Source organism: Sporosarcina koreensis (genome assembly GCF_042655825.1).
In the GTDB taxonomy this organism is placed as follows: Bacteria; Bacillota; Bacilli; order Bacillales_A; family Planococcaceae; genus Sporosarcina; species Sporosarcina koreensis.
This window is the reverse complement of record NZ_JBHSNP010000025.1, coordinates 1-57,671: the sequence shown is the minus strand read 5'-3', so window position 1 is coordinate 57,671 and position 57,671 is coordinate 1. Positions and strand designations below refer to the sequence as shown.

The 57,671-nt window shown below is 45.5% G+C and carries 58 protein-coding genes and 1 riboswitch (1 of these 59 running past the window's edge); of the genes, 32 read left to right on the top strand and 26 right to left on the bottom strand.

What is annotated here, in order from left to right:
• From ACFPTP_RS11190 to ACFPTP_RS11180, 3 genes are all read right to left on the bottom strand, one after another.
• A protein-coding gene (locus ACFPTP_RS11190) for a S8 family serine peptidase (protein WP_381444833.1) crosses the window boundary here: on the bottom strand, positions 1-3,662 show its 5' portion. 733 nt of this gene lie to the left of the window's left edge; only the first 3,662 of its 4,395 coding nucleotides appear in the window; its start codon is at positions 3,660-3,662; its stop codon lies beyond the left edge, outside the window.
• 551 nt (positions 3,663-4,213) lie between these two features.
• Complete coding sequence (locus tag ACFPTP_RS11185) at positions 4,214-4,420, bottom strand: hypothetical protein (protein ID WP_381444831.1); 207 nt, start codon at positions 4,418-4,420, stop codon at positions 4,214-4,216.
• Positions 4,421-4,512: 92 nt separating this feature from the next.
• Positions 4,513-4,629 (bottom strand): hypothetical protein, encoded by a 117-nt coding sequence (locus ACFPTP_RS11180; RefSeq protein ID WP_381444829.1) that lies wholly within the window; start codon positions 4,627-4,629, stop codon positions 4,513-4,515.
• Positions 4,630-4,842: 213 nt separating this feature from the next.
• On the opposite strand from ACFPTP_RS11180, the gene ACFPTP_RS11175 reads away from it, so the two are divergent.
• Both ACFPTP_RS11175 and ACFPTP_RS11170 read left to right on the top strand, forming a co-directional pair.
• Positions 4,843-5,613, top strand: coding sequence for a 3D domain-containing protein (locus ACFPTP_RS11175; RefSeq protein WP_381445032.1), 771 nt, complete (start codon positions 4,843-4,845; stop codon positions 5,611-5,613).
• Between the two features lie 97 nt (positions 5,614-5,710).
• Positions 5,711-6,553, top strand: coding sequence for an STAS domain-containing protein (locus ACFPTP_RS11170; protein ID WP_381444827.1), 843 nt, complete (start codon positions 5,711-5,713; stop codon positions 6,551-6,553).
• Between the two features lie 56 nt (positions 6,554-6,609).
• Here the strand turns inward: ACFPTP_RS11170 and ACFPTP_RS11165 are convergent, their stop codons facing one another.
• The 3 genes from ACFPTP_RS11165 to ACFPTP_RS11155 all read right to left on the bottom strand — a co-directional run bounded on the left by ACFPTP_RS11165 (position 6,610) and on the right by ACFPTP_RS11155 (position 9,887).
• Positions 6,610-7,353, bottom strand: coding sequence for an arylamine N-acetyltransferase family protein (locus ACFPTP_RS11165; protein WP_381444824.1), 744 nt, complete (start codon positions 7,351-7,353; stop codon positions 6,610-6,612).
• Positions 7,354-7,456: 103 nt separating this feature from the next.
• The gene (locus ACFPTP_RS11160; protein ID WP_381444821.1) at positions 7,457-8,701 is read right to left on the bottom strand and encodes a metal-dependent hydrolase family protein; all 1,245 of its coding nucleotides are present in this window, start codon (positions 8,699-8,701) and stop codon (positions 7,457-7,459) included.
• Positions 8,702-8,717: 16 nt separating this feature from the next.
• Entirely contained in the window at positions 8,718-9,887 is a 1,170-nt protein-coding gene (locus ACFPTP_RS11155) for a hypothetical protein (protein ID WP_381444819.1), read from the bottom strand.
• 304 nt (positions 9,888-10,191) lie between these two features.
• On the opposite strand from ACFPTP_RS11155, the gene ACFPTP_RS11150 reads away from it, so the two are divergent.
• From ACFPTP_RS11150 to ACFPTP_RS11125, 6 genes are all read left to right on the top strand, one after another.
• On the top strand, positions 10,192-11,025 hold the full coding sequence (locus ACFPTP_RS11150) for a glycerophosphodiester phosphodiesterase (RefSeq protein WP_381444816.1): 834 nt from the start codon (positions 10,192-10,194) through the stop codon (positions 11,023-11,025).
• A 232-nt stretch (positions 11,026-11,257) separates the two neighbouring features.
• On the top strand, positions 11,258-11,953 hold the full coding sequence (locus ACFPTP_RS11145) for an RluA family pseudouridine synthase (protein WP_381444812.1): 696 nt from the start codon (positions 11,258-11,260) through the stop codon (positions 11,951-11,953).
• An 88-nt stretch (positions 11,954-12,041) separates the two neighbouring features.
• A complete protein-coding gene (locus ACFPTP_RS11140; protein WP_381444810.1) occupies positions 12,042-13,259 on the top strand; it encodes a carboxylate--amine ligase in 1,218 nt (405 codons plus the stop codon).
• A 112-nt stretch (positions 13,260-13,371) separates the two neighbouring features.
• Positions 13,372-13,524 carry a Fur-regulated basic protein FbpA gene (locus tag ACFPTP_RS11135; protein ID WP_381444807.1) on the top strand — a complete coding sequence of 51 codons (153 nt, stop codon included), beginning with the start codon at positions 13,372-13,374 and terminating at the stop codon, positions 13,522-13,524.
• A gap of 19 nt (positions 13,525-13,543) precedes the next feature.
• Entirely contained in the window at positions 13,544-14,992 is a 1,449-nt protein-coding gene (locus ACFPTP_RS11130; RefSeq protein WP_381444805.1) for an amidase family protein, read from the top strand.
• 61 nt (positions 14,993-15,053) lie between these two features.
• On the top strand, positions 15,054-16,214 hold the full coding sequence (locus ACFPTP_RS11125; protein WP_381444802.1) for a DEAD/DEAH box helicase: 1,161 nt from the start codon (positions 15,054-15,056) through the stop codon (positions 16,212-16,214).
• A 168-nt stretch (positions 16,215-16,382) separates the two neighbouring features.
• On the opposite strand, the gene map is transcribed toward ACFPTP_RS11125, so the two are convergent.
• Both map and ACFPTP_RS11115 read right to left on the bottom strand, forming a co-directional pair.
• Positions 16,383-17,129, bottom strand: coding sequence for a type I methionyl aminopeptidase (map, locus tag ACFPTP_RS11120; protein ID WP_381444800.1), 747 nt, complete (start codon positions 17,127-17,129; stop codon positions 16,383-16,385).
• Between the two features lie 90 nt (positions 17,130-17,219).
• The gene (locus ACFPTP_RS11115) at positions 17,220-17,561 is read right to left on the bottom strand and encodes a magnetosome magnetite crystal formation protein family (protein ID WP_381444798.1); all 342 of its coding nucleotides are present in this window, start codon (positions 17,559-17,561) and stop codon (positions 17,220-17,222) included.
• A 92-nt stretch (positions 17,562-17,653) separates the two neighbouring features.
• Positions 17,654-17,755, top strand: a riboswitch (TPP riboswitch).
• Positions 17,756-17,940: 185 nt separating this feature from the next.
• On the opposite strand from ACFPTP_RS11115, the gene thiT reads away from it, so the two are divergent.
• Positions 17,941-18,501, top strand: coding sequence for an energy-coupled thiamine transporter ThiT (gene thiT, locus ACFPTP_RS11110; protein WP_381444796.1), 561 nt, complete (start codon positions 17,941-17,943; stop codon positions 18,499-18,501).
• A 25-nt stretch (positions 18,502-18,526) separates the two neighbouring features.
• On the opposite strand, the gene ACFPTP_RS11105 is transcribed toward thiT, so the two are convergent.
• Positions 18,527-19,276: a tryptophan-rich sensory protein gene (locus ACFPTP_RS11105; RefSeq protein ID WP_381444793.1), complete on the bottom strand. Its 750-nt coding sequence runs from the start codon at positions 19,274-19,276 to the stop codon at positions 18,527-18,529.
• A 160-nt stretch (positions 19,277-19,436) separates the two neighbouring features.
• Between ACFPTP_RS11105 and ACFPTP_RS11100 the strand changes: the two genes are divergently transcribed.
• Positions 19,437-21,242, top strand: coding sequence for a M3 family oligoendopeptidase (locus ACFPTP_RS11100; RefSeq protein ID WP_381444791.1), 1,806 nt, complete (start codon positions 19,437-19,439; stop codon positions 21,240-21,242).
• Between the two features lie 7 nt (positions 21,243-21,249).
• Positions 21,250-21,795: a GNAT family N-acetyltransferase gene (locus ACFPTP_RS11095; RefSeq protein WP_381444789.1), complete on the top strand. Its 546-nt coding sequence runs from the start codon at positions 21,250-21,252 to the stop codon at positions 21,793-21,795.
• Positions 21,796-21,972: 177 nt separating this feature from the next.
• Here the strand turns inward: ACFPTP_RS11095 and ACFPTP_RS11090 are convergent, their stop codons facing one another.
• The 3 genes from ACFPTP_RS11090 to ACFPTP_RS11080 all read right to left on the bottom strand — a co-directional run bounded on the left by ACFPTP_RS11090 (position 21,973) and on the right by ACFPTP_RS11080 (position 24,146).
• Entirely contained in the window at positions 21,973-22,548 is a 576-nt protein-coding gene (locus ACFPTP_RS11090) for a beta-class carbonic anhydrase (protein ID WP_381444786.1), read from the bottom strand.
• 123 nt (positions 22,549-22,671) lie between these two features.
• Positions 22,672-22,809: a hypothetical protein gene (locus ACFPTP_RS11085; protein WP_381444783.1), complete on the bottom strand. Its 138-nt coding sequence runs from the start codon at positions 22,807-22,809 to the stop codon at positions 22,672-22,674.
• A gap of 104 nt (positions 22,810-22,913) precedes the next feature.
• Positions 22,914-24,146: an aminopeptidase gene (locus tag ACFPTP_RS11080; protein ID WP_381444780.1), complete on the bottom strand. Its 1,233-nt coding sequence runs from the start codon at positions 24,144-24,146 to the stop codon at positions 22,914-22,916.
• Positions 24,147-24,366: 220 nt separating this feature from the next.
• On the opposite strand from ACFPTP_RS11080, the gene motA reads away from it, so the two are divergent.
• On the top strand, positions 24,367-25,182 hold the full coding sequence (gene motA, locus ACFPTP_RS11075) for a flagellar motor stator protein MotA (protein ID WP_381444777.1): 816 nt from the start codon (positions 24,367-24,369) through the stop codon (positions 25,180-25,182).
• Entirely contained in the window at positions 25,166-25,927 is a 762-nt protein-coding gene (gene motB / locus ACFPTP_RS11070; protein ID WP_381444775.1) for a flagellar motor protein MotB, read from the top strand. Before motA ends, motB begins: the two co-directional genes overlap by 17 nt.
• A gap of 65 nt (positions 25,928-25,992) precedes the next feature.
• On the opposite strand, the gene ACFPTP_RS11065 is transcribed toward motB, so the two are convergent.
• Both ACFPTP_RS11065 and ACFPTP_RS11060 read right to left on the bottom strand, forming a co-directional pair.
• Complete coding sequence (locus tag ACFPTP_RS11065; protein ID WP_381444772.1) at positions 25,993-26,214, bottom strand: DUF1128 domain-containing protein; 222 nt, start codon at positions 26,212-26,214, stop codon at positions 25,993-25,995.
• Between the two features lie 42 nt (positions 26,215-26,256).
• Positions 26,257-27,645 (bottom strand): alanine/glycine:cation symporter family protein, encoded by a 1,389-nt coding sequence (locus ACFPTP_RS11060; protein ID WP_381444770.1) that lies wholly within the window; start codon positions 27,643-27,645, stop codon positions 26,257-26,259.
• A gap of 259 nt (positions 27,646-27,904) precedes the next feature.
• Between ACFPTP_RS11060 and ACFPTP_RS11055 the strand changes: the two genes are divergently transcribed.
• Both ACFPTP_RS11055 and ACFPTP_RS11050 read left to right on the top strand, forming a co-directional pair.
• Positions 27,905-28,282: a YtxH domain-containing protein gene (locus ACFPTP_RS11055; protein ID WP_381444768.1), complete on the top strand. Its 378-nt coding sequence runs from the start codon at positions 27,905-27,907 to the stop codon at positions 28,280-28,282.
• An 89-nt stretch (positions 28,283-28,371) separates the two neighbouring features.
• On the top strand, positions 28,372-29,289 hold the full coding sequence (locus tag ACFPTP_RS11050; RefSeq protein WP_381445030.1) for a YihY/virulence factor BrkB family protein: 918 nt from the start codon (positions 28,372-28,374) through the stop codon (positions 29,287-29,289).
• Between the two features lie 19 nt (positions 29,290-29,308).
• Here the strand turns inward: ACFPTP_RS11050 and ACFPTP_RS11045 are convergent, their stop codons facing one another.
• The 4 genes from ACFPTP_RS11045 to ACFPTP_RS11030 all read right to left on the bottom strand — a co-directional run bounded on the left by ACFPTP_RS11045 (position 29,309) and on the right by ACFPTP_RS11030 (position 33,843).
• On the bottom strand, positions 29,309-31,210 hold the full coding sequence (locus ACFPTP_RS11045) for a heavy metal translocating P-type ATPase (protein ID WP_381444765.1): 1,902 nt from the start codon (positions 31,208-31,210) through the stop codon (positions 29,309-29,311).
• A 179-nt stretch (positions 31,211-31,389) separates the two neighbouring features.
• Complete coding sequence (locus ACFPTP_RS11040) at positions 31,390-32,928, bottom strand: fumarate hydratase (RefSeq protein WP_381444763.1); 1,539 nt, start codon at positions 32,926-32,928, stop codon at positions 31,390-31,392.
• A gap of 20 nt (positions 32,929-32,948) precedes the next feature.
• On the bottom strand, positions 32,949-33,125 hold the full coding sequence (locus tag ACFPTP_RS11035; protein WP_381444760.1) for an SE1561 family protein: 177 nt from the start codon (positions 33,123-33,125) through the stop codon (positions 32,949-32,951).
• Between the two features lie 331 nt (positions 33,126-33,456).
• On the bottom strand, positions 33,457-33,843 hold the full coding sequence (locus ACFPTP_RS11030; RefSeq protein ID WP_381444758.1) for an OsmC family protein: 387 nt from the start codon (positions 33,841-33,843) through the stop codon (positions 33,457-33,459).
• A 74-nt stretch (positions 33,844-33,917) separates the two neighbouring features.
• Between ACFPTP_RS11030 and ACFPTP_RS11025 the strand changes: the two genes are divergently transcribed.
• Positions 33,918-35,093, top strand: coding sequence for an MFS transporter (locus ACFPTP_RS11025; RefSeq protein WP_381444754.1), 1,176 nt, complete (start codon positions 33,918-33,920; stop codon positions 35,091-35,093).
• Between the two features lie 330 nt (positions 35,094-35,423).
• Here the strand turns inward: ACFPTP_RS11025 and ACFPTP_RS11020 are convergent, their stop codons facing one another.
• From ACFPTP_RS11020 to ACFPTP_RS11010, 3 genes are all read right to left on the bottom strand, one after another.
• Positions 35,424-35,855, bottom strand: a complete 432-nt coding sequence (locus ACFPTP_RS11020; protein ID WP_381444751.1) for a WapI family immunity protein — start codon at positions 35,853-35,855, stop codon at positions 35,424-35,426.
• A gap of 152 nt (positions 35,856-36,007) precedes the next feature.
• Positions 36,008-36,292 carry a hypothetical protein gene (locus tag ACFPTP_RS11015; protein ID WP_381444749.1) on the bottom strand — a complete coding sequence of 95 codons (285 nt, stop codon included), beginning with the start codon at positions 36,290-36,292 and terminating at the stop codon, positions 36,008-36,010.
• 397 nt (positions 36,293-36,689) lie between these two features.
• On the bottom strand, positions 36,690-36,980 hold the full coding sequence (locus ACFPTP_RS11010) for a TIGR04104 family putative zinc finger protein (protein ID WP_381444747.1): 291 nt from the start codon (positions 36,978-36,980) through the stop codon (positions 36,690-36,692).
• Positions 36,981-37,230: 250 nt separating this feature from the next.
• Here ACFPTP_RS11010 and ACFPTP_RS11005 point away from each other — a divergent pair, with 250 nt between their 5' ends.
• Complete coding sequence (locus ACFPTP_RS11005; protein WP_381444745.1) at positions 37,231-38,205, top strand: M23 family metallopeptidase; 975 nt, start codon at positions 37,231-37,233, stop codon at positions 38,203-38,205.
• A 77-nt stretch (positions 38,206-38,282) separates the two neighbouring features.
• Here the strand turns inward: ACFPTP_RS11005 and ACFPTP_RS11000 are convergent, their stop codons facing one another.
• Complete coding sequence (locus ACFPTP_RS11000) at positions 38,283-39,086, bottom strand: polysaccharide deacetylase family protein (protein WP_381444742.1); 804 nt, start codon at positions 39,084-39,086, stop codon at positions 38,283-38,285.
• A 161-nt stretch (positions 39,087-39,247) separates the two neighbouring features.
• Here ACFPTP_RS11000 and recX point away from each other — a divergent pair, with 161 nt between their 5' ends.
• Both recX and ACFPTP_RS10990 read left to right on the top strand, forming a co-directional pair.
• On the top strand, positions 39,248-40,060 hold the full coding sequence (gene recX / locus ACFPTP_RS10995; protein WP_381444739.1) for a recombination regulator RecX: 813 nt from the start codon (positions 39,248-39,250) through the stop codon (positions 40,058-40,060).
• A complete protein-coding gene (locus tag ACFPTP_RS10990) occupies positions 40,050-40,379 on the top strand; it encodes a YfhH family protein (protein WP_381444737.1) in 330 nt (109 codons plus the stop codon). Before recX ends, ACFPTP_RS10990 begins: the two co-directional genes overlap by 11 nt.
• 46 nt (positions 40,380-40,425) lie before the next feature.
• Here the strand turns inward: ACFPTP_RS10990 and ACFPTP_RS10985 are convergent, their stop codons facing one another.
• Entirely contained in the window at positions 40,426-41,409 is a 984-nt protein-coding gene (locus ACFPTP_RS10985) for a metal-dependent hydrolase (RefSeq protein WP_381444734.1), read from the bottom strand.
• A gap of 123 nt (positions 41,410-41,532) precedes the next feature.
• Here ACFPTP_RS10985 and mutY point away from each other — a divergent pair, with 123 nt between their 5' ends.
• The 9 genes from mutY (at position 41,533) to nikC (ending at position 51,107) form a co-directional block, all read left to right on the top strand.
• The gene (gene mutY, locus ACFPTP_RS10980) at positions 41,533-42,603 is read left to right on the top strand and encodes an A/G-specific adenine glycosylase (RefSeq protein WP_381444732.1); all 1,071 of its coding nucleotides are present in this window, start codon (positions 41,533-41,535) and stop codon (positions 42,601-42,603) included.
• A gap of 50 nt (positions 42,604-42,653) precedes the next feature.
• Complete coding sequence (locus ACFPTP_RS10975) at positions 42,654-42,854, top strand: gamma-type small acid-soluble spore protein (RefSeq protein WP_381444729.1); 201 nt, start codon at positions 42,654-42,656, stop codon at positions 42,852-42,854.
• A gap of 138 nt (positions 42,855-42,992) precedes the next feature.
• Complete coding sequence (ntdP, locus tag ACFPTP_RS10970; RefSeq protein ID WP_381444727.1) at positions 42,993-43,541, top strand: nucleoside tri-diphosphate phosphatase; 549 nt, start codon at positions 42,993-42,995, stop codon at positions 43,539-43,541.
• 54 nt (positions 43,542-43,595) lie between these two features.
• Entirely contained in the window at positions 43,596-45,341 is a 1,746-nt protein-coding gene (locus ACFPTP_RS10965; RefSeq protein ID WP_381444725.1) for an ABC transporter ATP-binding protein, read from the top strand.
• 148 nt (positions 45,342-45,489) lie between these two features.
• The gene (locus tag ACFPTP_RS10960; RefSeq protein ID WP_381444722.1) at positions 45,490-46,512 is read left to right on the top strand and encodes an ABC transporter ATP-binding protein; all 1,023 of its coding nucleotides are present in this window, start codon (positions 45,490-45,492) and stop codon (positions 46,510-46,512) included.
• A complete protein-coding gene (locus tag ACFPTP_RS10955) occupies positions 46,484-47,497 on the top strand; it encodes an ABC transporter ATP-binding protein (RefSeq protein WP_381444718.1) in 1,014 nt (337 codons plus the stop codon). Before ACFPTP_RS10960 ends, ACFPTP_RS10955 begins: the two co-directional genes overlap by 29 nt.
• A complete protein-coding gene (locus ACFPTP_RS10950) occupies positions 47,494-49,080 on the top strand; it encodes an ABC transporter substrate-binding protein (RefSeq protein WP_381444715.1) in 1,587 nt (528 codons plus the stop codon). Before ACFPTP_RS10955 ends, ACFPTP_RS10950 begins: the two co-directional genes overlap by 4 nt.
• A 108-nt stretch (positions 49,081-49,188) precedes the next feature.
• The gene (locus ACFPTP_RS10945; RefSeq protein WP_381444713.1) at positions 49,189-50,193 is read left to right on the top strand and encodes an ABC transporter permease; all 1,005 of its coding nucleotides are present in this window, start codon (positions 49,189-49,191) and stop codon (positions 50,191-50,193) included.
• 17 nt (positions 50,194-50,210) lie between these two features.
• On the top strand, positions 50,211-51,107 hold the full coding sequence (nikC, locus tag ACFPTP_RS10940) for a nickel transporter permease (protein WP_381444711.1): 897 nt from the start codon (positions 50,211-50,213) through the stop codon (positions 51,105-51,107).
• A gap of 41 nt (positions 51,108-51,148) precedes the next feature.
• Here nikC and ACFPTP_RS10935 read toward each other — a convergent pair whose 3' ends face one another.
• Entirely contained in the window at positions 51,149-52,231 is a 1,083-nt protein-coding gene (locus ACFPTP_RS10935) for an FUSC family protein (protein ID WP_381444708.1), read from the bottom strand.
• A gap of 100 nt (positions 52,232-52,331) precedes the next feature.
• Positions 52,332-53,624, bottom strand: coding sequence for a glutamate-1-semialdehyde 2,1-aminomutase (locus tag ACFPTP_RS10930; protein ID WP_381444705.1), 1,293 nt, complete (start codon positions 53,622-53,624; stop codon positions 52,332-52,334).
• Between the two features lie 127 nt (positions 53,625-53,751).
• Between ACFPTP_RS10930 and bcp the strand changes: the two genes are divergently transcribed.
• The 3 genes from bcp to perR all read left to right on the top strand — a co-directional run bounded on the left by bcp (position 53,752) and on the right by perR (position 55,747).
• Entirely contained in the window at positions 53,752-54,231 is a 480-nt protein-coding gene (bcp, locus tag ACFPTP_RS10925) for a thioredoxin-dependent thiol peroxidase (protein WP_381444703.1), read from the top strand.
• Positions 54,232-54,243: 12 nt separating this feature from the next.
• Complete coding sequence (locus ACFPTP_RS10920) at positions 54,244-55,188, top strand: D-2-hydroxyacid dehydrogenase (protein WP_381444700.1); 945 nt, start codon at positions 54,244-54,246, stop codon at positions 55,186-55,188.
• A 115-nt stretch (positions 55,189-55,303) separates the two neighbouring features.
• Positions 55,304-55,747, top strand: coding sequence for a peroxide-responsive transcriptional repressor PerR (gene perR, locus ACFPTP_RS10915; RefSeq protein ID WP_251629479.1), 444 nt, complete (start codon positions 55,304-55,306; stop codon positions 55,745-55,747).
• 39 nt (positions 55,748-55,786) lie between these two features.
• On the opposite strand, the gene ACFPTP_RS10910 is transcribed toward perR, so the two are convergent.
• Positions 55,787-56,158, bottom strand: coding sequence for a YgzB family protein (locus ACFPTP_RS10910; RefSeq protein WP_381444696.1), 372 nt, complete (start codon positions 56,156-56,158; stop codon positions 55,787-55,789).
• Positions 56,159-56,317: 159 nt separating this feature from the next.
• Between ACFPTP_RS10910 and ACFPTP_RS10905 the strand changes: the two genes are divergently transcribed.
• Positions 56,318-57,190: a nucleotidyltransferase-like protein gene (locus ACFPTP_RS10905; protein ID WP_381444691.1), complete on the top strand. Its 873-nt coding sequence runs from the start codon at positions 56,318-56,320 to the stop codon at positions 57,188-57,190.
• Positions 57,191-57,671: the final 481 nt, after the last annotated feature.

The window sequence follows — 57,671 nt, the reverse complement described above, 5'->3', positions numbered from 1 at the left end:
TCGCCATTATTATGAAGGGCGATTGTGGTTGTCGGTGTAGCAGTACCTTCGATTACGACGTTTTCAACATTAGTAACAGATCCGGATTTAGGGGAAGTGATCACCGGTTCGAACACTTCAAAGCTGACACGTGCCCGAATCATATAGTTCCCTTCAGCGACAGGAGCCTTTGTCCAAGCTCCGCTGACGAACTGATAACTTCTTTCGGCGTTCGGTCCGTTTTCATCCGTAGCAAGACCCGGCGCATAAGGATTCGGATCCTTCTGGATATACACCATATAGAAGTCGCCGTTCACGACGATATTATGCTCCGTCAAATCAACGACTGTCCAGTCTCCATTCCGTTTCGCCTGGGCATCGATCGGTCCCGCGAGCTTTTTCCCAGGGGCTCCGTCAGCACCAGTTGCATCCCAAACTTCAACTGCAATCGCAGTTCCGCCTGGTACTGGCCATTCAGTATCCCAGAAACGGAATACCCCTCCAGTGACGATGCCTGTCTCATTGCCTTCCGGAAGAGACATTTTTACGCCCCAACCATTTCCTGCATCGTAGAACACCCGTGCATTTTCAGGAGTTCCGTCATCATATCCGATTTCGCCGCCTGGATACGTGAAGAACGGCTCAAGTGCGAAATCATGGGAAGTTTGGCCGCCGATGCTGATGCTGGCCTCTTGACCGTGATAGCCGCGGGCGACCACTTTCAGCGTGTAATTGCCTTCATATGCGGTGATTGCGAAATGTCCGGCAGCGTCCGTCTGGACAGGGGAGATGTTCGCATCTTCCACGAGAAGCAATGTTGCGCCTGCAATCGGTTCACCAGTGGATTGGTCCGTCACAGTCCCGCTAATTGTTGCCTGAGGCATTTCTTCCAATGTGAAATTGGCAGTTGTCGTTTCGTCCGCATTGATTGTCACGGATTGCGCTTTCGACTGGTATCCATAAGCTTCTGCTTTCGCAGTGAACGTTCCGGCACCGTGTGTCATCGTATACGATCCGTCTGCAGGACTTGTATAGACGGAACGATCTGTCTCAAGAATATTCACTTGCGCACCGAGTGGCAGAAGGACAGGGGCTGCTTTGCCTTCTTCAACAGGAGGCGCCGGCTCTTCTTTCGGCATGACTGGCTTGATCGTTTTAGGATCAATCGGTGTTTCAAGGGCGTCTTTCCCTTTTTCAATAATAAGATCTGGATTTTGGCCTTTACCAGGTTTTAAGGCATTAGGAGCATTCTGCTCACTCTTTTCAAATAAGCTATTTCTTGGCGTCAGTGAAATTGTTCCGGCTTGGGATTGCCCGCTCAACGCAACATCGTCAATATACCAGCCTTCTCTCACAACGCTTCCATCGGAGTAAGCGTTGAAACCGATATAGACCCGTTGACCGCTATATGCGGATAAATCCACTTCCGCGTCGATCCAACCATTTGAAGCGCCTTGGATCTTGCGCAGTTGCGTCCAATTCTCCATATCCGTGGAAATGAACACATGTCCATAATCCCAAGCCGTTCCTAAAGTGGACTGCTCGAAATTATGCCATTGCTTGAACTGGAGGTACGAAGCGCCTTCCGGTAGATCGACCGGAGGCATGACGAGCGTTGCATTCATGTTGTTTTCATACATTCCGGATAGATTCGTGGCGTATACTTTTTCGCCAGAAGCTGCATTGCCAGGACCGGATGTCGGTTTGCCCCATTCCCAGCTGTTTTTATTTCCGAATGAATGCCAACCTACTGGCATCTGTTCGAAATCCTCGAAATAGCCGACTGTGATTCCAGGCTTGACAAGCACCGTATACTCTTCACTCGATACTTCATTGTTACCGAAATCATTGATTACCCATTTGTACTTGAATTCGTTTCCAGTGATGACATCGCCAGGAATCTTCACCCCGTATTCACCAGCCAGATAGTCGCCCGATTTCCGATCAGCTTTCATTGAAACCCATTGGCCGTCCGCGTTTTTATACTGGAGCGTCACAGAGGAAACGCTAATATTATCCGTCACATGGATACGTAAATCCAAATCCATGCCTTCGTAAGTTTCCGAAGGAGCCGAATGTTCGAATGAAGGCGGTTCGCTATCGTCGCCTTGCTTCGTCACTTGACCTTCAAGCTTTCCAAGGCCGCTCGCGATGGAAGAGACAGCGGCATATGCATCGACTAATCCATGCCCATACCCATGGTTAGGAGCAGTAGGGTACACGCTGTCGGTCAACGGCGTCGCCGTATTCAACAGAATCTGTTCCATTTCCTCAACTGTAATCCTGGCATTCACTTGCCGAAGCAAGGCAGCCACTCCGGAAACAGCAGGACCCGCCATGGAAGTTCCATTCCAACCGCCTTCATAGCCGCTTCCCGGAACGGAAGAACGGATGTTGACGCCGGGCGCTGAAATATCCGGTTTTGTCAGACCATATGGTGATGGCCCGCGCAGTGAAAAACTTGCGACTTTGTTATTGATATCTGTAGCGCCTGTTGCAAACGATTCCGGATAGTTCGCAGGTGCAGCGACAGATCCAGGTCCGCCAGGATTCGAAAGTGTCGTGTTGCCCGCAGAGAATTCAGGGAAGATTTCCGCGGCCCGCCAGTTTCGTACGACATCCCGATACCATTCGTCAAGTCCAGCACCACCGCCCCAAGAGTTATTGACGACATCCGGTGCCAAATCAACACGTGCATTTCCATTTGCATCTGTCGGAGCGAGAATCCATTGGGCTGCTGCCAATAAATCACGATCCGATCCGCCGGCTGGAGTGAATGCTTTCACTGAAATCCACTTCGCTCCCGGTGCGACACCGATCTTGTTATTTCCATTCGGTTCACTGCCGACCATCGTGCCTGTCACATGCGTACCGTGGCCGATATCATCATAGGGGACTGACCTGCCGACAGTTGCATCGAACCAGCTGTAGTCATGGTTCACTTCACCTGTAACAGCGTTGTATCCCCGGTATTTTTGTTTCAATGCAGGATGATCCCATTGCGCACCTGTATCGATGCTTGCAACGACTGTACCCGAACCATCGATCCCCATGTCCCAAACTTGCGGGGCATTGACCCGCTCGATGTTCCATTCGATATTCGCCGGTTGCGATTTCGGGGCAGCCGTGTTTTCGACTACTGTCGTTTGCAATTGGCGTGTTTCATTCGGCAGAACCTTTTCGACTTCCGCGAATGTCCCGATTGCCTCAGCTACTTCCTTCGTTGCCGTTACGGCCATGCCGTTGACGATATAGTAGGAAGTGATATCCTTTGCATTGCCCGCTTTCACTTGTTGTTCGAGATATTGCTTGACGTTTTGCTGCGATTCAAGGGAAGTCAATCGTAATTCGGAGACAACAGCAGATCTTGTCATCATGATCGATTGCTTTCCGGAAAGGTTCGCTTGGCTAGCCTGCTGTTTTGCAGCAGCTGCCACTTGTTCCGTATCCGCCTGTTCCTTGAACTTGATTAGAAAGGTGACCATGCTTTCATCTTTGAAGCTATCGAGCAATCGATGGCTGACTTTCTCTTTTGCAATCTCGTTCGAGTCCCGCAATGAGTGATGCAGTTTCTTATTCATGCCTGTGCTTGCAGCCATCGCAGGTGTAATCAATGAAAATACCATTAGGATTGTTGCCGCGATGCTGAATAATCTCATCCGCTTACGTTTCCTCAATTCCATTCCTCCTTTTTGGTTTCAACTGATCCCTTGTGAATAGCCAACAAAAAAACACCCTTTGCCCCCTTCCTATCTAAGGTTCTCAATGGTGTCGGAATCTCCGTATCTGGCTGTCTACCAATTATTATACATTTATAAAATAAAAATAAAATACCGAATGCTCTGACTAGGTAAAAAATAATGATAAGTAACTAACTGGAATGAATTGGAACTAGGAGTTTCCTCTTGGTTCATTATGAATTGTGAAAAGTCAAGGAATCAGCATAAATCCTTTAGATAATGGGTTTTCAGGTTCTGCAAGAGAGTGGCGCAGTGGATTAAGAAATGAAGCTTCGAAGTAAATGAGGTTGAAGACCTATATTTGGAAGATGTAGGTAATTAATTTATTTATAAAACATAAAATTATAGGTATAAATGGATATTGAAATTGGCCTCCCAAATTAGGGAAAATGTTCCGGAGAATTTTCCCAAATTGCACACCATAAAAAAGAAGCCGGCAAATTTCCGGCTTCTTTCAATTATTACATCTAGACTCCTGGCGCCCTTCGCTTTTGTTAGGGTCGAGGATTCTTATGGATTCTTTCTTTTCTCAGATCCTCTTTCAGATCGTCCAGGTTGATCGTGTCGACGGTCTGCATATCCTCGTGCATATCGAATAAGCTAACGCGATCCGAACTAGGAATCCCTTCAGGATGTTCCAAATGACGAAAGCGGATCGTTTCCCGTTCTACATCCGGCGTAGGCCGATTCTTATCTGCCATTGCTGTTGCCTCCCCACATCAGTTTCCATATAGGATTGGCAAAACCAGTGGATGTATGCGTCCAGTCAACCGCAGCAGGCAACCGTGTCCGTTCAGCGTCTCCGTAATGGGGCGGTCGTCTTTTCTTTATTGGCGATAATTTTGCGCACAATCGGATATACGACCGGCGCCCATTTAATAGCGGTCCTGATCACTCTTCCTAATCTCATGTCATTCGCCCCTTTCTAACTGTTTACTTTAATTTTCCCCCATAGCCAATAAAGTAAACAAAATCCGCTTTATCTATGACAGTCTCACTATGTCAATCAATTTCGTGATTGTCATATTCAAAAACTTTTGAAAAAAGAATGTTTGTTTTTTGAAGTTTTTGGATAGAACTGGGGAAATTGTTTTGAAGAGAGGAGCAATATTACTTGATTAAGATGAAAATGATTGTATTGACCGCAATCCTAACATTCTCGTTCGCTGTTGTGACTCAAGCGGCAACATTGAGCTTGACAGAACAAAGTGTAGGGACCGTGGATAGTCCAGAAGAAGTGAGTTCGAATCTTAATGATATTCCCTTTTTCGAAGTTTGGGAAAATACATTTCCGTTGTTTTATCCGCCACTGGATCTATTGAAGAAAGAACCTGTTACGTACATGGTTGAAGAAGGCGATAATCTCTATCGGATCGCCTTGAATCACGGCATGACCTTACAAGAATTGAAGCTCTTGAATAATCTGGTGAATGACATCATCCATCCTGGTGATGTGCTGACGATTAGCGGGGAAGACCCCGGCAGCAAAGTCGTCATGGCAAAGACAGTAAAAGTCGCTTCGCTCACCAAAGAGGACATCCCTGAAAGCGTACCGAAAGAGCCGGCATTCAACTTATCTGTTTCCAGTCCACCATCGAGTACCGGTAGCGAAATGACTGTGACAGCAACTGCATATACAGCCTATTGCACGGGTTGTTCAGGGACGACAGCATATGGCATTGATCTGCGCGCCAATCCCGATCAGAAAGTGATAGCAGTCGATCCATCCATTATTCCCCTTGGCACGAAAGTGTGGGTGGAAGGATATGGGGAAGCGATTGCCGGAGATGTCGGCAGCGCAATCAAAGGACATAAAATCGATGTCTTCATCCCTACCTATGCGGGTGCGATGGAGTGGGGCGTAAAAAAAGTGAAAATCAAAATCATGAATTAACTAGATACGTATTGGGAACCGTGCACTATTTTTTCCCAATACGTATCTTTGTTTATGTTACAATAGGAATAATGGATTGTCGGTTGGAGGAATGAGAATGAGAAATATGAATCGTGAGCTCTATGATTTTTTGATCGAGCATGTGGATGCCATCACGGAGGATTGGCTTTCAGAACGGGAAGCAAAGGATGGTTCCATCTATTCGAAGGACGCTGGTGAGTGGTCGGAGCAGATGCTGCGGGAGCAAAATAGGCTGACCAACTTGACGATTGCGAGCAGTCTCTTGGAAGACAAAGAGGCTTTTGAAAATAATAAGAGAGAATGGGCAAAGCTTGTCGCTGAAAGTCGGGTGAGCAGCAGGACGCCTATCTATGAAGTGCTCGATGCGCTAAGCAAGGTAAGACATGCTTTTTGGCGGTTCATTGAAAAATTTGTCGACCGGGAAGGGGATCGGGTCCTCCGTTCCGACATTATGAATTGGGGTATTGCCGTACATATGGCGTTCGATGAATTGTTAGTGGAGTTTACAAGGAAGTATGACGAGTTGATGAACTCGCGGCTATTCGCACAACAAAGCCTTATCGAAGAGTTGAATGCGCCGATCATCAAACTTAATTCAACGATCGGGGTATTGCCGCTTGTCGGAGATATCGATACGACCCGGGTCCAATCGATTATGGATTTCGTACCGAACCGATGTGTCGAGCTTGACGTCAGTCACCTTTATATCGATTTATCCGGTGTTTCATTGATTGATACGATGGTGGCAAACCATATTTATCAGTTGATGCAGGTGCTTGACCTGCTTGGAATCGAGTCTACATTAACCGGAATCCGTCCGGAAATCGCTCAAACTTCGGTCCAATTAGGGTTGGATTTTTCACAGATCCAAACGTTTGGTTCACTTCAGTTGGCGCTTAAAAAGACTTTAAGGAAATAGCCATAAAATGAATTAAAAAACCGGTGTAGGGGTGCATTCCCAGCCGGTTTTTTCTGTTATATGTTGATTCCGAATGAATCTGAGAGAAGCGCTTCTTTTTCGTGAGCTGTAAGTGAAGTGGAGTTCATGACCCCGTTTTCGGAAATGGACAGCTCCAGGTCTTTTAACGTCAATCTGCCTGTAGGTGTCGCTTTTGTGACGATGTCGACATGCGTGAACGTCGATTCGGGGGAGACTTGATTGAATACGCAGCCTTCATGGAAGTTCTCAAGCTGCTTTGCCGAAGTGGAAAACCGGTACAAGGGCCTTGATTCCCCATTCCGCGTTCTGATCAAATCGAAAACTTCCTTGCCGGATTGCTGAATTAAATACGTGCCGCTGACGTCCGTTTGCGGACTTCCGTTCAGAGGAATCGGTAGAATTGTGGAATCACCGAATCCGACATCGACAAGATAGGGTTCATCTAATTGGACGATGATGGCAGCATGCGTTTCGGGCTTTGCCCATTGTCCATTCGGCCGGAATACAGTGGCAGCAATAAGGGAAGCGTCATATCCAAGCTCCTTCAACAGCCAATGGAAAAGGCCATTCAATTCATAGCAATAGCCGCCGCGATTCCGAAGGACGATTTTTTTGTAAATGGTGTTCAAATTTAAATAGATCGGAACCCGGCGGATGACATCAAGGTTTTCAAATGGAACTTCAGTCATATGTAGACGCTGCAGTTCCGTCAACTGATGAAGGGAAGGTTTATTTTCCTTTGAAGCGTGAATGCGTTTGAGGTATTTTTCAATATCCATTCTATCTGCCTCCTAACGATTAACAACAGTATACCATTGATAGAACATATGTTAATTGAAAAAATGGCCACTGCTGACAATTGTCTACGCAGTGGCCATTTCATTATGCAGTTAGATCTTTCTCCACTTTTCCGCCTTTGATGACGACTTGGATCGTGTCATTATTCGCAAGGGAATGGATATCTTCGAGTGGATTGCTTTCAACGATAATGACATCCGCAAGCTTTCCAGCTTCAAGCGTTCCAACCTGATCTTCCCAGCCTAAACATTCAGCCGCCGTTTTAGTTGACGCGACGATCGCATCCATCGGACTCATGCCGGCATCCGCCATCAATCCCAATTCGCGTAGATTCGTACCGTGCTTCATGACTCCGGCATCTGTTCCCATCGCGATTTTGACTCCGGCCTTATAGGCTTTCTGGAAGCTTTCAATATGATGCTGGATGACTTCCTTCGATTTCTGGACGGCCGTTTCGGGCATGCCCGTTTCCGCCGCGGTTTCCAAAACAGCTACCGGAGCAAGAAGCGTCGGTACAAGATACGTTCCGTTTTCGAGCATCAGATCGATTGCTTCGTCGTCAATGAAAATGCCGTGTTCGATGGAATGGACGCCTGCTCGGACAGCGTTTTTGATTCCTTCCGCCCCTTGTGCATGGGCCATGACCTTGACGCCTTTACGGAACCTACCTTCCTCGACGATGACTTTCAGTTCTTCCAACGAGAATTGAGTGAATTCCGGATGGTCGGTTGCGCTCAATACACCGCCGGTCGCATGCACTTTAATGACCTCAGCGCCCGCACGAAGCATTTCACGCGTCTTTTTGCGCACCTCTTCCACGCCATCGCAAACCCCGTTCGGCATGCCTGGGTATGGAGAAGGCAACAGATCAAGCACATTGCCCGAAACCGTATACCCGTCTCCATGTCCGCCGGTAATTGTCAATGCATTGATGCTTAGCTGCAAGCGAGGTCCTGGAATGAGGCCTTCATCGACTGCTTTTTTCACGCCGAAATCAGTGCCGAGCGCATCACGCACGGAAGTGACACCCGCATCCAATGTAGCTTTCAAGTATTGAGCCGCCCGATAATACATGAATGAAAAAGGAGTGGCCAATCGCTCTTGGATCGGCGAGAATTCCAGCATCATATGGACGTGCGTATCGATGAAGCCGGGAAGGATCGATCCGCCTGCAGCATCGATGACTTGTTCATCGCCAGTCGCTGCAAACCCGCTTTCGTCACCGACATATTCGATACGCTCCCCGTCAATGACAACAATCTGGCCATGTTTCGGTTCTCCGCCGTTTCCATCAATAAGTGATCCGTTTTTAATAATTGTTTTTGTCATCGTAAATCCCCCCGAATCATAATGTCTGAACTAAAATGCCTGCGATAATGACCGAAGCCACTGTGACAGTCGTAAATCCGCCAATCAGCATCGGCGCTAATAATTCATCGAAAATCGCTTTCGCTTCCTTCTCGTTTCTCGCGACACTCCGGCTCACTTCTTCGCAAAGGATATAATCGCCCGGAAAGCCGAACAATGCGGTCAATGCGACTGGCATACCTTTATAGGGATGCCATTTCACAATCTTCGACATGAGGAATCCGCCTAATGCAATTCCGAAAGTACCAATGACGAGGATAAGGAGAATGCTTGGCAAGTTACTTAACACTTGTGAGGGTGTGACACCGGCCATGGATCCGATAACGACAAAGATGATGCCGATCATCGTAATCGTGAATGAGTTTGCTTTTTCAAGCGTTTTCGGTTCGAAGACTCCGATTTTCAGACCGATGACGCCGATTGCGAGAGACCAAAGGGTATAGTGGATCGGCGTGACCGTGCCAAGTGCGACCCCAACGGATGCACCGACAAAAATATAGAACAATTTCAACGTCGTGCTCGATCTGAAAGGGCCTTGTTTTTTGCTTTTTTCTTCTTCCTTCAAAGTATCCGCTTCGGACACCATCGGGACAAAGGTTCCGTTATCGATATCTGCCTGTATTTTTGCTGCGTACCTTCTCATGAAATTCATCGCGAGCGGCATGCCCATCAGCCCTTGGAAAGCAACAATCAGGGCAGGGATAATCACAAGGCTTGTAAGTCCGATTTCTTTCAATTTTTCCGATGTAATGATAAGAGCGATGATGCCTCCGCTGATCGGACCTACCCCCGCAACAGCAGTCGGGTAATCAAAAATCAAAGGGATGATCGTCAATATGAGAATCCCGGAAACGATTATGCCTCCGAGAGCGATAAGGACAGCCTTGAATTGGCTTTTCAGCAATGAAAAAGGAATCATCGTTCCCATATGCAAAATTGCCGGGCCGATCAAGATGGCTCCGAGAGCAGGAAATTGGGATTTCTCCAAAATATCTTTCGGGAAGATGCCTGTCCAAATAAGGATAAGGAATCCTACCATCGCGGTGAGAAGCATCGGGACTCTGGCTCTTGATACTATGGACAGCCATTCGCCCAATGCAATTAGAGAGAAAATCAAAGTTGTAGCGATTACAGGATTACTTAACATGATGGCTCCTCCTAGATGTAAAAAGTTATTCTTCCAACTATGAAGTGAATTCCTAGTTTTAAGTGATATCCAATATATCAATGGAAAAATAATTTGTAAACAGTATTTTGACGATTACTACTATTGTTTCAATTTGAAAGCGCATACAATATTGAAACGTCAATTTGCGAAAAAAATGTAATACTTTTAGCTTATTATGAATATAAGGGTATTCAAGACTAATAATTTATGATATTATAATTGAAAGATAATTCGGATATTGGTAAATTTTACTGAATTCGATGAGAGAATGCGGGGAATTCATATGAGAAAACATAATGTGATTTGCATGGCGATCATTGGAGCGTGCCTATTCCTCCTTGTCGGGTTCAATGACCAGACGAAAAAGGTACACAATCCCAATTTGCTTAGTATCGCCCATAGGGGTGCTTCCGGTCTTGCACCGGAAAATACTCGAGCCGCATTTCAAAAAGCAGTGGAGCTCCGTGCTGATTATCTTGAATTTGATGTCCATCTTTCAAAAGACGGTGAACTTATCATCATGCATGACGATAAAATCGATCGCACGACAAATGGCAGCGGTTACATCAAGGATATGACATTGGAAGAATTGAAGACATTGGATGCAGGAGGCGCTTTCGGCGAAGAATTCCTAGGTGAGCCAATTATGACTCTCAACGAATTACTGGAAGAGTTTTATAGTCAGATCGGATTGTTGATTGAACTGAAAAACCCAAAGTCCTATCCAGGAATGGAAGAAAAGGTCGTTTCGCTGCTCATGGGTTATGACGACCTTAGCTCAATCATCATCCAGTCATTTGATGTCGATTCCATGAGGAAAATACATACAATATTGCCGGAGATTGAAGTGGCGATCCTCGTCCATCCTTCTGAATCGCTTTTATCGGCAAAAAAATTGGATGAACTGACATCATTCGCATCGTATATCAACTTCAATGTTTCTTTTTTAAGCAAGAAGATGGTGGACAATATCCACGAACGTGATAGCAAGGTTCTTGTATGGTCGAAGAAAGACAAGAGGATGGTTTCGAAAGCGCAGAAAGTTGGCGTCGATGGCATCATATCGGATTTTTCAATATGGCCGACGGAAGAACCGATCTACTTGGTACAGGAATAGATCTAGTGTAAAAAGCCGAAGAGCGCTCTTCGGCTTTTTTGTATGCTCATCTTTTGCGCAGGGTCCATTCTTTCGCCGCAAGGGTCCATTCACTTCCACCCATCCAACATTTTTAGCAGAAATGCTGGTAAATATATAGTATGATAGACGGAATGGAGGCGAGTCGGAATGAAAAGTAAATCGTTCTATACGGAAATTTGTCCATCTATATTATTGAAGGGAACTGTGAAAGTTGATCATACGCATTTTATATGAAGATAATCATTTGCTCGTCGTCGAGAAGCCTGTCAATTTACCGGTGCAGGCAGATGACAGTGGCGATGAGGATTTATTGACATTGTTGAAGGCAGATTTGAAGGAGCGGCACCAGAAGCCGGGGAATGTCTATTTGGGCCTTGTGCATCGGCTGGACCGTCCGGTAGGCGGCGTCCTTGTATTCGCAAAAACGTCCAAGGCGGCATCCCGACTTTCAGACGTGCTTCGAAAAAGGGAAATGGAACGGACATACTTGGCTGTCGTCCGTGGCAGCTTAGGAGATGGCGGTCTTTTGGAGCACCATCTGTGGAAGGACACGAAGAAAAACAAGGTCCATGCTGTGAAGCCATCACACCCAGAAGGAAAGAAAGCCATCCTTCATTATGAAACAATCGAAAGGAAAGACGGAATGAGCTTACTCGCAATCCGGCTTCATACTGGCAGATCGCATCAAATCCGCGTGCAGATGGCTGCGTCCGGCGCACCGCTCTACGGGGATCAGAAGTACGGCCAACATGTGAACCGGCCGGGACAGCAAATTGCGTTATGGGCACATACCCTTTCCTTCCCGCACCCGACGACGAAGGAAATCCTCAAATTCGAATCGACACCGCCATTTGAGCATCCTTGGAGTATTTGGAAACAGGTAGGCGCCGAAGCTTTGACAATGTGAATTAATTCAATGATAGGCGCTCGGGTCGATTGACATCGAAATTCATGAACCCTACACTAAGATAGAGAAAAGCATGTTGGAGGAAACTATGACAAACCACCCGTTTATCCCGATCATTGTAGGGACTGATATTAATGCATACAATATGGCAATTTCATTTCACGAGGCTTACGGAATCCATCCGATCCTCGTAGGGAAAGAGCCGTTATCGTTTACGAGCTTAAGTACAATTCCCGGCGCAATCGAGCTGAATCCGAAATTAGGGGAGAAGGACGAGTTCGTTCGCTTCCTGAAACAAGTTGCAAAAAAATATAAGACGCAAGGGAAAAAGATGCTTCTGATCGGAACGAATGATTTATATGTCCGCATGATCATTGAAAGCCGTCAAGCGCTCAAGCACGATTTCGTTTTCAACTATATCGATGAAGAGTTGATGAATAACCTGCTCGTGAAGAAGAATTTCTACCGGCTTTGCGAAGAGCACGGCATTGATACACCCGCGACGTATTTCCATTCATGTGAGTCGGACGAACGTTTCACTGAGGAAGTCATGTTCCCGGTCATCATCAAGCCAAGCAACGGCGTACAATATTACAAGCATCCGTTTGAAGGGATGCAAAAAGTGTATAAAGTCGACTCGTATGAAGAAATTCAGAAAGTCATCGACACGATCAAGAAAAGCGGTTATCGCGACGACTTGATCATCCAAGATTTCATTCCAGGCGATGATACATATATGTGGGATTCCGTCTTCTACATTAACAGCAAAGGCAAATCCGAACTGATTACATTCGGACAAGTCGTTTTGCAAGAGCATACGCTGACGGCGATCGGCAATTATACAGCGGTCATCACCCGATATAATGAAGAGATGATGATGAAGCTGAAAGGGTTCTTAGAGGCGCTCAACTATGTCGGCTATGCGAACTTCGATTTGAAATACGATCACCGTGACAAGAAGTTCAAAGTGTTCGAAGTGAATATCCGACAAGGACGTTCAAGTTATTACATTACATCTTGCGGACATAATTTGGCGAAGAATTTTGTCGATGACCTCATTTACGGCGTCGAAAAGCCGTTGACATTATTAGACGAAAAGTTCCTTTTCACAGTCGTTCCGAAAATCGTCTTAAGGGAATTTGTCGACAATGCGAAAGTTCGTAAAGAAATAGACCAGCTGTTAAGGGCAGGCAAATATGCAAATCCGCTCTTCTATAAAAGGGATAAAAGCTTCAAGCGAAAACTGTATTTATTCATGAGGCAAATCAATTACTACCGTAAATATAAAAATAACAGATGGTCTTAAATTCTCCCCGTTGCGATGTGCGCAGCGGGGTTTTTTGGTTAATTCTTCATAGTTTACGGCTTTCATGGAAGTGGAATAGATGATAGCTATCAATTTAGGAGGAATTAACACCATGAAAAAGCAGGAAAATCCCGTGCTCGAAAATAAAAGGGATAAAATAATCGAAAACCTTGTGAATGAAGGCGTCTTTAAAATAAACGGAAAACAATTATATGAACTATCTTTATATGAGTTGATGAAACAGTATACAATGAGGATAGAGTGATGATAATGGGGGGATCCATTTGAACAGGAAATTGGGTGAAGTGCAACAGGTATGGCTGGAGGAGGCGACCATCCGGCAAATGCAGGAAAGAATGTCTTCCGATGATCTTACGTCAGAAGAACTGACGGTCATGTATATGAAGATGATTTCTGAGAAAAACCGGAATATCAACGCTGTGCTGGAGCTGAATCCGCAAGCTCTCCAAATCGCCAGGTCACTTGACGCAGAACGTCGAAGCGGCATTGTCAGGTCGTTATTGCATGGCATCCCGGTACTGTTGAAAGACAATATGGATACGGGAGACGGCATGCATACAAGCTGCGGCTCATTGGCGATGAAGAACTACTATGCGGAAGAAGACGCTTTTTTAGTGAAAAAGCTAAGGGAAGCGGGCGCAGTCATTTTAGGCAAAACGAATATGACCGAATGGGCGAATTTCATGTCGGACCGCATGCGGAATGGGTGGAGTTCGCGGGGCGGACAAGTGAATAATCCATACGGTCTTTTTGATGTGGGAGGATCGAGCTCGGGCGCCGCGGCTGCTATTGCGGCCAATATGGCGGCAGTCTCCATTGGGACGGAGACGAGCGGTTCCATCATTAATCCCTCAGCCCAAAACTCTCTCGTCGGCATTAAACCGACCGTCGGAGCGATAAGCAGAAGCGGCATCATACCCCTTTCATTCACCCAAGATACACCGGGGCCGATCGCGCGGACAGTGGAAGACTCGGCCATCACATTCGGATTGATGGTCGGCCATGATGAAAACGATCCCGTGACGAAGGGAGCCGGAAGATTCGATGGAATCGATTGGCTGTCCATGCTCGACACCTCTTCGTTGGAAGGCAAAAGAATCGGCATCGCACGATCGATTTTTGCTCGGGAAATTTCTACGGAGAGAAAAGAGAAGTTCGAAGAAGCACTTCATCGCCTGAAATCTCTAGGTGCAGAACTTGTCGACGATATTGATTTAGGGACAATGGAAGACGATCTAGGTTATGATGTCCTTCTGTATGAATTCAAAGCGGCATTGAATGAATATCTCGGCCAGACGCCGATGACAAACCCGATCCGTACATTATCAGATATCATTGAATTTAATAAGGAGCATGCGGAGGAAACACTTGCCTTCGGTCAAGTGATGTTGGAAAAAGTGGATCGGACGAGCGGAACATTGACCGAGCCGGAATATATCGAAGCATTATTGAGAAACCGTCATTTGGCGGGGGAATTGGCTCTCGACCGGGCTTTTGACGAGCACAAGATTGACGTGCTTGTATTCCCGCAGGACCACGGATGCAGTTTTAGCGCGGCGGCAGGGTACCCGGCAATAACGGTTCCATCGTCTTTCACGAATGAGGGCGAGCCTTTTTGCATCACCCTATGCGGCAAGGCGTTTTCCGAACCTGAACTGGTCGGCTATGCCTATGCATTCGAACAATCTGCAAAGGCAAGAAGAAAGCCTTGACTTGAAAGATAAACGATTCCGGTCCATTATAAGATAAGGAACAGTGAAAGCGGGGATGAGAATGTCCTTCTTGGAAAAAATGGACGATAACATTAAGAATAAGTGGAAGTTTGAAAGGGAAACACCGATCCAATCTCAAATGATCCCGGAATTACTGAATGGCCGGGATGTTGTGGCGGAATCACCAACCGGTACAGGAAAGACGCTCGCCTACGTCTTGCCGATCCTTCAACAAGTGGACGGCAAAAAGATGCAGACGCAAGCATTGATCATGGCTCCTTCCCAGGAGTTGGCGATGCAGATTGTCAACGTCATCCGTGAATGGGTGGAAGGAACCGATATAACGGTGACTCAATTGATCGGCGGCGCGAACATGCAACGCCAGATTGAACGATTGAAAAAGAAGCCGACCATTGTCGTCGGAACACCTGGGCGTCTCGTTGAACTTGTGAAAGCGAAGCGTTTAAAAATGCATGATATCCGCTATATCGTATTGGATGAAGGCGATCAGCTGCTATCACGGGATTATCGTGTCATTGTGAAAGATTTGATTGAAGCGGCAAATCCGGAACGTCAAGTCGCCGTTGTTTCTGCCACGATTACGGATGAAATTGAACTTGTCGCGAAAAATCTGATGAATGACCCGATCCGTCTGCATGTCTCTGTCGAGGATATGCCGTTGTCGGGCAAAGTGGTCCATTCGTTTGTGAAGACGGATGCGCGGGATAAAACAGACCTGCTTCGTGGGCTGTCCCATCTGCCATCGATCCGGGCACTCGCCTTTATGAATAATGTCGATCAGCTTCGGATGAAGGATATGAAGCTGCAATATAATGAGGCACCCGTTGCGGTCCTATACTCTTCCATGTCGAAATTCGAAAGGCAAGAGACGTTGGAAAACTTCCGGAAAGGTGAAATCCGGATTTTGATAGCGACGGACTTGGCGGCAAGAGGATTGGACATACAAGGGCTGACCCATGTCATCCATGTCGATGTCCCCCATACGATCGAGCAATATTTGCATCGTTCGGGACGGACAGGACGTGCAGGGGAAGATGGGGAAGTGCTCACATTGCTCTCGTATCCTGAAGAGCGCACGTACAGGAAGCTGTCGAAAGGATTCAAGCCCGTCCAAAAAGTGTGGTATAAAGGAAAGTTGATGGAAGGGAATTCGAAGACGGTCGGCGGTCAAAAAGATGTGAAGAAAACGAAGAAGAAATGATGAAAAGCGGAGAGTGGCAATAGCCGACTCTCCGCTTTTGTTCTTTTTTAATCCAGCTCCGAGCGCTAGGAGCTCGGGGTCATAAGTCGAAAACTGCTCTGTGGCAAAGAACGCCACTCCGCATTTTCGCCTTATGCCTGTCGCTCCTAATCAAGCGCTCCCCGCTTTTTATAGTTGAGTCAATATGATCGGTTCGTCTTTTGTCACGATGATCGTATGTTCAATTTGGGCGACGAGGGATTTATCCGGTGTGATAAATGTCCATCCGTCCCCAAGCTCGATAATATGCTCGGCTTTTTCAGAGATGAACGGCTCTACCGCCAACACCATCCCTTCTTTCATCAATGTTTGATCCCAAGCATCATAATAATTTAGAATATGCTGCGGCTCTTCGTGCAAAGATGTTCCGATGCCGTGCCCAGTCAAGTTCTTGATGACTTTCAAGCCGTTATCCTTCGCTTCCCGCTCGACTACTTTCCCAATTTGGCTTAACTTTGAGCCTGCTTTCACTTTTGTCATCGCACGGTCAAATGCGCTTTTCGCCACGTCGCAAAGCAGTTGTTTCTTCTCATCCGCTGTGCCGACGACGAATGAAATGCCGGTATCTGCAAAGTACCCGCCGAATGATGCAGAGACATCGATATTGACAAGGTCGCCGTCCTGGATGACGCGCGATCCCGGAATGCCGTGGGCAACTTCATGATTGACACTGATGCATGTATAGCCCGGGAACTCATATTGGTCAATCGGTGCTGACACAGCTCCGCGCTCGGCAAGAAGGCGCCCTCCGAGTTCATCAATCTCTTTTGTCGTAATGCCCGGAACAGTCGCCGCCTTCATAGCTTCCCGCACTTCTGCGACGATGCGACCGATCTTTTTCAACGCTTCGATCTCTTCGTTGTTCTTCACAATCATGATTTACAGGTCCCTTCTTTGAAACGTAATTTTCCATCTGATTATAACATAGTTATTCAATCGTAAAGAAACGTATGCCTGTCCTGTCTATCATTTCAACACTTTCACGCCTTGGTAGACGTTCCAGATGACGACGAATAAAAATAGCAGTCCATAGATGATCATGAATAGAAATGGCGCCAGTCCCCAAAAGTCGAATCGCCCTGTCATCATGGTGTGCATCCTCGACTCATAGGAGATCATCGAAAACGAAAACAGGATGAATCCCGCAATGAGGAGTACGACCGGGACAAGATGCGAGATGAGTGAACGCTTCGCATGGCCTTTCACTTCATGGTCATCCGTGACAAAATAGACGATTGCAGGCAGCAGCAGAGGCGAAAAGAATATGCTGAAATAACAGAGGGCGGATAATAGTTTATTATTGGTCATGGGCTTACCTCCCGTAATTCTAATAAGTAGTTTACAATATCATCTTGCTTATAAGTACTTTAACATATACAATGGAGACGACAATTGAATTACATGACCACAAGGGGGGCCTTCAACGGCTGAGATTGGACATTTGTCCTGACCCTTCGAACCTGTAAGTTCATGCTTGCGTAGGGATGTGGATGGAAACTGACAACGATCGATGTCTCGGTTCTATCCGGGATGTCGTTTTTTGTTGCAAAAGAGTTTTGAAGCTGTTTACTAACCGTAGCCATGATCGGCGTCATTCAAACATGCCGATTATCTGTGATGCCCGGTCGAGGCAAACAAACCGCTTTTTCATTCCGTATCCCTCCGACAAAAAAAGGGGGAGTTAGAATTGGATCGTAAACGTCTGCAGTTTTTATTAGAGGTTGCTATTTTTGGAGCTTTATCATTTGTCTTGGATATGCTTGTCTTGTTCAAGATGCCCCAAGGGGGATCCGTCACATTGTCCATGTTGCCAATCATCGTTATTGCATTCAGATGGGGAATACTTGGCGGAATGTTAACAGGGTTTATTACCGGACTATTACAGGTAATTAGTGGGGCATATGTGTTGAATATCTACCAGGCGGCGCTCGATTATTTTGTGGCTTATTCGCTGGTAGGGATTGCGGCAGTTACATTGGGCTGGTTGATTAGTAGTAGAAAAGCGGGGAATAAACGATCGATGGTTTCAGCAATTGTTATAGGTACTGTCATTGGAGGAGTATTACGATTCCTTGCCCATTATATCGGTGGGATTATTTTCTTCGCCGAATTCGCAGGAGATCAGCCGGTATGGTTGTATTCACTTGTGTATAATGCATCGTATATGATTCCATCAATCATACTTTGTGCAATTGTAGTAGTACCTTTATTCACAACCGCTCCACGACTGATTCAAAGGGCGGCATAAAAAAAGGAGTAGGCGTATGATGAACTCATATGCCTACTCTATTTTTGTTGTCAATGCGTCTGCCTGAAAACAGGAAGATGCACGTGATGATGACGGCAGATAAGAAGATGGCCGCTGCAGAGATGAATAGCTCTTCCGTCCCGTTTCTGACAGCAATGCCGATAAATGCCCAAACAAACACAAGATTCATCACATAATCCTTGTGGTGGTACATAAAATGTAAAGCGAACGCAGTTGAAACCGTTAAGAAGATGACTGTCCATAATGGATCGCTTAACCCGAATCCTGTCCAACCATGGATCATCAGCAAATAACTGACATTCGAGATGGTTGTGATGAAAATCCATCCTGTGAGCAAACTGAATGGCGCTCTGCCAAACATTCGGTTATCTTGTTTCGGAAAGATAAAGTAGAAAGTAAGCAAAACAAAAAGAAGCGCGAGTTTCGCTATGACGGTAATCGTGAACAATTCGAAGTGCCAAAGGAAAATCCATGCAATATGCAGAAGGCAACTTACTACGAAAAGGAAAGTGACGCGGTCTCGATGTGCGGAGCTCATCTCGTGGCGAGTCTTGTTAAAATTGAGAATCCAGAAAAAGATCATGATATAGAGCAACCAACAGATGATCAATACATAGTTCGCCGGTATGAAAAGCAATGGCAGCCGGCTTGTAATTTCGCCTGTTGTGTTTCCGTTCAGTGAGTAGAAGCTTGCGATAATATTTAATAATATGACTGTACATAGTGACAGGGTCATCAGAAGTATTCTTGACATAGTACATCCTCCCTTTGAACAGTATACATAGGAAAAGGGAACTGTGCGAAAGAAAGTATGAAGTTTCCGTCACAAATCCATTATTTCGAATACCGAAGATTCGTGGTATAATAAAAACATGCTTTTATTATAATTTTCTAAATGATTAGGGGGATCATCATTGACTACGACAAAGACGTATTCACAAGTATGGGATTTAGATGTGTTTTTTAAAGGTGGAAGCGATTCAGAAGAGCTCCGTTCACATCTTGACGCCGTAAAAGAGCAGATCGGTGCATTGGAAAACCTTGCAGCGGCCACGCAAACGCCTACATCCATGGAAGAGGCGGATCAAGTCCTTCATGTTATCGATGAAATCAAAAACACGGCGAAAAATTTACGCGAAGCGGGCGCAGTCATCGGCTGTTTCATCGCTGCCAATACGAAAGATAAAAAAGCGCTTCTTCTCCAAGGAGAAGTGGGATCGTTAGGAGCCAGATTCCAGACAGCCATGTTGAAAATCAAACAGGTTGTCGCAAAAACGGAAGAATCGGTGTGGAAGGGACTGCTTGCAACTAAGCAACTATCCGAATTCGACTTTGTTCTGCAAGAATGGCGTGAAGAAGTTCAATTGAAATTATCCGAGGAAGAAGAAAGTCTGATTACAGCGTTAAGTGTCGATGGCTACCAAGCGTGGGGACAACTTTACGACCAGCTTGTGGGAGACATTACAATTGAAATGAACGTTGACGGGGAAAAGAAAAAACTATCCGTCGGCCAGGCGAATAACCTAAGTTCCCATGCAGACGTCAAAGTGCGTAAAGAGGCATTTGAAAAACTTGAAGAGGCTTGGGAATCAAAAGAGGATTTCTTTGCATCCGCATTGAACCATCTGGCGGGCTTCCGTTTGGCTGTCTATGAGAAGCGCGGCTGGGATTCCGTTTTGAAGGAGCCTCTCATGCGAAATTGGATGAGCCAGGAAACGCTTGATGCAATGTGGGGGGCAATCAGTGCCAACAAAGCACCTTTCGCAGAATACTTGAAACGGAAAGCCGAACTATTAGGAAATGAAAATATGAATTGGTATGATTTAGATGCACCGGTCACTTCATCAACGAAGGAAATGCCATTCCAGGAAGGTGCAGAGTTCATTTTAGAACACTTCGGAAAGTTCGGTCCTGAACTGGAGGCATTTTCAAGGAAGGCATTTGAGGATAGCTGGATTGAAGCGGAAGACCGCGCAGATAAGCGTCCAGGCGGCTTCTGTACAGGCATGCCGGTTTCAGAGCAGTCCCGTATTTTCATGACGTATAGCGGCTCCATGTCCAATGTTGCGACATTGGCACATGAACTTGGCCACGCGTTCCATTCATATGCATTGCGTCCAGTGCATTATATGAACCGCCAATACGCTATGGGCGTCGCGGAAACGGCATCCACTTTCGCGGAGATGATCGTAGCGGACGCTTCCGTCAAATCTGCGGAAACGGAAGAGGAGAAACTGGCACTGCTGGAGGATAAAATCCAGCGCAGCGTGGCATTCTTCATGAATATACATGCAAGATTCCTTTTCGAAACACGCTTTTATGAGGAAAGGAAAAATGGAATTGTACCAGCTGCAAGATTGAATGAATTGATGGCTGAAGCGCAAAAAGAAGCGTATGCAGGAGCTCTTGATACGGTTCATCCGCATTTCTGGGCTTCGAAGCTGCATTTCTATATTACGGGAGTTCCATTCTATAACTTCCCGTATACGTTCGGATACTTGTTCTCCTTGAGCATTTATGCAAAAGCCCTTACGGAAGGAGATTCGTTCGAACAGAAATATATGGCCCTGCTGCGCGATACAGCCGTCATGTCCGTCGAAGATCTAGCAATGAAGCATCTAGGGGAAGACATTACGAAAGAAGAATTCTGGGCAAAAGGTGTGGCGTTATGTGTGAAAGATGTAGAAGAGTTTTTGAAAATAGCTTCCGAAGAAAGGTGAAGAAGCATTGATTCTGCTTGAAGGGCGAACTTGTTATTTGCGTATATTGACAGAAGACGACGCCGCGATTTTCACCGAGCTGCTCAAAGCGAACCGGGATTATTGGACGGTCTTTGAGCCTCGTCATGAATCGGCCTATTATACAGTTTCTGTCCAACGGGATAAGATAAGGGAATCCATTTATCAAATGAGAGATCGGCGCGAATACAATTTTGGGATTTTTGACGCCGAAACAAGCAGGTTGATCGGTCATATATCGTTATACAGCATAAAAAGGCTTCCGTTCTCAAGCGGCTTTGTCGGTTATTCGATCGACGAACGGGAAACGGGCAGAGGTCTCGCCACGGAAGCGGTGAAGATCGTTACAAAGTTCGCATTCGAAACCGTTTCATTGCATCGGGTGGAGGCGTTTGTTTCTCCGCGCAATGCCGGTTCAGTGAAAGTGTTGGAAAACGCGGGGTTTGTCCGCGAAGGGTTGCTGAGGAAGCTGTTGTACATTAACGGTTTTTGGGAAGATCATTATATGTATGCCAGCTTGGCGGATGATTATTGAAAGGGTAAGGCCGCCTGGCGGAAACTGATAGCTAAAATAAAAAGTCGATTCTTCTAAGGAAGAATCGACTTTTTATTTTTGCGAGTAAAAGCGTAGCGTTACGAGCAAATGGCGTGCCAATTCTTCACTTGAAGAATCGGTTTTTGTCATAATATCTATTTCCCGGGAAATCCGGTGTCAGTTTTCGTCGATTGCTTCGTAGCCGTCGACGATGATGTCCAAAAGACCAGTGTCAGGATGGGCGACGAGGCCGTGTACAGGTACTTTACGATCCATAAGTGGATGATTCCGCACTTGGTTCACACTTCTTTTTACGCTTTCCGTAACATCACTGAAGCCGTGCAACCAATCCTTCATATCGATGCCGGAGTATTGTAAGGTTTTGAACAGATTTCTGTCGACTCCCCGGTCGACCATCTTACCGATGATCTGTTCCGTGTCGATGGAGCTCATTCCGCAGTCGTGATGGCCGATGATATAGACTTCATCCGCCTTCAATTCGTAGAGGGAGATTAAAATGCTCCGCATAACGCTTCCAAAAGGATGCGTGACGATGGCACCGGCGCTTTTGATGATCTTCGCATCGCCATTCCGTAAGTTCATCGCTTTTGGCAGTAGTTCAGTAAGCCTTGTATCCATGCAAGTCACAATGACGATTTTCTTATCGGGGAATTTTGTAGTGGCATATTCTTCATATTTCTTCTCGTTCACAAATTCTTTATTATACGCAATGATTTCAGACAAAATTGTCATGATGGGGCCCCTCCATTTAATTGGGATTTCATGAGCTGAAAATATCTCTTTTCAGACTACATTCAAACTATACTAAATAGTGTACAGAAAAAGAAAAGAGTTGCCAAGTGGCAACTCTTTGTTTTATTTTACTTCAGGCTTTGGATCGATTCTTTCCGCATCGGAAGAATCAAGAGCCTTCCCGAGAAAATGCATTGTAAATAACGCAGCAATACCAAGGACAATCGAGTAACCGATAACTGTAGTAAACATCAAGCCCATGATGAGACCCCTCTCTACAATGAATGTTATTATACATTCATTATACTATAATCCTGGAATAATTAAAGAGCAGATTGAAATCTTTTAATGAATTGTGTCTAAAATCAAAAGGCCCAATTCCCGTTACGGAATACGGGTTCGACAGTTCCATCCTCCAACACCCCGTCAATATCCATTTCGGCAGAGCCGATCATGAAGTCGACATGTGTGATACTTTGGTTCAGACCATGCTTTTCCAACTCTTCTGTAGACATCGTCTTACCGCCTTCGAGACAGAAGGAATATGCGCTGCCGATTGCAAGGTGATTCGATGCATTTTCATCGAATAGCGTATTGTAGAATAGAAGTCCGGACTCGGAAATTGGTGAAGCGTGAGGTACGAGCGCAACTTCACCAAGATACTTTGCCCCATCATCCGTATCGATCAGATGTTGAAGCACTTCTTCGCCTTGGCCGGCTTTCACCTCGGTAATCCTTCCGTCTTTGAAAGTGATTGTGAAATCATCAATGATGTTTCCGCCGTAGCTGAGCGGCTTCGTATTTTTGACGTAGCCGTTTACGCCTGTCTTATGCGGGACCGTGAATACTTCCTCAGTCGGCATATTTGCCATGAACGCATTGCCATCGACGTTGACACTCCCGCCGCCGGCCCAAATATGGCCTTTTGGCAATTCGATTGTCAAATCTGTGCCTGGTGCCTTGTAATGCAATTTGGCGTATGCTTTTTCATTCAAATAATCGGCTTTTTCATTCAGGTTGCGGTCAAGTTCCTTCCATGCGCCGACAGCATCATCCTGATCGGCTCGGACAGCTTTGAAAATCGCTTCCCATAGGGTTGGAACTTGCTCGGATTCTTCCAAGTCCGGGAACATCTTTGCAGCCCATGCCTTTGAAGGAGCTGCCACAACGGACCAGCTGAAACGGTCTGCCTGCAACATTTTGCGATAATTGTTAAGCGCTTTTCCGCTAGCCTTCTGGACATCTGCTATGCGGGAAGGATCCACTCCCTTTAGCAGGTCAGGACTTTGTGACACGATGCTGACGAATGCCGCTCCGCCTTCTGCCAATTTTTCGCGCTCCATCACTTTCCATTCCGGGAAATCCGAGAATGATTCAGCAGGCGCCTTTTTATAACGAAGTTTAATCAGTTCCTCGTCAGCCCAATCGACGATAACATGTCTTGCGCCGGCTGTGTAAGCTTTGTCGGCAATCTTCCTGACAAGCTCAGCTGTTTCGATGGAAGCGCTGATGAAGAGTGTCTGATCCTTTTGGATGTTCGCTCCGACTTTCACAATCAAACTTGCGTAGTTTTCCAACTTCTGTTCAAATGACGACAACATAAAAACCTCCTTAATCCATATGTATTAATAGTACTCCAGTGGCAGATAACAGGCAAAGGAAAAAATGCGAAAATCCATAGTTATCAATACTGTGGGAATATGTGTACTATAGGTGACATTTCCTTAAAGATTGATATTTATTATTGAAGATGGCTAAAGAAAGATGGGATTATGTCGAAATAAGAAGAAGTAGACTGTAGGACTTGGAGGTACTTATATGGATTTATCAACCGTTTTTGGACTTATCCTCGGAATAGTGGCGCTTTTTGTCGGTATGGCGATGAAAGGTGTAACACCGGATAATCTGTTAAATATAGCTGCGATCCTCATAATCATTGTCGGTACGATGGCAGCGGTTGTCATCGCATTCCCGATGAAGGAGATCAAGCGGGTGCCGAAGCTGTTCGGCATCATTTTTAAAGAACAGCAGTTGACGGCCGATTCGGATTTGATCAAGATGTTTTCGGGATGGGCGGATGTTGCAAGGCGGGAAGGTTTATTGTCGTTAGAAGCGAAGGCAGATGAAATCACCGACCCGTTTTTGAAAAATGGACTTGGGCTGGCGATTGACGGACAAAATGCCGATTACATCCGTGATGTCCTTACCGAAGAGGTGGACGCCATGGAGGACCGGCATTCGGCAGGGGCGCTCATCTTTTCACAGGCCGGAACCTATGCGCCGACCCTCGGTGTGTTGGGGGCGGTTGTCGGTTTGATTGCAGCATTGAAGAATATGAATGACATCGATGCATTGGGACATGCCATTTCGGCGGCATTTGTCGCGACATTGCTCGGGATTTTCACGGGGTATGTGCTTTGGCATCCTTTCGCCAACAAACTGCAACGGAAGTCGAAGGAAGAAGTGCGACAAAAAATGATGATGATCGAAGGCATTTTGTCAGTCCTTGAGGGCGAGGCCCCGCGTGTGATCGAACAAAAGCTAGCTTCTTACTTGTCGATGGAAGAACGTCGAAAGCTCGCAGCCAAAAATACGAGCGACAGGGAGGCGGGACAGGTTGTCGAGGAAACGTAAGAGAAGGAATAGGGAAGAAGGGCATATCAATGAATCTTGGCTTTTGCCTTATGCGGATCTTCTCACGTTGTTGTTAGCGATGTTTATCGTCCTGTTCGCATCCAGTACGTTGGATGAAGTTAAATTCAGCCAGATCTCGTCCGTGTTCAACCAGATTTTTGATGGAGGGACGGGTGTGATGGATAACAGCGCCCCGACTCCTGTACCGATTCCAAAAGATAGTGCGGGGGAGAAAAATGAAAACTCCTCCTATTTAGAGGACCAGCAATCGCTTGAAGAAATCCAAGATAAACTTGATGAATATATTGCGGTACACGAGCTCGAAAATCAGTTCCAGACGAAATTGACTGAAGAGGGGCTGCTGATCACGATCCGGGATAGCATCCTGTTCGAGTCAGGTAAAGCGACGATCAAACCGCAATATGCAACGTTGTCGAAAGATATTGCCAATCTGCTTGTCTTTGAAAAACCGCGTCAAATTGTCATTACAGGGCATACAGATAATGTTCCGATCAATAGCGCGGAATTCCCGTCAAACTGGGAGCTCAGCATGATGCGGGCGATCAATTTCCTGAAGACTGTTGTCAGCAATCAACAACTGGATCCCCAGCTGTTCAGCGTGAAGGGCTATGGTGAAAATAAACCGGTCGCTCCCAATGACACTGAAGAAGGAAGAAGCAAGAACAGAAGGGTTGAAGTGCTTATACAGCCACTCGTCCTAAAAGACGGGACATCAGTTGAATAAACGAAATGAAAAAGCCGATGCTTCAGGATAATCCTGTTGCATCGGCTTTTTAAATTCTAGTCAATTCATTTTCTAAGAGATCCAAGTTCAGCGGCAATGGCTTGCATTTCATTCGGAGTGATCTTATCCCTTTTCATGACCATCTCGTAAATATAAACCAAGTCCTCATATTGGGAAGTGCTGAAGTTGTCCGCTTTCATTGCATCCACATTGACCATTCGTAATTTCTCTTTGATCTTTTCGATCATAAACGTTACATTTTCAGATGTTGGTTGTGTTAGATCCATAATGTCGTCCGCCCTTCATTAGCTTCGGACTTAATCATCACATTAATCGACAGAGCTGTCAACAGGTGCTGTCTTCCCCATTTTTTCAGCTTCTTTTTCCTCAATCATTTTAGCCTTGAATCGTTTTGTCTCCATGATAATCACGCCAGACAATCCAAGAAGACCGATCAAGTTAGGAATTGCCATCAAGCCGTTCAAGACGTCAGCAAGTAGCCAAACGACATCGAGGGAAACGACAGCCCCTACCATGATAAAGAGAACGAATGCAATACGATAACCTAATACGGCACCATTTTTAGGGAACAAGTATTGGAAACATTTTTCTCCGTAGTAGCTCCAACCGAGAATTGTGGATGTGGCAAAGAAAATTAAGCCGATTGCAACAACGATTGGACCGGCAGAACCAAGGAATTTTCCAAATGCTTCAGCCGTCAACGCGCCTGCATCAATCGATTTGTCTGTCCATTTACCGGACATGACGATAGTAACCCCAGTAATGGAACAGATAACAAGCGTATCGAAAAGCACTTGTGTCATCGAGATAAGCGCTTGACGTCCTGGCAAATCCGTTCTTGCAGCCGCGGCTGCAATCGGAGCGGAACCGAGACCTGCTTCGTTTGAGAATAGACCGCGGGCAACACCGAAACGGATAGCTGCACCAATTGCACCGCCTACAGCAGCTTCTCCTGTAAAGGCATATTTAAAAATCGTAGCAAAAGCTTCTGGGACTAGATTGATATTCATGATCATAACAATTGCACCGGCTATAAAATAGAAGAGCGCCATAATCGGAACGAAGAAAGCCGTAACCCGCCCGATTGATTTGATGCCCCCAAGGATGACGAGGGCTCCGAAGATGACAAGGGCAATCCCTGTAATCCAATGAGGTACATCGAATGTATTTTTCATAACGTCTGCAACAGCTTTTGATTGGGTACCGTTTCCGATTCCAAATGCTGCTAACGCACCAAAGATGGCGAATAAGATCCCTAGCCATTTTTGTTTCAAGCCGTGTTCCAAATAGTACATTGGTCCACCGGCCATTTCACCATTGGAGTCTTTGACGCGGTATTTAACAGCAAGGATGGCTTCCCCATATTTTGTAGCCATTCCGAAGAAACCAGCGAGCCACATCCAGAAGACCGCTCCCGGTCCACCCATATATACAGCTGTGGCGACACCAACGATATTACCGACACCGACAGTTGCCGCCATTGCGGTCATCAGTGCCTGGAACTGGGAAATATCCCCGTCCGCTTTCTTATCATGCTTGCGGGAAAAAACTTGTCTTAATGAATACGGCAATAACCGCACTTGGATAAATCCGAGTCTTACAGTTAAAAAGATACCTGTTCCCACAAGTAGAACAAGAAGTGGAGGTCCCCAAATAAATCCACTTGCCTTGTCCAAAAAGCCTGTGATTGCATCCATCCTACTACCCCCTTGTTTAGTTTGTCTTTGTTAAATGAACTACTCCCTACCCATCAATAGCTTCCCGGACTATTGACTCCCTTTCTTCGCCACTATCTAATACATTAGACTATTGGGAATATTGATAGTGTTACGGTTTATCTTCCTCAAATTTTTAGTATTAGTCAAGAGTTTTTTGCAAATTCGTGAAGATTGTTTGTTTTTTAATCCGGAGGGTATAATGATATATGCAAATTAGAATGATATTGGAGGGTTTTACGTGGGAAACAGCAAATTTGGAAGGTTTATCATGTTGGGGGCATTATTGGGTGGAGCCATCAGCATGTTCGATAGAAGCACCCGTTACCAGGTGAAGAGAAAATCAAGTGCGATGATTGAGCAAGTAGGATATTACTCAAAAAATCCGGATGTCCTAAAGCAAAAGTTGCAACAAAAGAAAGACAAGTACTTATCGATTTATGAACAATTTTCGGGTGATGCCGCATACATTAAGAATCAAGTCGAGGAATTGAAGACATTGACTCCCCAAGTGAAGGAGCTTGTCGTCGGCACAAAGGAAGCATTCGTTGATTCGAAAGAAGAATACAAGGAAATTGTCAACGAGGCGAAAGAAGGTATGGAACCAAAAAAGAACTAATGCACGGAAGGAGTGAGTCAGATGTGATACATAAAGACCCGTTACCTCCGAAAAAAGAAAAACGACCATCCGAAGAAAAAAGCGGATTCATGGCGAATAATAAAATCATGGCATTCTTTGATGATGTGAAGGATGGAGATTTAGAGAAATTCGATGTCACCACAGCGAAAGGATTTTGGAAAGAGCTCCTTGTGAGAATCAAGAAGGTGGATATCACCGGATTAGGTTCTCAGTTGGCTTTCTTTTTCCTATTGTCACTTTTCCCTCTATTAATCTTCTTGATAACGCTATTGCCTTTTTTGAATCTCGACGAATCCCAAGTGTTTCTATTCATTAGGGATTATGCTCCCGATAGCGTCTATACGCTTATCCATGATACCGTCGAGGAAATACTGAAAAACCGGAATGGGGGACTATTGTCCATCGGTGCATTGGCAACGATCTGGTCCGCCTCCAAAGGGATGAACGCTCTTACGAAGGCGATGAACCGTTCTTATTATGTTGAGGAAACAAGGTCATTCCTTGTTTCTAGGGCAATGTCCGTCGTATTTACGATTGCTTTGATCGCTGTTTTGATCATCGCATTGATATTACCTGTTTTCGGTCAACAGATCGGAATGCTAGCATTCTCCTACTTTGGCATGGAAGAAGGATTCCTGAAATTATGGGGGAGCATGCGGTGGGTGTTACCGCCAATTTTGATTTTCCTGGTTTTTTCCGCGCTTTATTGGGCGGTGCCGAATTTGAAGATCCGACTGAAAAGCGCGATGCCTGGAGCACTTTTTGCAACGGCAGGGTGGATATTGACATCTCTTGCTTTCTCGTATTATGTCGGAAGCTTTGCAAACTATTCAAAAACGTACGGAAGCATCGGGGGCATTATCGTCCTCATGATGTGGCTTTATTTTTCAGCGATCATCTTGATGCTAGGCGGTCAATTGAATGCGGTCATGACGGAACGCAAGCAAGCGAAGCTAGCAAAAGAAAAGAGCAATGCAGTCAACTGACATGCATTGCTCTTTTTCTTTATTCGACTTTATTCAACATCCGCAGTCCATTCAAGATGACGAGGATCGTGCTTCCTTCATGACCAATGACCCCTAAAGGAAGATCGACGACTTGCATGAAATTGGAGATGATCAGAATGGCGATGACAGCGACTGAAAAGAATACGTTTTGCTTTACAATCCGCTGCATCTTCTTGGAAACTTTCACCGCGTAAGAGATTCGGGTCAAATCATTTTGCATAAGGACAACATCAGCCGTTTCGAGTGCAACGTCAGTTCCATCGCCCATTGCAATGCCCGAAGTGGCGGTCGCCAAAGCGGGGGCGTCATTGATGCCGTCTCCTACCATTCCTACTTCTCCATATTCTTTCAGAAGCCGTTTCAATTCCTCGACTTTCATCTCCGGCAGACATTCCGCTGCAAACCGATCCAATCCTGCTTCTTTTGCAATTGCATTAGCCGTCTTTTCATTATCGCCGGTTAACATTATTGACCGGATCCCCAATTGCTTTAAATCGTTGACCGCTTGGATCGCTTCAGGGCGAAGCGTATCTTTCAGGGCAATGACAGCTAGAATCCCTTCTGCATCTTTCATAGAGACGACAGTCTTTCCTTCGTTTGAAAGCTTTTCGACAATGCCCTCATTGAATTGTACAATTAAATCTTTTCCAACGAACCTTGGATTACCGACAAGAACTTCCCCGGAATCTGTCCAAGCGCGGATCCCATATCCGGGAACATCCTCAATTTGCGGGTGCTCCCTTTGGAAAACTCCTTGTTCTTCGGCATAATTGACAATTGCAATTGCTAGCGGGTGATTCGATTGCGCCTCGATGCTAGAAAGCATAGCGAGTGCTGCATCGGCATTCTCATTTCCACGGACGATAAAATCGGTTACGACAGGCTTTCCGGAAGTCAACGTTCCGGTTTTATCAAAAGCGATTGCTTTCAATGAACCGAGATGCTCCAGATGAACGCCCCCTTTAAAAAGGATGCCGCGCTTCGCCCCGTTCGAAACAGCCGCCAGCGTCGCAGGCATGATTGATGCGACGAGCGCACAAGGGGAGGCAACAACCAAAAGGACGATAGCACGATAAAACGTCGTCGTCCAATCCCAGTCGAACAGATAATGTGGCAAAAACATCATGACGATGACTGTGAAAATGACAATTTTCACATACGTACCTTCAAATTTCTCGATAAATTGCTGGGATGGGGATTTTTCACTTTGTGCGTTTTGGACAAGCGTGATGATTTTTTGGAATAAAGTTTCCGAGCTAGGCTTTGTCATTTCCATTTGAATCGCGCCGCTTATATTGACGGTGCCCGCAAATAATTCATCATTCTCGGCCTTTGTAACAGGGACCGATTCGCCATTGATGGCCGACATGTCGACAGAAGTCGTCCCTTGGATGACAACACCATCGACTGGAATCCGTTCACCCGGTTTCACAAGAATCCTCGATCCTACGGATAGGGAAGAAGTGGCTACATTTACCGTAGAGCCATCTTCCTGGATGAGCCATGCCTCCTCGGGTTGCATCTCCATTAACGCGGAAATCTCTTTATGGCTTTTATTTAATGTGTACGTCTCAAGGGCGCCGCTAATTGCAAAGATGAAAATCAGGATCGCCCCTTCAGCCCAATAGCCGATAACGGCGGAGCCGATTGCCGCAAACACCATTAACATTTCGACATTCAGCTGTCTATCGGCGATCGTTTCCTCGATGCCTTCTTTCGCCTTGGCAAACCCGCCAATTAAAAAGGCGATAATATAAAGGGAAATCGAAAGCGTAGATGATCCATCTTTTCCAATCAACCAAGCGGCTAAAATCAGAATTCCCGCTACGATTGCAGCGATAAGCTCCAAATGTGCTGTCCAATGAGCGGGACTTTGCACTTCCTTTGTTTGCGTTGTCATTTATATCCCTCCTATTTGAGAATGAGTATCAAAATCAGTTTATGATAATAATTATGATGTGATAATGATTATAAATAACAGTATATCAGACTAAAAAGGAAAAGCAATAAGCAAAACTCAAAGGTTGGAAGGCGGACATGAAAAAGCCCCCGCACAATGAGTGCAAGGGCATAAGTGAATTAGCTAAAAACCTTTTCTTTAAATTGGGATAGTTTTTCCAGCGATGATTGGTCAACATCAGCGTGTAGGCTATTACCGTGTGAGTCCATCGTGACGACTGCGGTAAAGTCTTCAACGCGTAAATGCCACATCGCTTCCGGAATGCCGAATTGCAGAAGGTCAACGCCTTCAACCGCTTTAATGCAGTCTGCATAATATTGTGCAGCTCCGCCAATCGCGTTCAAGTAGACCCCGCCATGTTCCTGGAGCGCAGCAAGTGTTTTTGGCCCCATTCCGCCTTTACCGATGACAGCGCGGATGCCGAATTTCTTCATAATATCGCCTTGGTATGGCTCTTCACGAATCGATGTCGTCGGACCCGCCGCTACGATTTCGTAGCCGCCATCGTCATTTTTCAGGACAACCGGACCGCAATGGTAGATGATTTGGCCATCCAAATCGACAGGCGCGTCATTTTCCGAAAGATGCTTATGGATCGCATCGCGTCCTGTATACATGCGGCCGCTAATTTTAACGACGTCGCCTACTTTCAGGTCACGGATCTGTTCCTCGCTAATCGGGGCAGACAGTTCTACAACTCGGGATGACTGCTTCGTTTCTGCTTGTCCTTCATTTTGATCGAATGAAAGCTTTTCACCCTCATTATAGTGCCAATTCGTGACGGCACCTGTTGTTGCGTCAATGTCTACGGCCATGCGGCGATACGCCCAGCAGTTATAAGCAACCGATACATAGAAGCTCGCAGGGATGCGGTGCATGACGCCGATTTTACATCCTAATAATGTCGCCTCTCCGCCAAAGCCCATCGTACCGATGCCGAGTTTATTTGCAGACTCAAGAATATATGCTTCCATTTTCGCAAGGTCTTCGTTCGGATTCACATCGTCAACTGCCCTGAATAGCTGATCTTTCGCAAGCTCATAACCAGACGTGCGGTCGCCGCCGATTCCTACGCCGATGAAGCCGGCGGAACAGCCTTGTCCTTGCGCTTGGTATACGGAATGGAGGATGCATTTACGGATGCCGTCAAGATCGCGACCCGCACGGCCTAACCCTTCCAATTCCGTCGGCAAGCTGTATTGGATATTTTTATTCTCGCAGCCGCCGCCTTTTAGAATCAATTTCACTTCAATAAAGTCATTTTCCCATTGTTCAAATTTGATGACAGGAAGTCCGTCGCCAAGATTATCGCCACTGTTTTCTCCAGTGATCGAATCAACGGCATTCGGTCTCAGCTTGCCATCTTTTGTCGCTTGGATAAGCGCTTTTTTGATAGCAGCCTTGATTTCCAATTGATTGACGCCGATGGGTGTCTTGATTTTGAATGTTGGCAATCCTGTATCTTGGCAAATTGGAGATAGTTTGTCATCTGCCATATTGATATTTTTTGCAATCGTATCGAGACTCATTGCAGCCCGTGTGCCAGCGTCTTCTTGCTCTCTCGCAGCTTTTACGGCACGGCGGACATCTTTCGGAAGATTTGTGGACGTTTCGCAAATAAGGTCATACATGCTTTTCTCAAGTTGTTCTATGTACATTCTTATTTCCCCCTGGAGCATTATTGCTCTTTTTTTATCTTGATCATTTGGTTTTCCAATTCGTCTACCAAACCGATAAGCTGATCGATTTCCTGAAGGTCGGTTGTTTCGGGCTCGATCGCTTCAAGCTTCTCTAAAAATTGATGAAGACGATTTTTAAGCTCATCGACATGGCTGTTGCTTTGCCTTTTATCCAAACAAGTACACCTCTTTTCATCAATGTAATCGTATACGAATCACAAGTTTTTTTCAATGTACGAAGAGGTTGTAACGATAAAACGAAAATTCCGCTTAACAAAATGTTTACAATAGAAAATTATCATGCTATACTACAAATAATCAAATGGAAAAGGAGGCCGTAGTGTAGAGACGAATCGAATCCTTACGTAAAGGAGGGGATCCGTGAACGTTTGACGGCCCTAGCCGATAAACGCCTACGAATTATATGCAAATTGAAAGTGAAGGTTCTATTCATAAGTAAAGGCCCAGCCGTATTCTGATATCAGATATGGACTGGGCCTTTTTCATTCATGTTAAAAATTCATACGTTTCGACAACTTCGATCGAATCGATGACCGATTGTAGCATAGAACAGTTTTTCGCCGTCAATTGCATGATCTTCTCCATCTGTTCATCTTTGATTGTTTCCCTTTCAATCAGGAAATGAAGATGGATCTTTTCCACACGGTTTGCAATCTCTTCGTTCCGGACGACTTCCTTCACTTCGATAGTGATGTTTTTTGCCGGCATCCTTTTTCGTTCGAGAATCTTACGCAGCACGCCCCCACTGCATACCGCTAAGGATGAAACGAGAAGCTGGTAAGGACGGAAACCGTATTCATCATTTGCGGAAATTTGCAGTTTGCCAAACGTCGTTTCCGTTTCAAATCCGTTCTCAGTCATTTCGAATTTCATTCTAATCAATCCTCCTTATTCCACTTATGCTACTATTATAAGGTGGTTTCTCAAAAATAAGGAGCGTATTGCTTATGGTTACATCATTATCTGCCACACAGCGGCGGTTTTGGATTCTCGTCATCATTGTTTCAATTTCAGGCTTTTCCCAAGGGATGTTATTGCCGCTCATTTCCGCCATTTTCGAACGCGACGGAATTTCAAGTGCTTTAAATGGCCTAAATGCAACAGGCTTATACATAGGTACGCTTCTCGTGTCGCCTTTCATGGAAGCGCCATTACGTAAATATGGGTACAAACCCGTCATCATAGTTGGCGGCATTCTTGTCTTTTCGTCATTGCTTCTGTTCCCGTTGTGGAAACATATCGTCTTTTGGTTCATCTTACGTTTATTGATCGGCATTGGAGATCATGCCCTTCATTTCTCCACACAAACGTGGATCACGAGTACTGCTGAGCCGCATCGATTAGGCAGGAATATTGCAATCTACGGCTTGTCATTCAGCTTAGGCTTTGCCGCAGGGCCGCTTTTCGCGCCGCTTGTCAACATCTATGAAGGATTGCCGTTCATCGTGTCGGGATTATTGTGCATGTCCGCATGGCTGCTCGTCTTCAATTTGAAAAATGATTTTCCTGAAGTAATGAAAGGGAATGTGGAGGCGGGAAGTTTTGTAAAACGGTCTAAACGCACAATTGCGATTGCATGGATCGCTTTTTTAGGCCCCTTCGGTTATGGATTCCTGGAATCTTCATTGAATGCGATGTATCCTGTCTATGCCTTACGAAGCGGAATGGAGCTCACTTCTGTCTCCATGATCCTCGCCATTTTTTCAGTCGGTGGCATCGTTTCACAGCTGCCGCTCGGTATGCTTTCGGACAAGTTCGGACGCCAGACGATTTTACCGATCACGTATGGGGGCGGGGCAATCGCATTCTGGGCTGCGAGCATGATGGGGAATTCAGTCCCATTCATCATGCTGGCTGTATTCGTCGCAGGCCTTTTCGTCGGCTCGATCTTTTCACTTGGCATTTCATACATGTCTGATTTGACGCCAAAGGATCTTTTACCGACTGGCAACTTGCTTTGCGGCATCTTTTTCAGCATCGGCAGCCTGACAGGCCCGTTTGCAGGCGGCCTTTTCCTGGAGTTCATTGAGAATGTGAGTTATTTACTCATCATCTCCATCGTGTTCGCGGTTTTGTTTTTCATCTCGCTATACGACATGAAAAGAAAAAGCATCCTTATTTAAGGACCAAAGATAACTGTTGCTTTCCGTTCCGGCGCACGCTTTCATTCTGCTCGCAACGCTACGCTTGTGCTCGCAAACGCCGTTCATCGTAACGGCGTTCGCAGGAGTCGGCGCCTGCACTCCAAGCAACGGTGCCTTTTATGCATAAAAAGTTCTTTCACATAAATAACAGCTTTATCCGCATATACATATATATAAACAGTGAAATAGCTATATAAAAACATCCCGCCCAAAAACGCTTGGAGTGTCTTTGGGCGGGATGTTTTACTACCCTTCTTCAACTAAAGCACCGGTTCGTTGAACGAAGGATTATAAAAATTGAGTTTCTTACTATGGTTTACCTATGACAGGAAAATGAGTAATGATATCATCTAATTCTTTTATTAGCATATTTAAATATGTCTGATCTGATTCAAATTTAAATTCAAGTACAGCACCATTTCCTGCTGGATAGCAAGTCTCTGCATTCCATTTGATTTTACCTAACTTATCTATTTCACCTTCAAACTCTAAATTACCCTCTAAATTTGTAAGGCTTGCCTTTCCTCTTAACGATTGACGTAATGATTTAAGTTCATTTAGGAACTTTCTTATTTCGTCTGTTCTTAAATCTGCATCAAAACTTACCTTATAACCTGGAATCTCTATTTTAATAGTCGCATTAACCCAATTAGCATCCCAGTAATCAGAACTGTTAGGATAACTTCGATACAACACATCTATTTCTACTTTTGTTTCCTCGCCTAAAAGATAGAATTTCATTAAAAACACCTCTAATTCATTTTGATAAAGGAATGAATGGGATGAATTAAATAAAACCTTATTGAACTAAACTGCTGCTTTAGTTGAAAAAGATAAATGAGCAGCAAAAGCAGCTCTACGAACCTCAAGTAAAGCACCCGTTACACGCACTCTCAGTCATCTCTTTTACTTTGAGTAAATAACACATTGATAATGTAATCAATAATAGCGCCATAGATTAACCACAAGATAAAGTGCACCAAAAAGCCTGGAAAAAGGATTTTTAAATGTTCATTATCATACAGATAACCATTACTGTTTAGCGCTCCAAATATTTTTACTAGCAAGGGATCGAAGGCGAATACTATGTCTTTAACTGGGTTCCACAACAATTCAAATATATAGTGAATGATTGCTATTACAGGCAACCAAAAGGCAAAACGTTTTAACAGCGACATGAATTTTACACCCCTCAACCGATTATCGAACACTAGTTAAGCAACGCTCTTAAACTAAACTACCGCGTTAGTTCAAGAACTAATTGTCTTTTCTCCTAGTGTCAATTTTCTTGACCAGTAAAAACATAACAAACCAGAAATTAATAAAATAAGAAAAGGAACAATGGCTAGTCCAGGTATTACTATCGTCCAATAAAGTGCGTATGCACATAAAGCAAAGATTAACCAACTGATTATAAGTAAAAAGCTAGACGCAAACTCTTTTAGTGCCATAACACATCATCCTCTCTAATAATTCATTTTGACTTAAAAAGGCATCTCAAACTAAACTGCTTAGTTCAATTAGGAAAAAAGATTGTCCAAGTAACCCATGATCTTTCCTGTTAGTGTATGTACGTTAGTTCAAAGACTTTTTATAAGTAACAAGAAAAGGTGCCAACATAGAACCAATAATTAGAATAAAAATAGCTATAACAAGTGTCACAACACCATTGCTAAAAGGGGACAGAAAAAAACCGAAAGAGAGCATAGGGAAAATAGTTAAAGAGACAAAAATTAACCTGCTTGGCATTGTTATCTTATGTGTTGTTTCGCATTCGTTACATTTAATAGGATTATAATTCCACCATAAGGATTTATATATTTTGCGCCAACTAAAATGTGCATTGCATTTTCCGCATTTTTGCAAAGCTAATGACCTCCATTATTATTTCTAAATTTCTTAGTAACCTGCCCTGTTAGATGAAGAACACCATTTCATAATCTTTAGTTTATTTTAACATAGATTCCTTAGCTTCCTTCTATATTTCTCCATCCCATATTCCCGGAATAACTAAAATAGCAGGCTTCTTACTTGAGCTTAGTCCCTGTTTATGAAACTTTTTCGTTTAATTACATGTAGTATTACATAATCAGAAGTTTATAAGGAGGGGGCATGCTTGAGGTACTTGAGTTTTTTGTTATTACTAGTTGCTTTTTCAACTGTTTTCTTAACCGCTTGTACTACTGGAGAAGAGGTAGAAGAAATTAAGGAAGAAGATACTGATCAAGGTGAGAAACTGTTGAAGCCGAAGGAACTATCCGATGCTTTTCTAAATGGGAATTATGAGAAGGTGTACAGTCAGACGAGTAAAGCGTTTCAGAAGGCAGTTTCCTTAAAGCAACTTCAGGAGTTAGGTGAAGAATTTAATAAAGACATTACCACGTATACATTACAATCTGAACTTCCTTATGGGAATGGCTCTAATCAATACGTTTGGATAGATGATAGCGGTTCTAAAGGGATGCTGGCAGTTTTTGATGTGGAGGATACTATCCAAGGAATACAGTTTATACCACTTGATATGTATCCAGAAACTGACAACATTTATACAGAAACAGTATTTGACTTTCCTTTTCAGGGTAAGTGGTTTGTGCTCTGGGGAGGGACAAACAACCTGATTAATTACCATTATGCATATGAAAACCAACGCTATGCATATGATTTTTTGACAATGAATGAGAACAGCACCTATGAAGGGGATCCGACTTTAAATGAAAGCTATTATGCATTTGGTAAGGAATACCTTGCCCCGGCTGATGGAATGGTTGTTAAAGTGGAAAATAGTGTGAAGGATAATACACCAGTTGGCAGAATGAATGACAAGCAGCCATTTGGGAATTATGTCATCCTTGACCATGGCAATAAGGAATTCAGTTATCTTGTTCATTTCAAACATCAGTCGATCGTAGTAAAGGAAGGGGATCAGGTTAAAAAGGGTGACCTGCTTGGACTAGTTGGTAATTCAGGGCATTCCAGTGAACCGCATATCCATTTTCATGTGGCTGATTCTCCGGATCCCATGACTTCCAAAAGCATTAATATTACATTCGATCGGAAGGATAAATTTATCCAAGGGGATTTTGTGGAATAAGTTATTATAGAAAAGACCGCTATTCTAATTCGAATTGGCGGTCTGTTTTATGCATTGAGTTATGTTTACTTCCGGATTCACCGCAAGATCGAATGGACGTTTTCGTATTCCATGACGAGATCGTCCAATGTCCGGAATTCATAACCTGCTTTCTTGGCGTCTCGAATGAAATCTGGGAGAGCCTCTGCATTATCGGGCGATACGGTATGCATGAGAATGAGTGCCCCAGGATGAAGCTGATTCATAAGTTCATTGTAAGCATAGTCGCGGCCACGAGGTTTATTGGCATGCCAGTCTATAAATGCAACAGACCAGAAAATATGGCGGTAGCCCAACTCATTGCCTTTGCTTAATACGGCATCATTGAAGATCCCCTCAGGCGGTCTTGTATACACAGTCCGTTTGACGCCTGCCGTCTTATAAAGCAACTCATCGAACTTTGTCCATTCCTCTTCCATTCTTGCTTCGGATAGATTCGCCATATTCGGATGTCCATAGGAATGATTTCCGATAATATGCCCATCCTTCACCATCCTTTGGACAAGTGGGGCGGCACTTTTCAAATAGTGTCCCGTTAGAAAGAACGTCGCAGGGACTTCCTCTTTTTTCAAAGCATCCAGAATCTTTTCCGTATAGCCATTTTCATAGCCATTGTCGAAAGTCAAATAGGCGATTTTTTCGTCCGGTTTGCCTTTGTAGATGGCGCCATGTTTATCAAGCATTGATTCCAAAGCGGGTCCTGCATTCGGCGGGACGCCATTCGTCGCCTTCTTGAAACCCCAATGGAATTCTTCAGCCTTTGCTGCGAACGGATTGAATAGAATACCGACAACGATTATGAATGCAGCCATAAGTATTCCAGGGCCATGTTGTTCAACCATAAATTGCACATCTCCTTTTTGAGTAGGATGTGCGAATTGAAAGGGAATATACGCCTCTTCCAGCAGATTATCCAAAGCTGAGGTAAGTACAGGGTAATCTTAAGATGACCTCCTCGAATAGAACATGTATACTGATAGATAGCGAGGGAGGTCGAATCGATTTGCCTGTTATAACGAAAATAACACAACAAAAACGTGATAACGAACGTTATAATATATTCCTGGATGAAACCTATGCATTCAGTGTCCACGAGTCCGTCCTCGTCAAATTCGGACTGACAAAAGGAATGCAGCTCGACGAATGGTCGATGGACGAAATCACATACGAAGACCAAATCGAAAAAGCCTTCAACCGTGCACTCCACTACCTATCCTTCAGAATGCGAAGCGAATTCGAAGTGAAAAAGAAACTGATGGACTTGGAATTCGGCGAAGCCGTCGTCCTCGAAGCAATCGTCAAATTAAGAAGACTTGGGTTCCTCGATGATGAGGCATTTTCCGAGGCATTAATGCGAACGCAAAAAAACGCATCGAATAAAGGTCCAAAAGCGATCCAACAAGAATTGCAGAAAAAAGGGGTCGGGAAGGAGTTGCAACAGCAAGTGCTTGAAAACTATTCAGAAGAAGAACAATTTGCAGTCGCAAAAAAACTAGCCGAAAAAGCAGCTAGATCAAACAGTTCAATCGCTCCTGCACAACTAAAGCAAAAAATCCAAAATGCACTTGCCCGAAAAGGATTCTCCTTCGAACTGATCAACAGTGTCATGGAGGAAATTGACTTCGGCAGAGATGAAGACGAATGGGATTCGATCATCAGCAATGTCGGCGAGAAGGCTTGGCGTCGTTATCAGTCCAAGTTTTCCGGATATGAACTGCGGAAACGGGTAAAGCAGGCGATGTACCAAAAAGGGATACCGTTCGAACGGATCGACAGTTTCATCGAAAAAAAGGAGCTCGAAGAAGATGGAGACTAAAAAATATAGCGAGATGAATGAACACGAGTTACGGTCGGAAATCGGGATTCTAATGGAAAAGGCGCGCAAGGCTGAGCAGTTGGGCATGATCAATGAGTTTGCGGTCTATCAGCGGAAAGCGCTCATGGCGAAATCATATATGATCGACCCTTCAACAATCATTCCAGGAGAAATCTACAAAATCGAAGGCGATGAAGGCGTCTTTTTTCACGTCGACTATTTGAAAGGCCGATTTGCATGGGGATACCGGTTAGGTGGCGAGCGTGCAGAAGAGGCATTGCCGATTGCGATGCTGCAAGCCGTGAAAACGGGCAAATAACATTCAAAAGCTTGCCAATCACGTATTCGGCAAGCTTTTGCATGTCTTAAGAATTCGGAATGAAGTTCAACTTTTTCCGGAGCTTGTCCTCCGAAAAAATCCATCCCGTATAGGAATTGATGACTTCCATGTCATCATTGATGTGCGCAACAGCAACGAACGGGTAATAGCTTTTGCTGCGGTAACGTAAATCGATAAGGCGTACTTCATACAGATGGCCGACATAGGAGACTTCCCATCTGTAGATCGGCGAAAATGAGACGAATGCCTGGATATTCCGATCTTCCATCGCCGCATCGATATAGGGTGATTTCGGCATCGGCTCGCGTTCGAATCGGTCGTAAATATTGACGGAACGGCCGTATGCCCGGCCGACATAGTGGCATTCCTTATTGGAAGCGGCAACCCGCCATTGGAAGAAATGCATCGTCGGCGCGATGAAAATATCATCGGCATCCGGTATCGTATTCTGTACAGCATGCTTTACGGCCGCTTTGACAGCAAACCGCAATAAATAATAGAAGAAAACCACAATATACAAAAGCGTGAAAGTCAGAACCGGTTCTGCTCCGAACATCCATGCAGTGATTGCGATAAGATGCAATGCAAAGATTATCGGATCAAATGTGTTGATGACTCCGATGGCGACCCATTGATTGGAAAATGGCCGTAAAGCCTGTGTGCCGTAAGCGTTGAAGATATCTACGAATACGTGTAAAAACACGGCCAAGAAGGTCCAAGCCCAAAGATGGTAGAAAGCCGCATCGGGGAAAATGAACGATAGCAAAATCGATATGACGAGCGGCCACAGCAGGACGGCAGGCACCGAGTGGGTAATTCCGCGATGATTCCGTATATAAACCGCATTATTCCTCAATTTAAGGACAGTATCGACATCGGGGATTAACGAGCCCGATACAACGCCTATAAAAACGGCCGTCATTGTGACGGAGTCTGAGGCAACGACTGGATCCGCCAATGTCAAACCGCAAATGGCGGCACCCATGACAATATGTGTTCCGGTATCCAAAAAATCACTCCTTTACATCGCCTCTGAGGTGGCAATTAAACAAAGTTGAACAATTATATTTCTACATTAAAGTATATACCCTATTTTTCATTAACGAAAAGCATATGCAAAACGGAGGTATTCATGCAACTCTTTGAACGGAAACTGGAAAATGAATTCAGGAAAGCATTGATCTCGTGGTATTTAGAAGAAAAAAGGGATTTGCCGTGGAGAAGAACGTCAAATCCTTATTATATATGGGTGTCTGAAGTGATGCTCCAACAGACGCGTGTAGACACGGTCATCCCTTATTATGAACGGTTTATCGAAAGATTTCCGTCGCTTGCTGATTTGGCCTATGCGAAGGAAGAAGACGTTTTGAAAATGTGGGAAGGACTCGGATATTATTCCCGCGCCCGGAACTTGCAAGCTGGTGTGAAGGAAGTTGTAGAGGAATACGGCAGCTGGATTCCCGAAACGCGGAAGGATATTTCCAAACTGAAAGGTGTCGGCCCATATACCGCAGGGGCTGTGCTGAGCATCGCTTTCGACGTTCCAGAGCATGCCGTCGATGGGAATGTCATGAGGGTGCTGTCCCGGATTTTATTGATTGAAGAAGATATTGCGATTCCGCGTACACGAAAGATATTCGAGGAAGTCGTCATGGCATTGATTGACAAAGAAGATCCGTCATCGTTCAATCAGGGCTTAATGGAACTTGGGGCGACAATTTGCACGCCACGGCCGAAATGTCTGCTTTGCCCTGTCCGTGATTTCTGCACGGCGTTCCATGAAGGCAGACAGGAAGAATTGCCGGTGAAATCGAAGAAAGTGAAGATGAAGACAGTGCCGATGCATTCCATTGCCATCCGGAATACCGAAGGGAAATGGCTGTTGACGCAACGTCCGTCAAAAGGACTGCTTGCGAATATGTGGGAATTTCCAATGGTTGAAAACATCCCGGTTTCTTTGGAGGATATGGTGAAAACTGAATTTGGAATGAACATCGGATCACTTGCGCCATTGACCGAGTTCCGACATGTCTTTTCGCATCTGACTTGGGAGATGAAAAGTTATATGGCGGTGACGGACGATGCAGCGCCTGAAGGCTTTGAATTCTTTTCGACCGAAGAAGTTGAAGCGCTGCCAAAAGCGGTGCCCGTCATGAAAATTTGGGACGAAGTGAAAAATCGATTGTTTGTCAAAAAAACATAGAATAAAACGAACTGCTTTGAACATCATAGTGGTTACGGAGGTGAAAATCCATGACAAACAAAAATCGAAACAGCGCTAATCAACAACAAACGCAAGCTTCGTTCACAAACCCAAACAAAGTCAAACAACAAATCATGTCTGAAGAGTTTGGATCTGAAACAGATGTGAACGAGGTTCGCCAACAAAACCAGCAATCACAGATGAACAAAACATCTGGTGGAGCTGGCGGTTTCGAAAATCAGTCGAAATAATGGATTGACATCACCTGCCGGCAGCTTAAGCTGCCGGTTTTTTTGTCTATACTGAAGCGTAAACGTTTCAATTTTGATTGGCCAATTGGTATAATGTACGAATATTAGGGTTTCTGAAATTTAAAGGTGGTTTTACGAATGACAATACCGAAGGAAGGCGAAACGATACAGGTACATAGCTACAAGCATGACGGCAATATCCACCGTGTTTGGCAAGAAACGACCGTGTTGAAGGGGACGCGGAATATTGTAATCGGGGCAAACGAAAGGACGCTCGTAACGGAAGCGGACGGAAGGACGTGGCTGACAAGGGAGCCTTCAATCTGTTACTTCCATGCCGAGCATTGGTTCAATATCATTTGCATGCTGCGTGAGGACGGGGTTTATTATTATGTGAATATGAGTTCACCCTTCGTCTATGACCACCAAGCATTGAAATATATCGATTACGACCTCGATGTGAAAGTCTTTCCGGATATGAGTTATTTGATTTTGGATGAAGATGAGTATGACGATCATAAAAAGAAGATGAACTATCCCGAAGTGATCGATCAAATATTGAAGCGCAATATGGATAAACTGCTCATGTGGATCAAACAGCGCAAAGGACCATTTGCACCGGACTTCATCGAAGTATGGACTTCAAGGTATCAGTTCCATAAACAGGTAAAGAAAAATGATCAATGAGAGCCTGTCTGCGTTTAAGCAGTTAGGCTTTTTATTGTTCGAAGGAGGATGAAAATGGGAGACAGTATAAAACGATATTTGAAATTTGTTAAGCCGTACAATTGGCAAATCATGTTGACGATCTTAATCGGCGTCGTCAAATTTGCAATTCCTTTGTTCATTCCATACCTTATTAAAATTGTCATCGACGATATTATCATGGCGGATACGCTGACCGATGCGGAGAAGACGAAGCAGCTTTTCATATGGCTCGGGGGGACTGTATTACTGTTTTTCATCATCAGGCCGCCAGTTGAGTATTATCGCCAATATTATGCGCAATACGTCAGCAATAAAATCCTCTATGATATCCGTGAGAATCTGTATGCGCATTTGCAGAGGCTCGGTCTGCGCTATTATTCCAATACCCGGGCGGGAGAGGTCATTTCACGTGTCATCAATGATGTCGAACAGACGAAGAATTTCGTCGTGATCGGCTTAATGAATGTATGGCTGGACCTGGCGACGATTGTCATTGCGACATGTATCATGCTGACGATGGATGTTCCGTTGACGATTGTGACATTGCTCGCATTCCCTTTTTATGCCTACAGTGTGAAGCATTTCTTTGGAAAACTCCGGGATTTGACGAGGAAGCGATCGCAGGCGCTTGCGGACGTACAAAGTTATTTGCATGAACGGGTGACCGGGATCAGCATCATCAAAAGCTTTGCGCTTGAGGAAAAAGAGCAGGAGCGTTTTGATGAAACAAATGGAAATTTCCTTGACAAGGCACTCGATCATACGAGATGGAATGCAAAAGCATTTGCAGTTGTGAATACGATTACCGACGTCGCTCCTTTGCTTGTCATATCCTATGCGGGCTACCAAGTGATCAATGGTCCTTTGTCTGTCGGTGTGATGGTCGCTTTCATTGCGTACATAGATCGTCTGTACAATCCGTTGAGACGATTGGTTAATGCTTCAACTTCCCTGACACAATCATTCGCTTCAATGGATAGGGTCTTCGAACTGATGGAGGAGCCTTATGATATTAAAGATAAGAGCGGTGCAAAAACATTGCCGTGGATCGAGGGCGAAATCCAATTCGATCATGTCGGTTTTTCATATGGGGAAGATGAGGATCCGGTGCTGCGTGACGTCAACTTCACGGTCAAACCGGGTGAGACGGTAGCATTGGTCGGCATGAGCGGCGGAGGGAAGTCGACGATCGTCAGTCTGATTCCGCGGTTTTATGATGTGACGGAGGGCTCGATCCGGATTGACGGATATGATTTGCGCGATGTTCAATTGAAGTCGTTGCGTGACCAAATTGGGCTCGTTCTCCAAGATAGCATCCTCTTCAGCGACTCGGTGAGGAGCAATATTTTGATGGGCAATCCGGACGCGACGGATGAAGAAATGATTGCTGCCGCTAAAGCTGCAAATGCACATGATTTCATCGAATCGCTGCCGGAAGGATATGATACGACTGTCGGGGAGCGAGGCGTGAAATTGTCGGGCGGGCAGAAACAGCGCATTGCAATTGCTCGCGTATTCTTGAAAAATCCGCCGCTGCTCATTTTGGATGAAGCGACATCCGCGCTGGACCTTGAAAGTGAAGCGCTCATCCAAGAGTCGCTTGAAAGGCTTGCGAGTGACAGGACAACTGTCATTGTGGCACACCGGCTATCGACGATCACCCACGCGGACAAGATCTTTGTCATCGATCATGGGGAATTGAAAGAAGTCGGAAACCATGAGGAACTGATGGCGCAACAAGGCATTTACTATAATCTGTTTCAAGTTCAATCGATATAAAACGTGAAGCTGCCGGACATCCGGCAGCTTTTTTTGTGCGCGGATGATCTAGGTCCCTATGAAAATTTCATATTGCCTTTTTCCTAATAGAAAGTATAATGGATATAATTTAACGTTTCTGAAAACATATACACGAAAAGGTGATCTGATGAATGAAAGGAAGAAAATCCTCGAGGTAAATGACTTGCAGACTACCTTTTTCACAGACTCCGGCAATGTTCCGGCAGTTGATCACATCGAATTTCATCTCCGGGACGGTGAGATTTTAGGAATCGTAGGGGAATCGGGATGCGGAAAAAGTGTAACTTCCCTATCTGTCATGGGGCTTGTTCCTAGTCCGCCGGGGAAAATAACAGGCGGGGAAATTGTGTATAACGGACGCAATTTGATTGGCCTGTCGGAAAAAGAGATGAGGCAGATCCGCGGAAATGATATCGCGATGATTTTTCAGGAGCCGATGACTTCGTTGAATCCGCTATTTACAATCGGCAACCAAATGGTCGAAGCAATTTTGCTCCACGAAAAAGGATGGTCAAAAAAGAAGGCAGAGGTAAGGGCCATCGAGATGTTGAAGTTGGTCGGATTGCCTAGAGCTGACGCCTTGCTGAAGGATTATCCGCATCAATTGTCGGGCGGAATGCGGCAGAGAGTCATGATTGCGATGGCACTCGTCTGCAATCCAAGGATATTGATAGCAGATGAACCGACAACGGCACTTGACGTAACGATCCAGGCACAAATATTGAAACTGATGAGAGATTTGAATGACCGATTAGGAACCGCCATATTATTGATTACCCATGATCTTGGGGTCGTTGCGGAAACCTGCGAACGGGTCATTGTCATGTATGCAGGGCAAATCATCGAAGAGGCCCCAACCAAGCTTATCTTTGAAGATCCTCAGCATCCGTATACGAAGGGCCTGATCCAGTCAGTGCCGGATATGCGCATTAAAAAAGATCGACTTCATTCCATCCCGGGGAATGTGCCGAAGCCAGGTTCCGTCAAGAGCGGCTGCAGGTTCGCCGCTCGGTGCGAATTTGCATTCGACCGATGCTTTCAGGAAAACCCGGAGCTTTATGAAACAGCGGATGTCCATCAGACGCGATGTTTCCTATACGACGAAGGAAGGGTGAAGTCGGATGGCCACAAAGCCTTTATTGAAAGTTGAAAACTTGAAGAAATACTTTCCCGTTAAAAAAGGGATGTTCGGAAAGACGGTCGGCCATGTGAAGGCTGTCGATGACGTCTCGTTTTTCGTAAATGAGGGAGAGACGCTTGGGATCGTCGGTGAAAGCGGTTGCGGTAAATCGACGACTGGTCGTGTGCTTATGCGTTTGCTGGAACCGACAGACGGAAAAATCGAGTTTGACGGGAAGGATCTTGCTTCATTAAGCCAGGAAGAGATGAGAAAAACACGACGCGATATCCAGATGGTATTCCAAGATCCTTACGCGTCATTGAACCCCCGCCATACGATCGGCAAGATTTTGGAGGAGCCGCTCATCGTCCATGGCTTGTCGGACCCGAAGGAAAGGAAGAAGAAGGTCCGCGAGTTTTTGGAAATCGTCGGGTTGAATGCCTACCATGCGAAGCGCTACCCGCATCAATTCAGCGGAGGGCAGCGGCAGAGGATCGGCATTGCACGCGCTTTGATGACCAATCCGAAACTGATCATTGCGGATGAACCCGTTTCAGCGTTGGACGTGTCCATTCAGGCACAAGTATTGAATCTCATGCAAGATCTCCAGAAGGAGTTCAATCTAACGTATATTTTCATCGCCCATGATCTCGGCGTTGTTCGGCATATTAGCGATCGTGTCGCTGTCATGTATTTAGGGAAGATGGTGGAGGTTGCGGATAGCGAGCAGCTTTACGAAAAGCCGCTGCATCCATATACACAAGCGTTATTATCGGCTGTACCTGTGCCGGACCCGGATTTTCAGAAGGAACAGATCATCATAGAAGGAGACATCCCCAATCCGGCTGACCCGCCAACCGGGTGCACATTCCATACACGGTGCCCATTCAAGATGGACATTTGCACAAAAGTTGCACCGCATCTTTCGGAACAAACTAATGGTCATTCTGTCGCCTGTCATCTTTATACAACACAGGTCGACAATGATATAAAACAATTGGAGGGGTCTCTATGAATAAAAAGAGAATGTGGTCAGCTGCGTTACTACTCATGCTAGTTCTATCCACTGTACTCGCTGCCTGTGGCGGCAATGGAAGCAGTGGAAGCTCGAAAGATACATTGGTCTTCGGCCGAGGCGGCGACTCCACTTCGCTTGATCCATCAAGGGTGACGGAAGGCGAAACGTTCAAAGTAACGGTCAATCTATTTGAAACGCTGTTGAATTTCGGCGAGCAAGATACGACGATCCAGCCAGGACTCGCGAAGGAATGGGATACAAGTGATGATGGATTGACGTACACATTCAAATTGGAAGAGGGCGTCAAATTCCACGACGACACTGATTTCAATGCTGAAGCAGTTGTAAAGAACTTCGAGCGCTGGGCAAATGGCAATGCCGATATGTTCCCTTACTACGACACAATGTTTGGCGGCTTTAAAGGTGATGAAGGACACGTCATTGACTCCGTCACGGCTGATGGAGACTACACGGTCATCATCAAATTGAAACGCCCGCAAGCGCCGTTTTTGAAAAACATTGCGATGAGCATGTTCGCAATCGCGAGCCCTACCGCGTTTGAAAAGGGCGATGACCAATTTGAGAGAAATCCGGTTGGTACGGGTCCTTTCAAATTTGTTGATTGGAAAACAAATGATTCCATTACAATTGAAAAATTCGATGGCTATTGGCAAAAAGGATTGCCGAAATTGGATAAAATCATATTCCGTTCCATCCCGGATAACTCTGCGCGTTTGAATGCGTTAATTGCCGGGGAAATCGATCTTGCGGACGGCATTAATCCTGCTGACGGTGAAAAAATCGAAGGAAATGCCGATCTTCAACTGATTGAGCGCCCTTCCATGAACGTTGGCTATCTCGGATTGACAGTGACACGCCCTCCTTTCGACAAGAAAGAAGTGCGCCAGGCAATTAACCACGCAATCGATAAGCAAACCATCATTGATTCATTTTTTGAAGGAAGAGCGGATATTGCGAAAAACCCAATGCCATCTTCCATTTCAGGCTATAACGACGACATTAAAGGTTACGATTACAACCCAGAAAAAGCAAAAGAACTTCTAGCGAAAGCCGGATATCCGGACGGTTTTAAAATGGAACTATGGGCAATGCCTGTTCCGCGCCCATACATGCCGGACGGCGCTAAAGTTGCAGAGGTCATCCAAAGCAACTTAGCGGATATTGGCGTGAAAGCTGAAATTGTAAGTTATGAATGGGGAACTTATTTGGATAAGGCGAGCAAAGGGGAAGCGGATGCTTTCATGCTAGGCTGGACTGGAGATAACGGGGACGCTGACAATTTCCTCTATGCCCTATTGGATGAAGATAATATCGGCAGCAACAACTATACGTATTTTAAAAATGCGAAAATGCATGACCTATTCATTGAAGCACAGACGGAAGTAGATGAGGATAAACGGATCGAGCTTTATAAGAAAGCTCAGGAAATCATCCATGAAGAGGCGCCATGGGTACCACTCGCGCACTCTACGCCGCTTCTCGCAGCAGCTAAAGATTTGACTGGATTCGTTCCACATCCGACAGGCTCAGATCTATTATCGAACGTAGAATTCAAATGATGGATCCGTTATTCGCTTTACGCTGATTGGTAAGGGGGAGTCGTTCGATTTCCCCCTTTTCCTATTGGTGCATAAAGAATCGTAGATGAATTTGGTGAGGTGAAGGTGATGCTCAATTACACCGGCAGAAGATTATTACAGCTAGTACCCGTATTACTCGGCATGGTCTTCATTGTTTTCATGATGATTCGAGCGATACCGGGAAATCCTGCCCAGATCATTTTAGGGCAGCAGGCGACACCCGAGGCGATTGCGGCGATGAACGCGAGACTCGGGTTGGACCAACCGTGGTATATACAATTCTTCAAGTATTTAGGCGGGATTTTACAAGGTGATCTGGGGGAATCAATGCGCACCCGGCTTCCAGTGGCTGATGAAATTTGGCCGCATTTGGCTGCGACAATGGAGCTCGCTTTTTTTGCAATGATAATCGCAATTATCGTAGGGGTAAACGCAGGCATCATCTCGGCGTGGTTCCAAAATTCCTGGTTCGACTACATAGCGATGATTTTGGCGCTCGTAGGTGTCTCCATGCCGATTTTTTGGTTGGGGCTTTTAGGGCAATGGGCATTTGCCATCGAATTCAGTTGGCTGCCTACAACCGGACGGGAGCAAGTGCGGGACCCGGTCCATGCCATCACCCATCTGTATATCATCGACACGATCATCCAGGGCCGATTCGATCAATTATGGCAAGTGATTCGCCATCTCATATTGCCGGGTCTTGCATTGGCCACGATACCGATGGCGATCATCGCACGGATGACGCGCTCTAGCATGCTTGAAGTGATGCGCTCCGATTACATCCGGACTGCCCGGGCGAAGGGGCAGAAGATGTTTTGGGTCGTTTATAAGCATGCGTTCAAAAATGCAGTTATCCCGGTATTGACGATCATCGGTCTTCAAACGGGAATGCTGCTTGGCGGCGCGATTTTGACGGAAACAATCTTTGCTTGGCCTGGCATCGGGCGGTATATATACGATGCGATCAACTTCCGGGATTATCCTGTCATCCAATCCGGGATTCTCGTTGTCGCCTTCATCTTCGTCATGATCAACCTGATCGTCGACTTGCTTTATGGTCTGATCGATTCGAGGATTAAATATGACTGAGGAAGGGGGAGTGCGGAATGTCTGAATTAACGCCTAAGATGGACGGGATTGTGGAGGCGGAAATAGAAAGGACGACCGGGCCATGGCGGGAGGCTTGGCGAAGCTTCCGAAAAAGCAAAGTGGCGGTTGCGGGAATGATCATTATCCTCTTCTTCGTGCTTCTTGCCATTTTCGGCCCTTTAATTGCGAAGGAAGGAATCAATGAGCAGATGGCCGCAGACCGGCTTCAACCGCCTTCATCCGAATATTGGCTCGGAACGGATGATTTCGGAAGGGACATCCTCTCCCGTATTATTCACGGAGCGCGAATCTCGCTTTCCGTCGGATTCCTATCGGTCATCGCTTCGGTCGTAGTCGGTAGTTTTTTAGGTATCGTTGCCGGTTATTATGGTCGGTGGACAGATACGATCATCTCGAGGACCTTTGATATTATGCTTGCATTTCCATCAATCCTATTGGCGATCGCCATCGTTTCGGTTTTGGGACCAGGGCTTGAGAACGCCTTGATTGCCATCGCCATCATCAATGTTCCGAATTTCGGACGTCTGATACGGTCAAAAGTGCTGAGTATCAAGGAAGATGAATATATTATGGCGGCGAAGGCAATTGGAATGAAGGACGCCCGTATTTTATTCTCACATATCCTTCCGAACTCGATGGCACCTGTTATCGTGCAGGGAACGCTGGCTGTTGCAACTGCGATTCTCGAAGCGGCAGCGCTCGGCTTTCTTGGACTCGGAGCACAGGCGCCGCAGCCTGAATGGGGGAAAATGCTTGCCGATTCGAAGTCATACTTACAGTCCGCACCATGGACGATGATTTTCCCTGGGCTTTCCATCATGCTGACCGTACTAGGGTTCAACTTGATGGGCGACGGCTTAAGGGATGCGCTCGACCCGAAAATGAAAAACTGAAAAAAACCATCCTTGGGCTATTTTCCAAGGATGGTTTTGTGTTAATAGATTTCCTCTTGCATTTCATGGCTCACTTCATGTCCGTGTCTTCGTTGATTGGAGACGATCAGTCGGTCCAGGTACTCCAATTGTTCTTCATAGTTCAACAAAGAGGAAAGGACGTGGAGGAGGTGATAGGCGGTAAATTCCTCTTCCTCCTTTGTGATGGCGATTTCCTTCGCGAAAATGTCCATCACTTCTTGACGTTGGATGAATTCTTCTGTCAAGCTTTCAACCATTCTGTCCGCTTTTAACTTGCCTACGAATTTCAAATGGATCTGTTCATGATACGTGAGCAATGCGTCTAGCCGCTCCTGGATCATCATGCGGAAATGCTCCGGCAAGTTGATCAGTTCGTTTTCGTAGTTATGAAGCCGTGACAGCACTTCATAACTGCTTTTTGACGTTGCGATCATCTGTCTGTAAATGACAAGTTTCCTAGCCTTCGCTCTTGAATTCTTTTTGAAATAGCTCCGCTCCTCTTTGTAAAGAGAATAGAGCTGATCGACGTTCGATAGACGCTCCTTTAATTTCACGAGCGACTTCTTTGTAGCGATATGTTCGGATGCCTGCCTGCCCGCGAGCCGGATCCACCGGATAATTTCGTCCTGTGCTTGGTGGATGGCCTGGAATAGCTTCGTTTCATACTTCGGGGGCATGAACAGCAAGTTGACGACAAAAGCGGATAGGACACCGATGACCATCGTGACGAATCGGAGGAGAGCGAAGGACAGGAATGCGTCCCCTTTGATCTCCATAATGGCGATCATCGTCACTAAAGCTAAAGAAATGGATTTCTCAAGCCCCAACTTCAACATGAGCAGGATGATGATGACCGCCGCAAAACCGACAGTCACGATTTGATGTCCGAACACTAGTACAAAGGTGATCGCAGTAATGGCCCCGATCAGATTACCTTGGATCTGTTCAATGATCGTCAAATATGATCGGTATATGGACGGTTGAATCGCAAAGATGGCCGCAATTCCTGCAAATACAGGATTCGGCAAGCTGAGCATCTCCGCCAGAAACAATGCGGCAACAATCGCTATACCCGTTTTAAAAATGCGGGCGCCAAGTTTCATATGATTATCCTTTCTACTAAAGGTATTGAAAATGCCTGCTTAAAGAACAAGGTGTTTTCAGTTACTGTACCCTACCTTTTACAGTGGGTCAATATATCATTTATTGCGCGAGCGCCTTGAATGAACGGTCCACCGCCTCTAATGTATGAACGATGTCCTCCTCTTTATGCGCGATCGTGAGGAACCATGCTTCATATTTGGATGGGGCGAGGTTGACGCCGTTCTCAAGCATCAGCTTAAAGAATCTCGCGAAAATCTCTCCGTCCGTCTGTTCTGCCTGCTCATAGTTCTCCACTGTCACATCAGTAAAGAACAATGTCAGTGCTCCGCCGAGTCGATTGATTGTCAAAGTGATGCCGTGCTTTTCCGCTAATCGAAGGATGCCTTCTTCGAGCATCCCGCCGAGTCGATCCATCTCTTCATAGATACCTGGCTGCTGCAATACTTCAAGGCAGGCGATTCCGGATAGCATGGAAGCTGGATTCCCCGCCATCGTGCCGGCTTGGTAGGCAGGCCCTAGCGGTGCAACAGTTTCCATGATTTCCTTCTTGCCGCCATAAGCGCCGATCGGCAAGCCGCCGCCGATGATCTTTCCGAAGGCGATCAAATCGGGAGTCGTTCCGAGCAATGTTTGAGCACTGCCATAATGGAAGCGGAAAGCCGTTATCACTTCATCATAAATGATGAGCGCACCTTTCTCTTTCGCAAGTTCGTGGACAAGCGGAAGGAATCCTTCATTCGGTTCGACGATGCCGAAATTCCCGACAATCGGCTCGACCAAAACACATGCCAATTCGTCTCCCCATTTTTCCATAGCTTCTTTATACGCTTCCGGATCATTGAATGGGATCGTAATCACTTCTTGAGCGATGGACGCCGGGACACCCGCTGAATCCGGAGTGCCCAACGTTGCTGGACCGGAACCCGCAGCTACGAGTACAAGGTCCGAATGTCCGTGGTAGCAACCCGCAAACTTCATAACTTTCGTCCGTCCTGTGAATGCACGGGCTACGCGGATCGTCGTCATGACAGCCTCTGTCCCTGAATTGACGAACCGGACCTTATCCATGGAAGGAATAGCTTCCTTCAGCATTTTAGCGAATTTGACTTCATGCCGTGTCGGCGTTCCGTAAAGGACCCCTGTTGTTGCGGCCTTCGTAATCGCCTCTGCGATATGTGGATGTGCGTGGCCAGTGATGATCGGACCGTATGCACCTAAGTAATCGATATATTTATTTCCATCGACGTCCCAGAAATAGGCGCCTTCCGCACGCTCCATCACTGTAGGGGCGCCGCCGCCAACCGCTTTATAACCGCGGGATGGGCTGTTCACGCCTCCAACGATATGTTCACATGCTTCTTGATAGATCTGTTCTGATTTTGTTCTGTTCAATTCAATTCCTCCGTTCAAATCGGTACAATCTCCATTTTATACAATCTTGCATCGATACGCCAAAGAAATTGAAACTCCACCAGTTGTCCGGTACGATTGGGGTATAGAAAAAGTTGGAGGGATCGCTATGGAAAAGTTGGAAGGAATGCAGGCGCCGCAATTTTCATTGCCGGACGAAAACGGTGAAATCGTATCACTACGGGATTTTGAAGGGAAGAAGTACGTCATCCTCTACTTTTATCCGAAAGACGCAACTCCTGGCTGCACTACGCAGGCGTGTGATTTCAGGGACGCCCACCAAAGCTTCAGTGATCTGAATGCCGTCATTTTAGGGGTGAGCCCGGACAATGAAGCATCACATCAACGGTTCATCGAAAAACAAGGACTGCCATTTTCATTGTTGGTGGATGAACATCACGAAGCCGCGGAAGCGTACGGCGTGTGGAAATTAAAGAAAATGTTCGGCAAGGAATATATGGGCATCGAACGCTCCACATTTCTGATCGACCCTACGGGGACAGTCGTGAAGGAATGGCGCAAAGTGAAAGTGAAAGGGCATATCGATGAGGCGCTTGCAACATTGGAGCAATTAACGAAGAAGGCGTAAGGGGGAAACGGGATGAATGTTTTATTCACCTTCAGAATCAAAGATGAACAGATGGAGAAATTGAAGGCGGATTTTCCCGGAATTCAATTTTGCTTCAATAAAAAGGCAGACGAAATTGCGATTGATGAATTCGAAATCATCGTCACGTACGGAGAAGATATAACGACGGATGTGCTTGAAAGGGCAACATCCCTTAAATGGCTGATGGTCGCTTCTGCCGGAGTGGAAAAGATGCCGCTTGCTGAAATCGCGGCAAAAGGGATCGTCATCAGCAATGTGCGCGGTATCCATAAAACCCCGATGGCGGAAACGGCGCTTGCCCATATTCTGTCGCTCGGGCGCGCGCTTCCTGCATTGGTGGAACAGCAAAAACGGAAAGAGTGGAACACGAAAGTACGCCAAACGGAATTGCGCGGATCTACAGCACTCATCCTTGGGCCAGGCGCAATCGGTTCGGAAATCGGCCGGCTGCTGCAAGCGTTCGGTGTCAGGACGATCGGCTGCAATCACTCAGGGAATCCTGCAGGGTTTATGGACGATACAATCCGATTTGACGGACTTTTAAGCAGACTGCCGGAAGCGGATATCGTCATTTCCGTACTGCCGAGCACCGAAAAAACGAAAGGCTTGCTGACGGAAGAGCATTTCAAAGCGATGAAAGAGACAGCATTATTCATGAATTTCGGCAGAGGAGACCTAGTGAAGGAAACGGTTATTGTGGACGCTTTGAAAAATGGGGATATCGGGCATGCTGTCCTCGATGTGTTTGAAAAGGAACCGTTGCCTGTGGAAAGTGAACTCTGGACGTTATCGAATGTAACAATTTCTCCGCATGTCTCCAGCCATTCCGGGAAGTATATTGAGAGAGCACTTGAATTTTTCACGGAGAACCTGGAGAAATGGCAAAACGGAGATAAGGATCTGGTCAATTTGATCGACCCCGAAAAAGGGTATTGATTCAAGGCCTGCTTCGTCCCGTTGGACAGCACTTTAGTTGACAAATATGCCTTTCCTCAGTAAACTAATTATAATGATTATAAAGAAGTAATCTTTATGGATTGGAGTGTTGGCGATGTCTGAAGTATTTTTGAAAGACGCGCTTGTCACATTGAAGGAAAGCGGTGTTCGGATTACACCGCAAAGGCATGCTATATTAGAATTTCTCATTTCTTCCGAGACGCATCCTACAGCTGATGAAATATATAAAGCGCTGGAAGCTGATTTTCCAAACATGAGTGTCGCGACCGTATATAATAATCTGCGTGTTTTCCGGAATGCCGGGCTTGTAAAGGAACTTACCTATGGAGATTCATCAAGCCGGTTCGATTTTGTCACACATGACCACTACCACATCATTTGTGATCATTGTGGAAAGATCGTTGACTTCCATCATCCTGGGCTTGAGGAAGTAGAGCATCTCGCTTCCCATGTGACAGGCTTCGAAGTCAATTCGCACCGTCTGGAAGTATATGGAACATGTCCTGAATGTGCTGCAGGCGCCAATAAAGCAAAATAAAAAACCGGTTCCGAGCGTGAAAGACGGAACCGGTTTTTCTTATTTTTTATCTGATGTATCTTTTTTGCTGTCTGGCCGGTTATACGCGACATCGAATTCCTTGCCTTCCAAAGAAGGATCAAGAGTGAGCGGTTCTCTGCAATGTCCGCACATATCAACTCGCCCAAGCATTTTAGTCGCCTTGCCGCAATTCGGACAGACGATTTGCACAGCCCTTGTCGACAACGTCCCGATCCACGCATATACGACCGTGCTGCCAAGAATGGCAAGGAGACCTAGAACCATGAAGATCAACATGATGATTTCATTTTTTCTGAAGAAGATCCCAAGGTACATAATGACGACCCCGATGAAAATGAGGGATAGCGCAAATGACCGGATTCGGTTTATTTTATTTTTATAAGGTTTCATCCATAATCCTCCTTAGAATGAATGCGGAACTTCTATAGAAATGAATTGAATGCTCCTCAATCAATATAGCACAAATTCCATTCGCATCATATTTTACGAATTTCGAATGAAGGGTTTTTCAGGAGGCGCGTCGAAACAAATAAAGGTGGAGGTGTCATAATGGAACAAGTTCTTAGACCGATTTATCAAGAACGCGCAAGCTCGCCTGAAACGTTGGGTGTCATTCTCGTTGAGAAAAGGGGCGCAGGCGATCCGATAACAGACACGTTTGACGAAATCATGCTTATCATTACATCTAATGAAGAAACGCCCATATATACAAAACATTATACGGATGGAACAGGGAAAGCAGCCATGCACGTCATCAGCGAAAAGCAACTGAGGAAGTGGCTTCTGCTCGGAACGAGAAGAAAAGTCGTCGACTGGTTGTTCTATGGAAAGATCTTCTTTGACCGCAACGAATTTGTCGAGAACTTGAAAAACGAGTTGAAGGAATATCCTTTCTATGGCCGTAAGATAAAGATGGGCCTCGAGCTTTCTAGATTAGTGAGAGTGTATATGGAAGGGAAAATGTTTTTCGAACAGCGGAATTACATGGATGCGTACCATCACGCAATCCAGTCGCTTCATCAACTTGCAAGATTGACAGTCATTGAAAAGGGGTTCTCACCAGAAGTGACGGTATGGTCCCAAGTCAAAAAGATCGATCCGGCAATTTATAAACTATATGAAGAACTGATCATGAGCGAGGAGCCGATAGAGAAAAGATTGGAGCTTCTATTCCTGGCGAGTGAATTCTTCATCCATAACCGTACATTGGATGGTGCGAGGCATATCATGGATGTCATGTCGGCGAAAGAGACATGGACAATCCAGGAGCTTCATGAGCATGAGGAGTTACAGATGTATTCAATCAACCTTGAAGTGCTCGTTGAGTTTTTGATTGAAAAAGGTATTATTCAAATTGTGGAAAGTGAATCGAAAAACGAATATGTCTTTCATAGAGACTACCGTGTAGACCCGGAGAACTGATGTGGGTTGTAGAAAAGTTGATTTACGCTGCAGGCGGACGATTTCCAATCGAACCACGAAGAGTTCGATTTGCCGTATTTCTGCGGCTTTTGCAGAAATTAAGGCAGGGGCTTTCCCCAAGGAGTCGCCGCCTTCCGCTACAATCAACGGAACTCCCAATTCAATTATCAAGCCCGTTAGACGAATTTAGACCTTAAATAAGTTTTTTTGTATTTAATGTTGACTTATGAAAACAACCCATGCTATTATAGTAAACGTCGCTGAGGGAGTTAGTTACTCAGCTTCGAAAAAAAGATTTAAAAAGTAATTTTAAAAAGTGCTTGACTCAGAGAGCAAGCGATGGTAGATTAGAGAAGTCGCTTTTGAAGAAGCGCGAAATGAACCTTGAAAACTGAACAGCAAAACGTCAACAAATAAAGTTCTGGAGCCGACCTCGTCGGTGAAAAGAACATACGAATCTTCGGATTCGAAATTGACATCT

Coding starts and splice junctions, on each gene's coding strand:
- ACFPTP_RS11185 (WP_381444831.1), bottom strand. CDS start 4,420: ATGGCAGATAAGAATCGGCCTACGCCGGATGTAGAACGGGAAACGATC.
- ACFPTP_RS11180 (WP_381444829.1), bottom strand. CDS start 4,629: ATGAGATTAGGAAGAGTGATCAGGACCGCTATTAAATGGGCGCCGGTC.
- ACFPTP_RS11175 (WP_381445032.1), top strand. CDS start 4,843: ATGAAAATGATTGTATTGACCGCAATCCTAACATTCTCGTTCGCTGTT.
- ACFPTP_RS11170 (WP_381444827.1), top strand. CDS start 5,711: ATGAGAAATATGAATCGTGAGCTCTATGATTTTTTGATCGAGCATGTG.
- ACFPTP_RS11165 (WP_381444824.1), bottom strand. CDS start 7,353: ATGGATATTGAAAAATACCTCAAACGCATTCACGCTTCAAAGGAAAAT.
- ACFPTP_RS11160 (WP_381444821.1), bottom strand. CDS start 8,701: ATGACAAAAACAATTATTAAAAACGGATCACTTATTGATGGAAACGGC.
- ACFPTP_RS11155 (WP_381444819.1), bottom strand. CDS start 9,887: ATGTTAAGTAATCCTGTAATCGCTACAACTTTGATTTTCTCTCTAATT.
- ACFPTP_RS11150 (WP_381444816.1), top strand. CDS start 10,192: ATGAGAAAACATAATGTGATTTGCATGGCGATCATTGGAGCGTGCCTA.
- ACFPTP_RS11140 (WP_381444810.1), top strand. CDS start 12,042: ATGACAAACCACCCGTTTATCCCGATCATTGTAGGGACTGATATTAAT.
- ACFPTP_RS11135 (WP_381444807.1), top strand. CDS start 13,372: ATGAAAAAGCAGGAAAATCCCGTGCTCGAAAATAAAAGGGATAAAATA.
- ACFPTP_RS11125 (WP_381444802.1), top strand. CDS start 15,054: ATGTCCTTCTTGGAAAAAATGGACGATAACATTAAGAATAAGTGGAAG.
- map (WP_381444800.1), bottom strand. CDS start 17,129: ATGATTGTGAAGAACAACGAAGAGATCGAAGCGTTGAAAAAGATCGGT.
- ACFPTP_RS11115 (WP_381444798.1), bottom strand. CDS start 17,561: ATGACCAATAATAAACTATTATCCGCCCTCTGTTATTTCAGCATATTC.
- ACFPTP_RS11105 (WP_381444793.1), bottom strand. CDS start 19,276: ATGTCAAGAATACTTCTGATGACCCTGTCACTATGTACAGTCATATTA.
- ACFPTP_RS11090 (WP_381444786.1), bottom strand. CDS start 22,548: ATGACAATTTTGTCTGAAATCATTGCGTATAATAAAGAATTTGTGAAC.
- ACFPTP_RS11085 (WP_381444783.1), bottom strand. CDS start 22,809: ATGGGCTTGATGTTTACTACAGTTATCGGTTACTCGATTGTCCTTGGT.
- motA (WP_381444777.1), top strand. CDS start 24,367: ATGGATTTATCAACCGTTTTTGGACTTATCCTCGGAATAGTGGCGCTT.
- ACFPTP_RS11065 (WP_381444772.1), bottom strand. CDS start 26,214: ATGGATCTAACACAACCAACATCTGAAAATGTAACGTTTATGATCGAA.
- ACFPTP_RS11060 (WP_381444770.1), bottom strand. CDS start 27,645: ATGGATGCAATCACAGGCTTTTTGGACAAGGCAAGTGGATTTATTTGG.
- ACFPTP_RS11050 (WP_381445030.1), top strand. CDS start 28,372: ATGGCGAATAATAAAATCATGGCATTCTTTGATGATGTGAAGGATGGA.
- ACFPTP_RS11045 (WP_381444765.1), bottom strand. CDS start 31,210: ATGACAACGCAAACAAAGGAAGTGCAAAGTCCCGCTCATTGGACAGCA.
- ACFPTP_RS11040 (WP_381444763.1), bottom strand. CDS start 32,928: ATGTACATAGAACAACTTGAGAAAAGCATGTATGACCTTATTTGCGAA.
- ACFPTP_RS11030 (WP_381444758.1), bottom strand. CDS start 33,843: ATGAAATTCGAAATGACTGAGAACGGATTTGAAACGGAAACGACGTTT.
- ACFPTP_RS11025 (WP_381444754.1), top strand. CDS start 33,918: ATGGTTACATCATTATCTGCCACACAGCGGCGGTTTTGGATTCTCGTC.
- ACFPTP_RS11020 (WP_381444751.1), bottom strand. CDS start 35,855: ATGAAATTCTATCTTTTAGGCGAGGAAACAAAAGTAGAAATAGATGTG.
- ACFPTP_RS11015 (WP_381444749.1), bottom strand. CDS start 36,292: ATGTCGCTGTTAAAACGTTTTGCCTTTTGGTTGCCTGTAATAGCAATC.
- ACFPTP_RS11000 (WP_381444742.1), bottom strand. CDS start 39,086: ATGGTTGAACAACATGGCCCTGGAATACTTATGGCTGCATTCATAATC.
- ACFPTP_RS10990 (WP_381444737.1), top strand. CDS start 40,050: ATGGAGACTAAAAAATATAGCGAGATGAATGAACACGAGTTACGGTCG.
- mutY (WP_381444732.1), top strand. CDS start 41,533: ATGCAACTCTTTGAACGGAAACTGGAAAATGAATTCAGGAAAGCATTG.
- ACFPTP_RS10975 (WP_381444729.1), top strand. CDS start 42,654: ATGACAAACAAAAATCGAAACAGCGCTAATCAACAACAAACGCAAGCT.
- ntdP (WP_381444727.1), top strand. CDS start 42,993: ATGACAATACCGAAGGAAGGCGAAACGATACAGGTACATAGCTACAAG.
- ACFPTP_RS10965 (WP_381444725.1), top strand. CDS start 43,596: ATGGGAGACAGTATAAAACGATATTTGAAATTTGTTAAGCCGTACAAT.
- ACFPTP_RS10960 (WP_381444722.1), top strand. CDS start 45,490: ATGAATGAAAGGAAGAAAATCCTCGAGGTAAATGACTTGCAGACTACC.
- ACFPTP_RS10955 (WP_381444718.1), top strand. CDS start 46,484: ATGGCCACAAAGCCTTTATTGAAAGTTGAAAACTTGAAGAAATACTTT.
- ACFPTP_RS10950 (WP_381444715.1), top strand. CDS start 47,494: ATGAATAAAAAGAGAATGTGGTCAGCTGCGTTACTACTCATGCTAGTT.
- ACFPTP_RS10945 (WP_381444713.1), top strand. CDS start 49,189: ATGCTCAATTACACCGGCAGAAGATTATTACAGCTAGTACCCGTATTA.
- nikC (WP_381444711.1), top strand. CDS start 50,211: ATGTCTGAATTAACGCCTAAGATGGACGGGATTGTGGAGGCGGAAATA.
- ACFPTP_RS10935 (WP_381444708.1), bottom strand. CDS start 52,231: ATGAAACTTGGCGCCCGCATTTTTAAAACGGGTATAGCGATTGTTGCC.
- bcp (WP_381444703.1), top strand. CDS start 53,752: ATGGAAAAGTTGGAAGGAATGCAGGCGCCGCAATTTTCATTGCCGGAC.
- ACFPTP_RS10920 (WP_381444700.1), top strand. CDS start 54,244: ATGAATGTTTTATTCACCTTCAGAATCAAAGATGAACAGATGGAGAAA.
- perR (WP_251629479.1), top strand. CDS start 55,304: ATGTCTGAAGTATTTTTGAAAGACGCGCTTGTCACATTGAAGGAAAGC.
- ACFPTP_RS10910 (WP_381444696.1), bottom strand. CDS start 56,158: ATGAAACCTTATAAAAATAAAATAAACCGAATCCGGTCATTTGCGCTA.
- ACFPTP_RS10905 (WP_381444691.1), top strand. CDS start 56,318: ATGGAACAAGTTCTTAGACCGATTTATCAAGAACGCGCAAGCTCGCCT.